Below are 55,448 nucleotides of genomic sequence, written 5' to 3'. Positions count from 1 at the left end.
TCGCCGTTGTGACCACGCTCGCTTCGGTGGTGGGCGGACTCGCCGGTTACGCCATCGGTGCGTTTGCACTGCAGGTCGTCGAGCCGTTGATCCACGACCTCGGCTACTGGTCCGCCTACCAGACCGCACGGACGTGGTTCGCGGCATGGGGGTTCTGGGTGGTGCTCGCCGCAGGCTTCTCGCCCATCCCCTACAAGGTGTTCACCATCGCCGCGGGTGCCATGTCACTGGCCCTCGCGCCCTTCGTGCTCGCCTCCGCGGTGGGGCGTGGCGCGCGCTTCGTGCTGGTGGCGGCGGTGGTTGCCTGGGGCGGTCCCCGCGTGGAGCCCTGGCTGCGCCGCTATGTCGACCGGATCGGCTGGGCGAGCGTGGCGCTGATCGTCCTGGCGGTGGTCGTCGTCCGGCTGTGATCCGGCTGGCCGCGCCGGCTCTGGTGATGATGCTTGCACTCGTGCTCGCGGGCTGCGCCGAGTTCGATTACGGCCGCTCACGGCTGCCGCCGGCCGGCTCCGCCGGCGATCCACCGGCGACCTACCGCGTCCAGCGCGGCGACACCCTTTACCGCATCGCCTGGCGTTACGGGCTCAGCTACAAGAAGGTGGCCCGCTGGAACCACATCGGGGCGCCGTACACCATCTACCCGGGGCAGCGCCTGACGTTGCGTCCGTCGTCCGGAGGCAGCCGTTCGGCGGCCACCTCGACGGGTTCCGGCAGCTCCTCCCGGAGCACACGCAGTGCGGGTACCCGCAGCAGCAGCCCCGCGCCGGAAACGAAGCCACCGGGCGACTGGCGCTGGCCGCTGAAAGGAAAGGTGCTGGAGGGCTACAGCGCGGGCGGCAGCGGCAAGCACGGGATCACGATCGGCACCGGCGGCGACGATACCGTCCGTGCCGCCGCCTCGGGGCGTGTGGTCTACAGTGGCAGCGGCCTGCGTGGTTACGGACGGCTCGTCATCGTCAAGCACAATGAATCCTACCTCACTGCCTACGCCTACAACCGGGAGCTGCTCGTCACCGAGGGCACGCGTGTCGACGCAGGGACGCCGCTCGCGCACGCCGGCCGGACGCCGAAAGGTCATACCGGGATACATTTCGAGTTGAGGAGAAACGGTAACCCGGTGAATCCGTTGAAATATCTCCCGTCCCGCTAAGGCGGCTCCGAATCCCGCCCACGCCCCGTTGCTTCGCCTCCCGAGCAGGCATATATTGGGACCCATATAACGATAAGCCCGTTTTCCCGTGGAACGACCGGTTCCCTAGATGTCCGGTGCCGGCGTGTCGGTACCGGCGGGCATGGAGGAGCAACATGGCCAGTAAGCAGGCTCTTAGGGTTGAACCCGAGGCCGTAGTCCCGGTAGGCGGTATTGAGGAGGACGAGCTGCTGCTCGAGGAACCCGCCGCTGCCCCGGCTGCTGCCGGAGGCATCGCCGACGACGGGGAGAGCGCTACCGAAGAACCCGCCCCATCGCGCAGCCGGCGCGGAGAGGGGCACGAGCACACCGTCGACGCTACCCAGCTCTACCTCAACGAGATCGGATTCTCGCCGCTGCTCACCGCTGACGAGGAGGTCTATTACGCGCGTCGCGCCCAGCGCGGCTGCGAGGCGTCGCGGCGGCGCATGATCGAGAGCAACCTGCGCCTGGTGGTGAAGATCGCCCGGCGCTACATGAACCGCGGCCTCGCCTTCCTCGACCTGATCGAGGAGGGCAACCTCGGGCTGATCCGTGCTGTGGAGAAATTCGACCCGGAACGGGGGTTCCGCTTCTCCACCTACGCCACGTGGTGGATACGCCAGACCATCGAACGGGCGATCATGAACCAGACCCGCACGATCCGCCTGCCGATCCATGTCATCAAGGAAATCAACCAGTACCTCCGCACTGCCCGCCAGCTCGTCCACAAGCTCGACCACGAGCCCACCATCGAGGAGATCGCCGAGGCGATGGACCGGCCGGTGGAGGACGTTCGCCGCATGATGGGGCTCAACGAGGGTGTGACCTCCGTGGACGTGCCCATCGGCCGGGAGGCGGACAGGGTGCTGCTCGACGCGATCCCGGACGATACCAACCCGGATCCGTTCTCCGCGCTGGAGGACAGCGACGTGCTGGCACATCTTGACGCCTGGCTGGAGCAGCTCTCGGAGAAGCAGCGGGCGGTGGTGATGCGGCGCTTCGGGCTGCGCGGCCACGAGAAGGCCACGCTGGAAGAGGTGGGTAACGAGATCGGCGTCACCCGTGAGCGGGTCCGGCAGATCCAGATCGACGCCCTGCGCAAGCTGCGGGACGTCATGGAACGCGCCGGCTTTTCCCAGGACACGGTATTCGGATAGCCGGTGCCGCCGGGGGCGGCCCCGGAGTCAGTCGATGAGGAGGGCGGCGGCGACCCGCCGCCCTTCGGCCATGAGGATGTTGTAGGTGCGGCAGGCCGCGGCGGTGTCCATCACCTCGAAACCGATGCCGCGCTCGAGAACGCAGAGCATGAGATCGCGGCCCGGGAAACGCTGGTGCCCGCCGGTGCCGAGCAGGATAACCTCCGGGTCGAGTTCAAGGACGACGTCCAGGTGCTCACGACGAAGGTCGTCGAAGCGCTGCGGCGGCCAGTCCGTGTCCAGGTGCTCGGGTGCCAGCACGAGGCTGTGCTCGTAACCGGTCTCGTTTACAACGATCCGGCCCGCATCGTAACCTCGAATGCGGAAGCTGCCGTCGCCCTTTTCTTCACTCAGCTTCATACCGGTCACGATAGCGAAGCGCGCGCCGCGGCGGCAAGGGCGCGCCGTCGGTCAATTGACAGCCTTCCGTACCGTGAGTAGCTTTTGGCCTCTATCTGAGCTCGTGACCGATACCCCCCGATCCGCGCGCCGAATCGGGGCTCGATACATTGCAACCATCACGCAGGGGCCCTGAGGTGAACGAGGAATTCCAGCGCATACGCCGGCTGCCGCCTTACGTCTTCAATATCGTCAACGAGCTCAAGGCCGCCGCACGGGCCCGCGGCGAGGATATCGTGGATTTCGGCATGGGCAATCCGGACCGCCCCACGCCGAGACATATCGTGGACAAGCTGGTCGAGGCCGCCCAGCGCCCGGACACCCATCGCTACTCCATGTCCCGCGGCATCCCGCGCCTGCGCAAGGCCATCTGCGACTGGTACGCGCGGCGTTATGACGTGACGCTCGACCGCGAGTCCGAGGCCATCGTCACCATCGGGTCCAAGGAGGGGCTGGCACACCTCGCCCTGGCCACGCTTGGGCCGGGCGACAACGTGCTGGTACCGAACCCGAGCTACCCGATCCACCCCTACGGCGTGGTCATCGCCGGCGCGGACCTCCGCCACGTGCCGCTGGTGCCCGGGGTCGACTTCTTCGAGGAGCTGGAGAAGGGGATCAAGGACACCTGGCCCAAGCCGAAGATGCTCATCCTCAACTTCCCCTCCAACCCGACGGGCAACTGCGCGGACCTGGAGTTCTTCGAGCGCGTGGTCGACATCTGCCGTGAGCACGGCATCTGGGTCGTCCACGACCTCGCGTACGCGGACATCGTCTTTGATGGCTACCAGGCCCCCTCGATCCTCCAGGTGCCCGGGGCGAAGGAGGTGGCGGTTGAGTGCTTCTCGCTGTCGAAGAGCTACAACATGCCGGGCTGGCGCGTCGGCTTCGTCTGCGGCAACGACAAGCTGATCGCCGCGCTCGCGCGCATGAAGTCCTATCTCGACTACGGCATGTTCACGCCCATCCAGGTCGCCGCGATCAGCGCCCTGGACGGCCCGCAGGACTGTGTCGAGGAGATCCGCGAGACCTACCGGCGGCGTCGCAACGCCCTCTGTGACGGGCTCAACCAGGCAGGCTGGGCGGTGGAGCGGCCGAAGGCGACCATGTTCGTGTGGGCGCCCATCCCGGAGCCCTACCGCGACATGGGCTCGCTGGAATTCTCCAAAAAGCTCCTCGCCGACGCAAAGGTGGCGGTGTCGCCGGGCATCGGCTTCGGTGACTATGGCGACGACCACGTGCGCTTCGGCCTGATCGAGAACGAACACCGCACGCGGCAGGCGATTCGCGGGATCAAACAGATGTTTCGCAGAGACGGTTACCTGAAGGAGGCGAGCTCTTGAAACCGGTGAAGGTCGGCCTTCTGGGCCTGGGCACGGTCGGCGGCGGCACGATTAACCTGCTGCAGCGCAATCGCGACGAGATCAGCCGCCGGGCGGGGCGCGACATCGAGATCGTGCACGCTGCCGCGCGGCATCTCGACCGCCCGCGCACCTGCTCCACCGAGGGCATCCGTCTGACCACCGACCCGTTCGAGGTGGTGGAGGATCCGGAGACCGACATTATCGTCGAGCTCATCGGCGGCGAGACCCTGGCCAAGGACCTCACCCTCCGCGCCATCGAACTCGGCAAGCACGTGGTCACCGCCAACAAGGCGCTGATCGCGGCAAGCGGCAACGAGATCTTCGAGCGGGCGCGGGAGCAGGGCGTGTCCATTGCCTTCGAGGCGGCGGTGGCCGGCGGCATCCCGGTGATCAAGGCGATCCGCGAGGGTCTGGTCGGCAACCATATCGAGTGGCTCGCCGGCATCATCAACGGCACCGCGAACTTCATCCTCTCGGAGATGTTCTACGCCGATCGCGAATTCGGCGATGTGCTCGCCGAAGCCCAGCGCCTGGGTTACGCGGAGGCGGACCCGACCTTCGACGTCGAGGGCGTGGACGCGGCGCACAAGCTCACGATCCTGGCGTCCATCGCCTTCGGTATCCCGCTGCAGTACGAGAAGGTGCACGTCGAGGGCATCTCGCACGTGGGCCAGGAGGACGTCGCCTACGCCGACGAGCTCGGGTTCCGCATCAAGCACCTGGGCATCGCGAGCCGCACCGAGACCGGCATCGCGCTGCGGGTGCACCCGACCCTGCTGCCCAAGCGCCAGCTGCTCGCGAGCGTCGATGGCGTGATGAACGCCATCATGATCCACGGAGACGCCCTCGGGCCGACCCTTTACTACGGTCCGGGCGCGGGCGCCGAGCCAACCGCGTCCGCGGTGGTGGCCGACCTGGTGGACGTGGTGCGCGAGTTCACCCTGGCCCCGGAGGACCGGGTGCCGTACCTCGCCTTCCACTCCCACGCGCTCTCGAACGACCCCGTCGTCCCCATGGACCGCGTGGAGACGGCGTACTACCTGCGCATGCAGGCGCTCGACCGCCCCGGTGTGCTCGCCGAGGTGGCACGGCTGCTCGGCGCCTCCGGCATCAGCATCGAGGCCATCATCCAGAAACAGCCGGCACCGGGCGCCGAGGACGTGCCGGTGATCATCCTCACCCACCGGGTCGAGGAGATGCAGATGAACCAGGCCTGCGAGGCCATCGAGGCGATGGAGGCGATCCGCGGCCAGGTGCATCGCATCCGGGTGGAAACACTGGAATAATGCGCCGGACCGCACCGCGGTCCATTCCCTGCACGCGCCCGTGCTGGTTGTCACTTGGAAGGACCTATGCCGTTCAGAACCCGCTACACCGGCCTCGTCAACAAGTACCATGACCGCCTTCCGCTGGCCGACGACGTGCGCGTCGTGAGCCTCGGCGAGGGCGCCACGCCGTTGATCCGGCTCAACAACATCCCGCGTACGCTCGGCAGCAACGTTGACCTTTACGTGAAGTACGAGGGGCTCAATCCGACCGGCTCGTTCAAGGACCGCGGCATGACCGTGGCCGTGACCCACGCCGTCTCCGAGGGCAGTGAGGCGCTCATCTGCGCGTCCACCGGCAACACGTCGGCCTCGGCGGCGGCATACGCCGCCCGGGCCGGTATCAAGGCCTTCGTGCTCATCCCGGACGGCAAGATCGCGCTGGGCAAGCTCGCCCAGGCGATCATGCACGGTGCGACGGTGCTGCAGATCCGGGGCAACTTCGACGACGGCATGCGCATCGTCAAGGAGCTCGCCGAGCAGGCCCCGGTGAGCATCGTCAATTCCGTCAACCCTTACCGTCTTCAGGGTCAGAAGACCGCCGCGTTCGAGATCGTCGAGGAGCTCGAGCGGGTGCCGGACTACCACTGCCTGCCGGTGGGCAACGCAGGCAACATTACCGCGCACTGGATGGGCTACTCGGAGCTCGCCCTCGGACCCCACGACCCGCCGACGGCGGCGTACCTGCCCTGCGGTCACCGCCCGTTCCACAGCGGTGTGGTCCGCGAGCGCCCGCGCATGGTCGGCTACCAGGCCAGCGGCTCCGCGCCGTTCCTGCGCGGCGGCGCGGTGAGCGAGCCGGAGACGGTGGCCACGGCGATCCGTATCGGCAATCCCCAGTCCTGGGACTACGCCTGGGCGGCCAGCAGCGAGTCCGGCGGCTGGTTCGACGAGCTCACCGACGAGGAGATCCTGGCCACCCAGCGCATGCTCGCCGACCATGAGGGCATCTTCTGCGAGCCGGCCTCGGCGGCATCGGTCGCCGGCACGCTGCGCGATGTCCGCTCCGGGCGGATCGAGGCCGGCAGCACCGTCGTGTGCACGCTCACGGGCCACGGCCTCAAGGACCCGGACGTGGCGAAGCAGCATGCCGACGGCGCAGTGAGCACCGTGGACGCGACCACCGGCGCGGTGAAAGACGCCATCCTCGGCCGTCTGTCCTGATAACACTGTGAGGGCACCGCGCCTCGACTTCCTGGCACCGGGGCTGCTTGGGCCGCTGCCGCCGCAGCTGCGGGACCACTTGGCGCAGACGGGACGTGTGCCCGCCACGGAGCGACTACTGGCCCGTGCGTCCCGGCTGCGGGTGTCCGCCCCGGAAGGCATCGCCCCGTGGCCGTCCGCCTTCCCCGGCGCCGGCGCACTGGGGCTCGCCGGCGCCGGCGGCAGCCCGGACGAGGCCCTGTGGTACTGCGCCGACCCGCTCCATCTGCGCCCGGACCGCGACCGGCTTCTGGCCTTCGCCGGTGACGCGGCAAGCCTCGAGCCGGCGGAGGCGCAGGCCGTCGCCGACGCGTTCAACGGCCTGTTCCGCGAAGACGGGCTGACCGTGACCGCGATCGGATCCCGTCTGTTCCTGCGCCTGGTCACGCCGGCTCGCCCTGGCCCCGAGGTCGCCTCGACCCGTGAGCTGGCGGGCCGCTACATCGACGCCTTCCTGCCCGAGGGCGAGGACGGCCGTGCCTGGCGCGGGCTGCTCAACGAGACCCAGATGCTGCTTCACGGGCTCGCCTTCAACGCGGCCCGTGAGGACGCGGGCCGTCTGACGGTGAACGGACTGTGGTTCTGGGGGGGCGGCTACGCCCCCCACCCGGAGCCCGGCGGCGTCCTCGCTGGCAGCCGCACATTCACCGGCGACCCGGTGCTTGCCGGACTGGCGCTCGCCAGCGGCGGGGCGGCGCACGAACCGCTTGCCGACGACGGTCGCCTGCCCGAGGGGGACGGTCACGACATCGTCCACTGGGCGGCGCCGGACGCCGCGATCACCAGTGGCGACCTTGAGGGGTGGCTCGCAGCGCTGCAGCGCTTCGAGAGCCACTGGGTCCCGGCATTCACTGCGGCCCTGGCGTCCGGCCGCCGCAGCGAGATCCGGATCCATACCGGCGGCGTTCCGGGCTGGCGGTGCCGGCGCGGCGACGGCCACCGCATCTGGCGCCGGGTCCGCGCACTGGCCCACCACCTGGAGCGCGCCTGATGGCCGCACGTCTGGAGCGTCGCGCGATCACCGGCGATCCCGACCGCATGCCGCCGGACTGGCACCCGGTGCTCCGCCGGGTCTACGCGGCACGGGGTATCGACGACCCGGCCGATCTTTCCACGGCACTCGCGACGCTCGCCAACCCGGCCACCCTCGGCGGCGCCGACGCCGCCGCGGCGTTGCTCGCCGAAGCGGTACAGGGCGATCAGCGGGTGCTCTTCGTGGGCGATTTCGACGCTGACGGTGCGACCAGCTGCGCGGTGGGCCTACGCGCCCTCCGGGCGATGGGCGCGACGAATGTCGACTACCTCGTCCCCAATCGGTTCGAGTACGGCTACGGCCTGAGCCCGGAGATCGTCGAGGTCGCCCGCGAGCGCTCGCCGGATATCATCGTTACGGTCGACAACGGCATATCGAGCCTCGATGGTGTCGCCGCGGCGCGTGACGCGGGCATTCGCGTGATCGTCACCGACCACCATCTGCCCGGGCCGACGCTGCCGTCGGCGGATGCCATCGTGAATCCCAACTGCCACGGCGACCCGTTCCCGAGCAAGGCGCTCGCCGGCGTCGGGGTGGTGTTCTACGTCATGGCCGCGCTGCGCCGCCGCCTGGCGGCCGCGGACTGGTTCGACGCCAACGGCATGGCACCTCCCAACCTCGCGGCGTTTCTCGATCTGGTCGCCCTGGGCACCGTCGCGGACGTCGTGCCGCTCGACCGCACCAACCGCACCCTGGTCCAGCAGGGCCTGGCACGGATCCGCGCGGGGCAGGGCTGCCCTGGGATACAGGCGCTGCTGGACGTCTCCGGGCGCACCGCCGCCCGGGTCGTTGCCTCGGACCTCGGCTTCGCCCTGGGGCCGAGGCTTAACGCCGCCGGTCGCCTTGACGACATGTCCGTGGGTATCGAGTGCCTGCTGAGCGACGACCCCGCCCACGCCCGCGGACTTGCCGAGCGCCTTGACGGACTGAACCGCGAGCGCCGCGAGATCGAGGGGCGGATGAAGGCCGAGGCCGTGGCCCACGTGGACGAGCTGGTCGCGAAGATGGGCGACGACGGTGTCCCGCCGGGCCTGTGCCTGGCACATCCGGACTGGCACCAGGGCGTCATCGGCATCGTGGCTTCGCGGGTAAAGGAGCGCTTCCACCGCCCGGTAATCGCCTTTGCCCCGGCAGGGGAGGAGGGCATGCTCAAGGGCTCCGCACGGTCCATTCCGGGATTGCACATGCGGGACGTGCTCGAGCGTATTGACACCCTCAATCCCGGGCTGATTCCGCGTTTCGGCGGACACGCCATGGCGGCGGGGCTATCGCTGCCGGACGCCCATCTGGAACGATTCCGGGAGGCCTTCGTGGAGACGGTAACGTCCTGGGTCAGCGCCTCCGACCTGGACGCCACGGTACTCACCGACGGCACGCTGGCGCCGGATGAGCTCACCCTGGAGCTCGCGGCACGGCTGCGCAACGGCGGCCCGTGGGGCCAGGCGTTTCCCGAGCCGGTCTTCGAGGGGACGTTCGCCGTGCGTGAGCGCCGGATCGTCGGGGGCAGCCATCTCAAGCTGCGGCTCTCGCCGGTGGAGGGTGGGCCGGTGGTGGACGCGATCGCCTTCGGGGGCGCGGACCACGGCTGGGATGATCTGGACGGCGCGGTGCGAGCGGCCTACCGCCTGGACGTCAACGCCTACCGCGGCCGTGAACGCCTGCAGCTCGTCGTCGTGCACATGGAGCCGGCATAGCTAGCCCCCTGAATCCGGAATCCCGGCATGGCACACGGGCCCACGCGGCCGGCAACGGCCCGCCGGACGGGATCGCCGGGTCGGACAGAGCCAGGGGCCGTTCAGCCGTCGTCGGACGACTCCTCCGTCGCCGGCAGCTCCGGTCCCGCGAGGGGCATCAGCCGCACCGGCGTTGCCGCCGGCCAGGCCTTTCGCCAGGCATCCAGCCCGGTCTCGTCACCGGCATCGTCGCCGACCGGCAGGGACAGCAGGGTGACGTCGGCGAGCGTCCCCGCCGCCACCTTCTCCGGGGCGGGCGTCGCTGTCAGACGTCCGGCCACCACCACACGCGTGGGCATACCGTCACCGAGGCACCGGGCCGGCGACGGCCGCCAGGCCGTACCGCCGTCCGCTGCCGATCCCGCTGACGCCAGCCCTCGGGCACCGGCCAGCAGCTCCGCGGTTCGCAGGCCCGGGCGCGGGGAGAGCGTGACATCCGTCACCCGGTCGGCCCCGACAACGATGCGCAGCGTGTCCCCGGCGTCGGGACGGCCCATCTGTGAGAACAGGACCTGGGGCGGGACCGCGGCGGCGGCCGCCGGGTCCACCAGCAGGCAGTGGCGCGTCCCGGTCCCGGGGGCCGCGATTCCGGTGCCGGTGGCCAGCAGCACCGCCAGTGCCGTGGCGCGGGTAATGCCACATCCCCTCACGTGGCGCCCTCCGGGGCCTCCGTGGTGGTCCCTGTTCGGCGGCGGCGTACGGCACGCTCAACGAACAGCGGCAGAAAGACGATCAGGTCGTAGAGCGCCAGGACGAGGCGGGTCAGGAATACACAGGTTGCCGTGGCGAGACGCACGACCGCGTCCAGCACCCGCAGGAGCGCGACCGCGGCCGCCGTAATCGCGACCAGGCCCTGGCGCAGGGTGTTTTCGAGCGGTATGGGGATGAGCGCCACGACCAGGCTCAGGGTGAAGGCCAGACCCGCCTCGACCAGTGCCGGCGTCCACATGAATACGGGCGGTGCGATCGAGGCGGTGCCGCCAGCGAACAGCGCATCCCCGGCGGCATCGAGGGCGAATAGATAGTCGCGCGTGAGCGCCAGCGCGCCGGCCATCACCGCGAACAAGGCGAGCACCGTGCCCGCGAGGACTCCGAATCCCGTACGTATCGCCGTCCGCGCATTGCCCAGGGCCGGCACCATACGCGTCACCCGCGTGGTTTCCGCCAGCACGAAGCCGGCGAGGGCGGTGACACTGATGAACGTCGCTGACAACCAGGCGGAGAACGGTATTCCGGCAGGCCCGGTACCGGTGGCCGCGCCGATCTCGTTGAGCGGCCGCACGAGCAGGGCGTGCAGGGTCACGGCGGCGGTCGCGGTGACCGCCAGGGCAAGCAGGGCTCCGATCCAGCGGACCAGCGCCTGCCCGGCGGCGCGGCGGACCGGATCGCTCTCCCGCTGGCTCAGGCGCTCGAAGACCGAAATGCGCCGGTCCAGCGCCGCCGCACGGCCCTCGACACGCTCCACACCGCCGCGGATCGTCTCCAGCGTACGGCTCATGCGCCGCCAGATCGGCACCATGCGCCGGATCACCCGGTGCCGGCGATGACTGGCCGAACGGTAGCTCTGCAGGGTGTTGTGACAGGCGCGTTCCAGCGTGGCGTGCATGTCGTCCAGCACACGGGCCACGGACGGGTCGTCCGGGCGCTCCAGCGAGACCACGGAGTCCACCGCCCGAACCCACTCCGGCGGCCGTGGTGGTGTCTCCTCCGTCTGGCGGTAGTCCGCTTCCAGGTCCCGCAGCTGGCCGGTGAGCACCTGCTGGAGGTGGGGAAAGCCGGAGAGGTCTCGCTGTATCGTGTGCTCGAGATGGGCAAGCTCACGTTCGGTGCGCACGCGCGCACCCTCGCGGACATAGGCCACCAGCAGGCGGCGATAGGTCCGTCCGAGCCGCCGGCGGACGGCCGACAGCTGCGCATGGGCCCGCTGCAGGCCCCGGGCGAGGCCGGTGCCGCCCACCCGGATGCACCGGCGTGCCGGTCGCCTCGCCAGGTAGAGCACGGCCACGGCCACGACCACCCAGAACAGGGCGGACAGCCACGGATTGTCGAGCGGAAACTGCACAAGCCGCTGCATTCGAGAGAAATCCCCGCGTTGGCCCGGTGGCCCTACACTCTGCGATGCCGGGCCGAGGAGGGCAAGACCCGCGGCGGGGGTTACTCCTCCGCCGCCGCCGTATGACGTGCCGGATCCGAGCCGGTCAGCTCGGCCAAATCGGCGGTGATGCGTGCCCCTTCACGCAGCACCAGATCCGGACGATTGTCGTCGGAGAGGTCATCCAGGCTCTCCACCGGGGAACGGCCCAGCGCCTCGAGCTCACGGTTGACCGCTTTGAGCCTCGCGGCCCGGGCCTTGTCGGCCCTGTCACGACGCACCGCCTCGTCCAGGGATACCGTGGTATCCGCCTGGGCCGCCTCCTGCCGGGCCACCTCGCCGGCCAGCGCCTGCAGGGCCGGATCGGTCTTCATCCGCTCCTCGTGGCGCTCGCGCAGGCGCTCGAGAGGCAGCGGGGCAGCACGATGGTGGAACGCCACGTCATCGATCTCGTCCCAGGGCAGAGGGTTGTCCGTGGCACGTTCACCGGTCTCGTCCGGGCTGGCGATGGGCAGATCGATGTCAGGCTCGACACCGCGAAGCTGGGTGCTGTGGCCGGTAATCCGGTAGAACTTGGCCACCGTCATCTTGAGCCGGCCGGTGGGCTCGTCGCCGTCCAGCCCGAAACGCTCGAGGTCGACGAGGGTCTGCACCGTTCCCTTACCGAAGGTGCGGTCGCCGGCGATGACCGCACGGCCGTAGTCCTGCAGTGCGCCGGCCACGATCTCCGAGGCGGAGGCGCTGAAGCGGTCGACCAGTACCGTGAGCGGCCCGTCGTAGGCGGTGGTGCCGTCGTCCTTGTCACGCAGGACTTCGCGGTCGCCGCTGCTGCGGCGGACCTGGACCATCGGCCCCTCGGGCACGAACAGACCGGCCACGCGGGTCGCCTCCTCCAGGGAGCCGCCGGCATCGCCGCGCAGGTCGAGCACGATGCCGTCGACCTTGCCGTCGAAACCGTCGATGAGGTCGGCGACGTCCCGTGAGGTGCTGCGATAGTCTTTCTTACCGGCCTCGGCCGCCTGGAAGTCCATGTAGAACGCGGGGATGGTGATCACGCCGATCCGCCGGGCGTTGAGACCCTCGTCCACATCGATGACCCGCGAACTCGCGGCCTGCTCCTCCAGCTCGATGCGGTTGCGGGTGAGCTTCACCACCTCGGGGGAGGCGCTGCCACCGGCCTCGCTCGGGAGCACGCGCAGGCGCACGACGGATTCGCGCGGACCGCGGATCAGCTCGACAACGTCCGAGAGCCGCCAGCCGACTACGTCCACCATCCGGCCGTCGCCCTGGGCGACGCCGATGATTCGGTCGCCGGGGGAGAGCTCACCGCTGCCCGAGGCGGGCCCGCCGGGGATGAGCTCGACGATCTCGGTGTACGCCCCTTCGCCCTTGAGCAGCGCGCCGATGCCCTCCAGCGACAGACTCATGTTGATGTCGAAGTTCTCGGAGCGACGCGGTGAGAGGTAGCTGGTGTGCGGGTCATAACGCCCGGCCCAGGCGTTCATGAACGTCTGGAAGATGTCTTCCGGGCGATACTGACCGAGCGTCCGTGCCATGCGCTCGTAGCGTCCGCGCAGGGTCTCCCGGACCTTCGACCAGGGCGTGTCGTTGAGCCGCAGGGTGAGGGCGTCGTGACGCACGCGCTTGCGCCAGAGCGCGTCCAGCTCGTCGCTGCTGGCCGCCCAGTCCGCGTCGTCCCGGTCGAGCTGGAATCGCCCTTCGCCGTTGCGGATGAAGTCCCCGTCGAGGAGCGACAGGGCATAGTCAACGCGCTCGCGGACCCGCTGGTAGTAGCGGTTGAAGATCTCCCACGCCGGGTCGAGCCGGCCGTTGCGCACCATCTCGTCGAGCTCGGTGCGGTAGCCCGAAAACGACTGGATGTCACTGGCAAGAAAGTAGTAGCGCTGCGGGTCGAGGGCGTCGAAGTACGCCCGGTAGACGGCCCGCGAGAGGTCGTCGTTCACCGCCTGGTCACGGATATGGTACTGGCTGAGCAGCTCGGCAATCAGCCGGGCCTCCCCCTGCTGCAGCGACGTGGGACGGGGCAGCGACTGGGCAGTCGCCGCCCCCGTCAGCGCCACCGCGAGGATCGCGGTGGCCAGGACCGAGAAGAGACGTTTCATGGGCTTACCCGTTGTGATGATCCTCTGAGCGTTCGAGGCTGCGCGCCACGACCTCGCCAACATCCTTGGACAGCGCCGGACGCGCTTCGATCCGTTCGAGCGCGGCCCGCATGGCCTCACTGCGCCGGGGATCGTAGCGCCGCCAGCGGCTCAGCGTCTTGGCCAGGCGCGCGGCGACCTGCGGGTTCATCCCGTCCAGCTCGATGACCCAGTCCGCGAGGAAAGTGTAGCCCGCACCGTCCGCGCGGTGGAAACGCACGGCGTTGCCCTGGCAGAACGCACCGATCAGCGAACGCAGGCGATTGGGGTTGCGCGGATCGAATGCCGGGTGCGCGGCGAGGGCGCGCACGCGCTCGAAGGCGTCCTCGCGGCGGGAGAGCGCCTGCACGCGGAACCACTTGTCCAGCACTAGCGGATCGTCGCGCCAGCGCTCCGCGAACGCCTCCAGCGCGGCCTCGGCCTCCGCATCCGGGCGGTCGGCGAGCAGGGCGAGGGCGGCCATGGTGTCGGTCATGTTGTCCGCCTCGCGGTAGTGCGCCAGGCAGCGTGCCAGCGCGTCGTCCTCCACCGTGGCGAGGTAGTCGAGGGCGACGTTGCGCAGCCGCCGACGGCCCATGTCCTCCGCCTCGGGCCGGTAGGGGCCATCGACCGCATTGCGGGTATAGACCGTGCGGAGGTCCGCGGCGAGGGCGCGGGCGAGGGCGGCGCGGAGGTGTTCGCGCGCCTCGTGGATCGCGTCGACCTCGATGACCGCCATCTGCTCGGCGATGAAGCCCTCGCCGGGCAGGGTGAGGGCCTCGGCGACGAGCGCGGGGGCCGCCGCCGTGTCGTTGAGTGTCTCGCGGAACGCATCGACGAACGTCGCAGGGACCTCGCCGACACCATTCTCCACCCAGCGCAGCAGGATGCGCGTCGCCAGGCGCTGGCCGGCCTCCCAGCGGTTGAAGGCGTCGCTGTCGTTGGCGAACAGGAAGGCCAGCTGCTCGTCGGTGTAGTCATAGTCCAGACGCACCGGTGCGGAGAAGCCGCGGAGCAGAGACGGTACCGGCCGTTCCGTCAGTCCCTCCACCACGAAACGCTGTTCCGGCTCGCGCACGTCCAGCACACGGGTGCCCGGCGCCGGGGCATCCGTCTCGCCGGCGAGACGGACCGGCAGGTCGGCGCCGTCCGCCCCGACCAGGCCGATCGCGAGCGGGATGTGCAGCGGCGCCTTATCCGGCTGGTCCGCCGTCGGTGCGGTCTCCTGGGTGACGGTCAGCGTGAGGCGGCCGTCTGCCGGGTCGTACTCGTCGCTGACACGCATCACCGGGGTGCCCGACTGGTTATACCAGCGGGCGAACTGGCCGAGGTCGACGTCATTGGCGTCCGCCATCGCCGCAAGGAAGTCCTCGCAGGTCACCGCCTGGCCGTCGTGACGCCGGAAATACAGGTCCAGTCCGCGGCGGAACCCCTCCTGGCCCAGGAGGGTGTGGTACATGCGGATGACCTCGGCGCCCTTCATATACACCGTCGCGGTGTAGAAATTATTGATCTCGGCGTACGCGCCCGGGCGCACGGGGTGCGCCATGGGGCTGGCGTCCTCGGGAAACTGGGCGGCACGCAGGGTACGTACCTCCTGGATGCGGCGCACCGCCGGCGCGCCGCGGTCGGCGCTGAATTGCTGCTCGCGGAAGACCGTCAGCCCCTCCTTGAGGCTGAGCTGGAACCAGTCGCGCAGGGTGACGCGGTTGCCGGTCCAGTTGTGGAAGTATTCGTGGCCGATCACCGCCTCGATATTGGTGTAGTCGGCGTCCGTGGCGACGTCGGGCCGGGCGAGGATGTACTGGGTGTTGAAGATGTTCAGCCCCTTGTTCTCCATCGCCCCCATGTTGAAGTCGCCGACCGCTACGACGAGGTAGTTGTCGAGGTCGCACTCGAGCCCGTAGGTCCGTTCGTCCCAGGCCATCGCCGCCTTGAGCGAACGCATGGCGTGGGCCGTGCGCCCGGCGTTGGCGTGCTCGGTGTAGATCGCCAGGCGGATATCACGCCCGGAGGGGGTCGTGTGCCGGTCCTCGTGGCAGTGCAGGTCGCCGGCGACCAGCGCGAACAGGTAGCTCGGCTTGGGGAAGGGGTCGTGCCAGCGCACCCAGTGACGGCCGTCGTCGAGCTCGCCGCTACCCACCGGGTTGCCGTTGGACAGCAGTATCGGACAGGCGCCGCGATCGGCGGTGATGGTCACGGTATACCGTGCCATCACGTCGGGACGGTCCGGGAAATAGGTGATCCGGCGGAAGCCCTCGGCCTCGCACTGGGTGCAGAACATCCCGCCGGAACGGTACAGCCCCTCCAGCCGGGTATTGTCCTGGGGCCGCAGCCGCGTGGTGACGGACAGGGTAAAGCGCTCCGGCACGCCGGCGAGCGTCAGCGAGCGCTCGTCGACGTCGAACTCGGTGGCGTCCAGGGGGCGGTCGTCGATGGCCAGCGCCTCCAGCGCGAGGTCCTCGCCGTCCAGCACCAGCGGCGAGCCGGGTGCCGTATGCCCCGCGCGGTGCACTTGCAGCCGTGAATGGACGAGGGTCTCCTCGTCGCCGAGCTCGAAGTCCAGGGCCACCTCGTCGACAAGGTAGGCCGGGGACGTGTAGTCACTGAGGTAAACGGTGGCGGGCTCGGTGCTCATCGATTCTCCCAATTCCGGTTTCGGGTCCGCGGCGACGGATCCCCGATGTCCTGGACCAGGACACTAGGGTATCGCCCCAGACCGGTATGGCCTAGGGACGCCTTGCACGATTGACCGGTGACGGCCACCGCCGTTCCGCACCGCGCCATGCCGCCCCCCGGGGCCTCTGTTAGACTGCATCGCTTTCGGGCACAGGGGGCAGGGCATGAGCTCCTCCGGCGACATGGCGGGACAGACATCGACAAGGCCAGGCGTGGCAACGGCGCTCTGCGTGTTCGTGCCGTTCGCCCTCGGCTATTTCCTGTCCTACATCTACCGAACGGTCAATTCCGTGATCGCCCCCAACCTGGTGGCGGACACGGGTATCAATGCCGCCGACCTGGGGCTGCTCACCAGCGCGTTCTTCCTGGCGTTCGCCGTTGCCCAGCTGCCGCTGGGGATGCTGCTTGACCGTTTCGGCCCGCGGCGGGTCGAGGCCGCATTGCTGCTGATCGCAGGGCTCGGCGCGTGGCTGTTCGCCCAGGGGGACTCGCTGGTCAGCCTGACCGTCGGGCGCGCGTTTATCGGTCTCGGCGTATCCGGCTGCATGATGGCCGCGTTCAAGGCCTTCGTGCAGTGGTTCCCGGCGCGCCGGCTGCCGTTCATCAACGGCTGCCTGATGGCGGTGGGCAGCACGGGCGCCCTCGCCGCAACCGCCCCGGTGGAGTGGCTGCTCGGCTTTACGAGCTGGGAGATGCTGTTCATCGGTCTCGCGGGTTTTTCCGTGCTCATCTCGCTGACACTGCTCCAGGTTGCGCCGGAACACGAGGAGGCCCCGGCGCATCTGGGCCTGGGACAGCAGCTCGGTGGGATTGCCAAGGTCTTCCGCGACCGCTATTTCTGGCGGTTGGCACCGTTCACGGTTGCCTCGCAGGCGGCGTTCCTCGCCATACAGGGGCTGTGGGCGGGGCCGTGGCTACGGGACGTGGCCGGGCTGGACCGCGGCGGCGTGGCCCTGCATCTCACCGGGCTGAGCCTGGCGGTGGTGGCCGGCTTCCTGCTCTCCGGCACCGTGGCGACCCGGTTCGCGCGGCGCGGGGTGGCACCGGGGACCGTCGCCGTGTGCGGCATGACGGGCTTCCTGCTCGTCGAGATCGCGCTGATCCTCTCCGGCGGCGCCTTCCCGCTGATGCTGTGGATGGCCTTCGGTCTCCTCGGCACCTCCGGCACTGTGCCGTACGCCGCGCTCTCGCAGCACTTCCACGGCCAGCTGGCCGGACGCGCGAATACCGCGCTGAATCTGCTGGTGTTCGTTGGCGCGTTCGCGGTGCAGTGGGGCATGGGCGGCGTACTTCACCTCTGGGAGGATCCGGCGACCAGCACTTACGGCGCTACCGGTTACACGGTCTGCCTCGGGACGCTGGCGCTGTTGCAGTCCGCCGGCCTGGTCTGGTTTGTCCTCGGCCGGCGGGGACAGGCCTGATGTTCGGTACCTGGACGGACTGGCTGGACGCCATGGCGGCAGGGCCGGTGCCGTCGCTGGAGGTGCGTCACCCGGGTCTGCCTGTGCACCGGCGCCGCTCGCCGCCGGTGATCCTCGTCCACGGTGCGTATGCGGCCGCCTGGTGCTGGCAGGCCCACTGGCTGGACCACCTGGCCTCGGCCGGCGTGCCCGGCCTCGCAGTGAGCCTGCGCGGCCACGGCGACAGCGGCGGACGCCTGGATACCGCCGGCATCGCCGCCTACGTGGCGGACGTCGAGTCGGTAATGGCCCGGACCGGGGAACCCTGCATCCTCGTCGGCCACTCCATGGGCGGGTTCGTCGTGCAGCGCCTGATCGAGCGCGCGCGGCACGAGGTTGCGGCAGCGGTGCTGCTGGCACCGGTCCCGCCCACCGGGCTGCTGGGCTCCGGCCTGCGCCTGATGGGGCGCGACCCGATGCTCGCCGGCCAGCTCTCGATGCTTCAGGGGGCCGGTCCGGCGCTGGTGGATATCGACGTGGCCCGCCGCGCCCTGTTCTCACCGCGGGTCCCGGACGCAGTGGTCGAGCGTTTCGCGCCGCTGATGCAGCGGGAATCGCCCCGGGCGTTGTGGGAGATGACGTTCGGACCGTTGCCGAGTGCCGCGGCGCTGCGCCGGGCCGGGGTGCCGACACTGCTGGTGGCCGCCGCGGAGGACGCGCTGTTCGCACCGGAAGAGCTGCGCTCCGCGGCGCAGCAGATCGGCGCGGACTACGAACTCGCCGGCCGGGTGGGACACGGCATGATGCTGGAGCCGCACTGGCAGCCGGTGGCCGACAGGGTCCTGCACTGGCTCCGCGCGGCCGGCGTCTACCAGCGGTAGCGGTCCCACATTTCCGGATTGGCCCAGTTGCGTGGGCTCAACCAGTCCGGCGTCGTCTTGTAGGTGGAGATATCGAATTCGAACAACCGCACCTCGCGTCGGCCTTCGACGCAGTCGCCGAGATGGACATAACCGAGACCGACGAGGTCACGCCGCCGCCAGGGCGCGGCGGCGCCATCATGGGTAGCCACCAGCACGTGCCTCGCGCACAGGTCGCGCAGGCGGGCCAGGATCACGGCGGCGTCTTCTCCAGCGGGCCCGGTGGCGGCGTCCGCCAGAGCCAGATCGAAGCGCACGCCCGGCTGCAGATGTCCCAGCGCATCGTCGGCGGCGAGCGTCGTAGTGATCGCGTGCCAGCGCTCTTCCGGCGCCAGTCCGCCTCCGACGGCAACGATGGACGCCGGCGTCAGCGCCTCGATGATGGCGCTCAGCCGCGGTGCGAGCTCGGGCAGGGTGTCGCTCATGGTAGTCCCGTTACACATGGGTGACGGCAAGCGTAACACGGTGGCCGGGGCGGCCGGCTGGCAAAACGTGCCGCGAGCGACCATGCTTGGCAGGTCGCCAGCGGAGGGCGGCCGGGGGTCGCGACTCGCGGGCAGGTCCGCGGGCCTGTGTGCCCGCGTCCATGACGACACCATCGTATGGCAGCGACGGGGTCGGGATGGGATAATCCCGCGCCGTTTTCCGAGCTGGGGGTGACGACGATGAGCATATCCACCGATACCGAACCGCGTAACCGCTTCCGCAGTGAATTCTCCGCGGCGGAGGTAACCTTCCGCGAGCAGGGCAGCCGGCGGATCCAGCAGGGGGCCGACCTGCAGATCGCCGCCGAGCGGGTCACCTTCGAGACGGACGCCGCCGTGGTCCCCGGCGCGGGCCTGCGCCTGCGCGTGCCGGAGCGCCCCGACGAGCCCCATCCGCTGGAAGCGGTCATGGAGGTGGAACAGGTCGACGTCCGCCCCGGCAACCGCTTCCGCGTCAGCGGCCGCCTGCGCCGCGACGACTGATCGCCCTCAACCCGCCCCGCACGCCGCCGGGGCGGCCACCGCCGGCCTGGAGTGCGCCGTTGTACCGCCTGATCCGTCCGCTGCTGTTCTCACTGGATGCCGAACGTGCCCACGAGCTGACCCTTGCCGGCCTCGACCGGCTCCATGCCCTGGGGCTGAACGGGCTGGCCGCGCGGCCGCCCGCCGGTGACCCGGTCACGGTCATGGGCCTGCGTTTCCCCAACCCGGTGGGACTGGCGGCCGGCCTCGACAAAAACGGCGACCACGTCGACGCCCTGGGTGCGCTGGGCTTCGGCTTCGTCGAGGTGGGCACGGTGACGCCGCGCCCGCAGCCGGGGAACCCGCGCCCACGACTGTTCCGCCTGCCCGGCGATACCGCCCTGATCAACCGTTTCGGCTTCAACAACAAAGGCGTGGACCATCTGGTCGGGCGCCTCCAGGCACGGCGGTTCGAGGGCGTCGTGGGGGTCAACATCGGCAAAAACCGGGACACCCCGCTGACCGCCGCGGTGGACGACTACCGGCACTGCCTGGAACGGGTCTACGCCCACGCGGACTACGTCGTGGTGAACGTGTCGTCACCGAACACCCCCGGCCTGCGCGAGCTCCAGGGCGGCGATCACCTGGGCGCGCTGCTCGAGGCGGTGTGCGAGACCCGGGAACGTCTCACCGGCCGGCACGGCCGACGCGTCCCGCTGGTGATCAAGATTTCGCCCGACATGGCCGCGGGCGAGGTCGCGGTCATGGCCGAGCGCGTGCTCGCCTGCGGCATCGACGGCGTTACCGCGACCAACACCACGCTGTCCCGGGACGGCCTTACCGATAGCCGCATGGCCGCCGAGACCGGGGGACTGAGCGGCGCCCCGCTGCGTGACCGCGCCGGCCGCACGCTCACGCAACTCGCCGGGGCGCTCGATGGCCGGGTCCCGCTGATCGGTGTCGGGGGTATCACCTGCGACGATGACGCGGCGGCACGGCGCCGGGCCGGGGCGGCGCTGATCCAGCTCTATACCGGCCTGATTTACCGGGGGCCGGGCCTGATTGGCGAGTGCGCCAGGGCGCTCCGGGACGAGTCGCTGCGACCGTCGCCGGCCGAGACGTAGCGGCAGGACACTTCCCACCCCCACGGATCACGGTGGGGGGCCTGCCGTGCGTAAAGACATCCGGTGATCCCGACCCGCTGCCTTGTCCGCTCGGTGCGCGTTGCGCACCCTCGACGATCACGCCCAAGAGTTTGCACTAATGCAAACTCAATCCCCGCCTATATGGAATTTTTTGCATTCAGGAACAGGCTTACGCTTCCCGGAACACGCTGATCACGGCGTAGTGCGGTTCGACCCGGCAATCGGTAGCGGGCGGACGCGGGATCGCGACATCAAGGGAGGTCGCCATGAATGCGGAAAACCGGAAGGTGCCCACACCTGACAACGATTTGCGTACCGGCACGTTGATGCACCAGAGCCTGGAGATGCAGGCTGCCGCTCGCGGTGCCGTCACGCTGTACCTGATCAGCGCAGCGTTGCGGGCCTTGTTTCGCGCCGCGCGCGCGCTCCGACGGCGGGCCCGCCGCCGGGACGGCGGGGCGGCGGCCTTACCGCAGCGGTGCCGCGGCACTCCGTAGGGGAGTGGCCGGTGCAGGCGGGCGGGGCATCGTAATGCCCGTACAACCATGATCCCGGGGCGAACCGCGGTGCCGGATCAGCCGTGGCCGGAGAGACGGTCCTGCAGGGCGCGCACCGCCTCGCGCATGAACGTGGCAAAGGCCCGGATGCGCGCCACCCCGCGAAGATCCGGATGCATCAGGATCCACAGGTCCATGGCAAGCTCCGGCACCGGTGCAGTCAGACGAGTGAGGCGCGGCTCGGCGTCGCCGAGATAGCAGGGCAGCACCCCCGCGCCGATCCCCTCCCGCACCGCCGCGTACATGCCGACCAGGGTGTCCGCCCGGAACCGGCAGCGCCCATCGTGGCCACTCGCGTCCATCCACCGGATCAGCTCCCGCTGACTCCAGCTCTCGTCCGGCCCGATCCAGTCCAGCTCTTCCGGATCCGGGGACGAGGACGGATCGGTCACGAGATCCCGCGAGACATACGCCGCCTGGGCCAGGGTGCCGATACACTGGCCGACGAGGTGCTCCGGCGGCCGCCTGGTCACCCGCAGGGCGACATCCGCCTCGCGCCGGGGCAGGCTGAACAGCACGTCCGACACCGAGACTTCCAGGGCGATGTCGGGTTCGAGGCGGCGGAAACGGGCGAACAGCGGCGAGAGCAGACCGAGAAGCAGGCTGTCCGTGGTGGTCACCCGAACGGTACCGGACGGCCGCAGGTCCTGACCGACGACCCGGCGCTCCACCGCAAGGACCTCGTCCTCGACCCTTTTGCCCGCCGCGGCGGCCTCCTCGCCGGCGGGCGTCGGCGTGTAGCCGCTTCGCTGGCGTTCGAACAGGCGCACGCCGAGACGCCGCTCCAGGTCACCGAGGCGGCGATAGACGGTGGCGTGACTGACCCGGAGCCGGCGTGCCGCCCCGGACAGGGAACCCGTACGCGCAATCGCCAGGACCAGCCGGAGGTCGTCCCAGGGGAGGCGCTGTTCACTCATGCATGGAACATGCTCGGTTCGTCACTGAATCCGTTCCTCTGCGACAAAGCTAACGCAGCAGGAGCCCCCGGTCGACCAATGAAAGGGCGGCGTCACGGCCGATGCGGCCGGCTAGCCCAGCGGGGTCAGCAGTGCATGGAGGAAGTGGCCCGCCAGCCGCGGCTCCAGCACGAGCATGAACACCACGCCCCAAGCGGCCCCGGCGAGATGGGCACCATGGTTGATGTTATCCGATGCCTGGCGGTCGGCCCAGACCGAGTAGCCCACATACGCGACGGCGAAGATGATCGCGGGTACCGGCAGGAAAAACACCAGCAGGGTCGACCACGGCTGCAGCAGGATATAGGCGAACAGGACCGCGGATACCGCACCGGAGGCACCCAGGCTGCGGTACAGGCGGTCGTGGCGGTGACGCATGTGCGTCGGCACGATGGCGACCACGATCCCCGCGAGGTAGAACAGCGCGTAGCCCGGCGCGCCGATGTAGGGCACCAGCACCTGCTCCATGACCCGGCCGAAAAAGTAGAACGTCACCATGTTGAACAGCAGGTGAGCGCCGTCGGCGTGAATGAAGCCGTGGGTGAGCAGCCGCCACCACTCGCCCCGCGCCACGCCCGGAGGCCAGTAGATCAGCGCGTCGAACAGCGTGGGGCGCTGCCAGGCGGCGAGGGAGACGGCGACGGTCACGCCGATGATCAGCAGGGTCACAGTCATTGAGGGCATCCCGGTTCCTTGGCGGACGATGCGTTCAGTATGGGGGCGGCGCCCGTGATTCCGAAGGCGGTGGCGGGTCGCCGATAACGGCGTCATTTGTGAAAGCGCATCCGATATGCTTTAGTAACAGCTGCTTGGGGGACAAAGCGTGAATGCGCTCGAAACGGGGCCCCGACCACTAACGGCCCCAACGGGGTGATCCTGCCCTGAAAAAAGAAACCAAGGGGCACTAATTCATGGCTGCTGTTGAGCACGGCGGAGAGGGCTCGATTCTGATCGCCGACGGCGAGCCCGCCGTGGCCATGGCGACATCCAGCAACCTCCAGACCGCCGGTCTCAGCGTCCGTGGCGTGGTCCACAGTCTGGAGGGCGTGCGTGAGCATCTGCGGGCATGCATCAATGATCCCCGTAGCAACATGCTCCTCGCCGTCGTGGGCGAGACACTGCTGGGCGAGGCGGACAGCCGTCCAGGCCGGGATCTGCTGGCGCTGGCGCAGGAGGCGGGGGTCGGCCTGGTCCTGCTGCGCCGCTCCCGCGCCGGCGTGCGTCCCGGCGATCTGGCGGCTGCCCGGGAGCGGGGGCTTCTCGACGTGCTCACCACCGGTGAGGCGCAGGAGGGCATGGCCCACCGTTTCTCGCTGCTGCTCTGGACCCAGGCCGAACACCGTGCGTTGCGCCTGCGCGAACGGGCACTGGAGTCCGAGGTCTCGGAGCTGCGGGTCATGGAGTCGCGGCTCGAGCACCTCGTCTATCACGACGATCTCACCGGTCTCTGGAACCGCCGTCGTCTCAAGGAGGCTATCGAGCTCGCGATCTTTCGCGCCACCAGCCTCGATCGCCCGTGCTCGCTGCTGCTCATCGACATGGACCGGTTCAAACTGGTCAACGACCTGGAGGGGCACGAGGCCGGCGATCGTTTTCTCATCGAGGTCTCGCGCCTGCTGCGCCGCCACGCCGGGCATACCGACACGGTGGCCCGTATCGGTTCCGACGAGTTCGCCGTCCTCCTGGAAAACCTGTCCGCGGAGCAGGCGCTGGAACGTGCGGAATTCATACGCGGCGAGCTCGAGGGCTACGGCTTCCGTCATGGCGGCCGTCAGTATCGTACCTGCGCGAGCATCGGCGTCGCCGGCATCGAAGGCGGCACCGGCAGCGCGGCGGTCAGCGAGCTCATGGCGCAGGCCGACCAGGCCTGCTTCGTCGCCAAGCAGCACGGGCGCAACCGGGTGCATGCGTACAGCGAGGGCGATCCGGAACTGGACTACCTTCGTCGCGACCACACCTGGGCACCGCTGATCCGCGAGGCGATCGAGCGGGACCGGCTGTTCCTGTGTTTCCAGCCGATCGTGCGGACCCGCGACGGACGCATCACGCACTACGAGTGCCTGTTGCGTATGCGCGACCGCGACGGCAACGTGTGCATGCCCGGGGAGTTCATCCCCGTGGCCGAACGCACCGGGCTGATCCACCGGCTCGACATGTGGGTGGTGGACCGGGCGCTGGACTTCCTTGCAGCCCAGCCCCGCGGTGAACGCGACGTGCGCGTCTCGGTGAACCTCTCGGCCCATGCGTTCCTCAACCGCGAGCTCTTCGATCTGCTGGCACGGCGGCTGGAGATGAGCCGCGTGCCCTCGGACCGCCTGCTGTTCGAGATCACCGAGACCGCGGCGATCGAGAACATGGCCCGCAGCCGCGAGCTGATCGCCCGGCTACGGGCCCTCGGCTGCCGCTTCGCCCTGGACGATTTCGGCTCCGGGTTCAGCACCTTCAACTACATCAAGCATTTTCCGGTGGATTACCTCAAGCTCGACGGCAGCTTCATCGTCAACGTCGCCAACGATCCCGTGGACCAGGCCCTGGTGCGCCACATGATCTCCATCGCGCGCAGTCTCGGTAAGGAGACCATCGCGGAATTCGTCGAATCCGAGGCCGCCTTCGAGGCCGTGCGCGAGCTCGGCGTCGACTACGTCCAGGGCCACTACCTCGGCGAGGCCCGCGAGACCCCCATTGCACGGGTGGAACTGCCCGGCTATACCCCGACCGTTCCACCGGACGGCGATGGCGAACGCCCGGCCCCGCCGAGCGCGGACCCGCGCCGGGGGAGGGCGGGATGAGCGCCGGTCCCGTCGCACACGACCTCGTGCGCACGCTGCATGATCTGCCGTCCCCGCCGGAGGTCTACCGCCAGCTCACCGTCGAGCTCGACCGCCCGGAGTGGACTCCGGGGCGCATAGCGCGGGTCATCGGCGTCGACGCGGGGGTAACCGCCCGGGTGCTGCGCATGGTCAACAGCCCCTACTACGGTGTCGGCCGGGAGATCGCCACGGTGGAGGAGGCGGTCATGCTCCTCGGGGCGGAGGAGGTCCGCGGACTGGTGCTGGCGACGTCGGTAGTCGAGAGCTTCCGCGGGGTACCGGCGGAGCTGGTCAACATGGACGACTTCTTCCGCAACTCGGCGCACGCCGCGGTCGCCGGCGCCCGCCTCGCTGCACGGTCGACGGTGCGCATGGACCCGGCCCGGGCCTTCCTCGGGGGGCTGCTCCACGACGTCGGCAGCGTCGTCGTGTGCCTCCTGCTGCCGGAGGCGGCACGCAGCGCACTCCTCCACGAACTCCATGACAGCACGGACCCGCTGCTGACCATCGAGCGCGCGGTAATGGCCAGCGACGAGGCCGTCGTCGGCAGTGAGCTGCTGAGCGAATGGCACCTGCCCGAGGCCGTTGCGGCGGCCGTTCGCTGGCACGTGCACCCCGAACGCGCCACTGCCTACGACGGGCAGGCGGCGATCGTGCACCTAGGCAGCCGGGTCTCCATCGGCCTGCGTGGCGGCGTCGCCGATATCGGTGCGATCGTGCCGGAGACGGCGCCGGCGTGGACGTTGGCAGGCCTGGCGCCCCAGGACTGCGAGGGGTTGACCGACGAGATCGAGAACGCCTACGCCGAGACGGTGGCCCTGCTGCAATAGAGGGCGCTTGAGTCCCGCGACACCTCGGGGGAGAATAGCGCGCTCACGGAGGAGTGGCCGAGCGGTCGAAGGCGGCGGTCTTGAAAACCGCAGACCCGCAAGGGTCCGGGGGTTCGAATCCCTCCTCCTCCGCCACTACCGTCCACCGCGTGCCGCTGTCCCGGTGCCAGCTCCCGCCCGGATGCGGCCGCGCCGGCAAGAGGCTGGCGCGCCGGGAACCCCGTGATCAGGTAGCCACACAGGCCCGGGCCCGGCGACGACCGGAAGTGCCGGGCCGGCGGGGCGGAGGTTGTGGCAAGCGTTGACGGGTGGAGCGGCTTCACGGGCCCGGGCTGTGTCTCGACGGCCGTCCCGAATCCGGGGAGCGATCCGTTTCTCCAACCCGTTCGCGGGCTGGTCTCCCGCTCTGCGTCGTCGCGCGGGTAACGGGGTGGCAGCCGGCGTGGGCGGAGCACGCCGGCCCCGATACGTCAGCCCGCCGTTTTCACCAGGCTGTCCACGACGGCCTTCAGCATCTTCCTCGGGAATTCGGCGACGATCTCGCCGTCGCTGTCGAAGCCCTCATGAGCCCCTGCAACCGAGACCATCTGCGGCAGGACCCGGGCGCCCAGCTGCAGCTCCAGCATGTGGCGCAGCGCCATCAGCCCCCGGTAGCCGCCGAAGCCGCCGGGTGAGGCGCTGCCGAGCGCGAAGACCGGCTGGCCGAACGCCGCGCCCGCGCCGCCATTCTCCTGCACCCGCGACAGCCAGGCGAGCGAGTTCACGAGCAGGGGCGTGGCGTTGGCATTGTATTCCGGGCTCGCGATGAATATGCCGTCGTGGGTGCGGAAGCGTTCGTGCAGCCTCCCGGCCGCTTCCGGCACGCCGTCGTCCGCCTCGATGTCGCCGTTGTAGATCGGCATGTCGTAGTCGGCGAGGCTGATGTCGGTCACCTCCGCCCCGGCGTCCCTCAGATGTCTGACGGCGGCATCGAGGAGCCTGGCGTTGAACGAGCCGGTCCGGGTCGAAGCGGCGAAGGCCAGGATCCTGGGGGTGGTCATGGGGTTTTCCTCTCGAATGTCGTGCACTCAGGGCGATGGGGGATCATACCGGGCGGTCAGGACCCCGCCGAATCGGCGAACGCGTCGCGTCGATCCGAGACGGTCCGGACCACCCGGAGGATACCGCAGTTCGGGACCGGCGGGCATATAGCGGTTGCGGCCCACACTTCGCGCGCGGCGACCGCCACGGCGGGCCGGGACACCGGCCGTGCCCCGGCGGCGCGAATCTCCTCGACATCACGAGGCCGCCTGTCGGCGCGATATCCAGCCGATGAGGGCGGAGGCCACCAGGACCGCGGTCAGGTTATACGTCATCGCGCCGCCGAAGGCATCGGCATAGCGGGACGCATCGGTGATGTCCGCGCCACCGCGTCCGCCGAGGACCTGGACGAAGAAGATGCCGGCGATGGACACCCCGAAAGCGCCGCCGACCTGCTGCATGGTGGATATGAAACCGGCTGCCATGCCCGCATGGCGCGTCTCGACAAAGCTGATGACGAGATTGAGCAGTGGCGTCATCGACAGGCCCTGGCCGAAACCGAACAGCACGAGTGCCGGCACCAGGGTCCCGACCTCGCCGTGATCGGCGACCACGTAGGCATCACCGATGAGCCATCCGATCCCCGCGGCATAGATCAGGGCACCGCCGGCGATACCGGGATTACCCAGGCGCGTGACCAGCCTCGGGGCGAGCAGCGATGACGCGACGAATCCCATGCTCGCGGGGGCGAACAGCATTCCCGCCTCGAAGGGTGTGAGCCCGAAGCCGGATTGCACCAGAAGCGCGAAACACAGAAACAACGATGTGGCGGTCGAATAGATCAGAAAGACCACCACCGCGCCGGCGGAGAATCCGGGATCCCGGAACACCTGGAGATCGATGGCCGGATGGTGGCCGCGCACCGCGGCACGCCGCTCCCAGCAGACGAAGGCGAGCAGCAGCAGTCCCGATGCGGCAAAGCATAGCCACGTCCATGCCGGCCAACCGGTATTGGGCCCCTCGAGCAGGGGCAGGAGCAGCAGAAACAGGCCCGCCGTCGCCAGGGCGACCCCGGGCCAGTCCACGGTGATCGCGTGGGGTGCCCTCGACTCCGGTATCGAACGGGCGAGGCCGGCGGCGACGGCGCCGATCGGCAGATTGATGAGGAAGACGCTGCGCCAGCCGAGGCCGAGCAGGTCGCTCTCCACGATCAGTCCGCCCATCACCTGTCCGGCGATGGCCGCCAGTCCCAGTGTCATTCCGAGCAGGGCGAAGGCGCGACGGCGCCCGGCATCGTCGTAGAGCACGCGCAGCAGCGCGTAGACCTGCGGAAACAGGATCGCGGCGGTCGCGCCCTGCAGGAAACGCGCCGCGATCAGGGTCTCCGCGTCCGGTGCGATACCGCAGAGGAACGACGTGACGGCGAACCCGAGCATCCCGAGCACGAACAGCCGGCGGCGTCCATGAATATCGCCGAGGCGCCCGCCGGCGATGAGCAGCACGCCGAAGGCAAGTTCGTACCCGGCAATGACGAAACCGATCTCGGCGAACTCGGCGTGGAGATCGCCCTGGATGGAGGGGATCGCGACGTTGACGACGAACAGGTCGAAAACGGTGACGAACCCCCCAAGCAGCAGGATGACCAGCGCGATCACGGGGGGCGCCTGACGGTCGTCGGCCATCGCGCGTGCGGGGCATTCGAGGGCCGGTGTGCAGTTGTCGGACATGGTGGCTCCTTATCGTTGAAGCCATACGATAAGAGGCCTATTATCCTGTTACTATATAGTCAATTATACTATTACTATGGGCAACAGCACCGAGCGGCGTCTCCAGCGTACGCGGACCGAACTGTCGGATTTCCTGCGCCAACGGCGGGAGGCGCTGTCACCGCTCGACGTGGGACTGCCCGCCGGCAAGCGGCGCCGGACGCCGGGCCTGCGGCGCGAGGAGGTCGCGGCGCTCGCCGGCGTCGGACTCACCTGGTACACGTGGCTGGAGCAGGGCAGGGATATCACGGTCTCGAGCGCCTTCCTGGACGACGTCTCCCGCGTGCTCAAGCTCGATGAAACGGAGCGCCGGCACCTCTTCCTTCTCGCGCACCACCGTCCACCGGCCGTCAACGGGCGGCCGTGGTGCGAGCTGCCGCCCCTCGTTCACCGTCTGCTCGACGATCTGAACCTGCGCCCGGCGTACGTCATGAACCTGCGCTGGGACGTCGTTGGCTGGAATGCGGCCGCGCAGCGACTGTTCGGCTTCGCAGACCGCGACCCCGGCGAGCGGAACATGCTCTGGATGCTGTTCGCCGACGACGACGTGTCCCGCCGTATCGTGGACTGGGACGCTCAGGCGCCCGAGATCCTGGCGAGTTTCCGGCGCGATTACGCACAGGCGCCCGACGACGAGGACATGCTCGGCCTGGTCGAGGCACTGGAACGGCGATCGCCTTCGTTCGCCGATCTCTGGCGCCGGCACGACGTGCACGGTCGCTGTCGGGGCCTGCGCCGTTTCGTCGTCGACGACATCGGTACGGTCACGTTCGAGCATTCCACCTTCATCGTCGACGAGGAAAAGCACCTGCGTCTCGTTTTCTATGCCGCGGTCGAGCAGGACGAAGCGAGCCGGCGGTTCGAGCGGGAACGCTCGGAGGACTGACCGCGGAGGTTCACTCCCGGCCGGTCGAGCGCCGGCCCCGTGCCGAGCGGGACCGGCGCTCGAATGCGTCGAGGCTGGCGCACCCGGGAATGGCCACGGGGTGCGACCCTGCGCCATTACCGCTTCCCGACCGCGATACGATCGGGCTCGTTTTCCACAACGGAAAGCGCGGTCCCTTCGATGGCGACGTAAACGGCCTCGCGCGGTGTCATGTGTCCCTGAACCGCATTCGGCCTCACTTTCCCGGCGGCGGCCATGTCATCGACCTCGATGAAGCAGCCCGTGGCGTGGGCGATCTGCTGAGCGACCTCGTCAAAGCGATCGAAGTCCAGGTCGTAGTCAAGGGCCCGGTCACAGGCGCCGTCCAGATCGGGGGCGACGCTCTCGCCGCCCTCGCGTACGGCATTCGAGCAGGCGGCAAGCAGGCCCGCGCTGACACAGAAGACGAGTATTCTCGCAAACATAACGCTCATCAACTCCTTCGTGCGTGCGTTGCCGCCGGGGCCGTGTCCGGTCACCGACGGCGGGTGCCCGTTCCGGGACGTCGGGATTATACCGGCGACCCGGCGCGCGAGGGCAGCGAGAGCGGCGAGAGTGCCGCGGAGGGGCCTTGCGGGAGGCGCCCCGACGGCAGTCTGCCCGGCGGGGCTTACGCCACCGGCGGAATGTCGGCCTCCCGCGCCCGTGCGGCGGCCACGGACGGCCGTGCCTCGATCCGGTGTATGTAGTCGGCGACGGTCGGCCAGCGCTCGAGCGTGATCCCGAAAAACGGCATCCAGCCGAGGACGGTAAAGAGGTAGGCGTCCGCGACCGTAAAGCCATCGCCGACGATGTGGGCCCGGCCGGCGAGCGTCGTATCCACGACATCCAGGCGCCTGTACAGCCGGTCCCTGAACACGTCCTGCACCGCACCGGGCAGGGTCGCGTTGAACAGCGGGGCGGCCCCGGCATGGAGCTCGCTGGTGATGAAGCTGAGTCCCTCCTGAAGCCGTACGCGTTCCAGTGTCCCGTTCGGCGGGGCGAGCCCGGCGTCCGGCACCAGGTCCGCGAGGTACTGAAGAATGGCCGGTCCTTCGGTCAGCACGTCGCCGGAATCGAGCTGCAGTGCCGCGACATAGCCCTTCGGATTGATGGCGAGGAAGTCGCCGTTCTCCGACGTGCGCTTCGTCCGGTTATTCACCCGGACGAGGTCGTAGGGCAGGCCGAGCTCCTGGAGTACGACATGCGGCGCGAAGGAGCAGGTATCGCTGGCGAAATAGAGTTTCATCGGTGGCTCTCCTGTCACGTGGGTGCCGCGACAGACAGTGAGACACCGGGTAACAGAAGTAAAATTACTCGAAAAATAATCTGATATAAGTGTTTCTACTATAAGGCGGTTTCGGTGTCGCGTTCTTCATCCGGGGCCACGAACACTGTGACCTACTGTAAGGGCCACGCCAGGAATTCGTGGACGGCGTCGACAAAGACCCGCGACGCGGGCTCGCGTCCGAGCAGCAGGTGGCCGTCGCTTTCCAGGCCGAGGAACTCCGCCGCGTGAATGGTCGCGGCGATGTCGCGCCCGGTTGCCGCCGGAATTCGCTGATCGCGCAGCGAACGAAACACGAGCGTCGGTAGGCGCACCTTCGTGGGCTGTGCGCGGACGTCGATATCACCGAAGGTCGACAGGGATATCACGGCGTTGGCGGGCGAGGTCGTGGCGCGCTGGAATTCGTTGAACCACGTCAGCCCGCCGGCCGTCGCGCCGGGCATGAACGTCGACGAGAAGATCTGCCGGCAGGCCGGATTGTCCTGGCCCCAACCGGTCGCCGTCAGCGTCATGACCGCCTCGCGTTGGCGAATGACGTCCTCCGTCGCGTCGATGCGCCAGCCCGCCGGATAGCCGCCGAAGAGGATCAGACGCGAGCCCCGGTCCCGCGCATTCGGCCCGCCGCGGCCCTGGGCGGATTCACGGCCCCCTGTCGGTGACACCGAATCGAATCAGCGGTTTCGTCGTACCCGGTATCGAGAAATGCCGGATGGCGTCGCGCCACTGTGCGAGCGCAAAGCGGGAGGGCTCGGGCAGCGCGGTTTGCCGCAGACGGGGCCATAACCCGCGAAATGCCTGCTGCCATGTCGCCGCGTCCATCACGGCAAGCTCGTCGCGAAGGTGGAATCGGTGCAGTCGGGCACGGTTCGAGCGTGAGGGAGCGACCGGTCGACCGCTCAGCAGGCCGTACCCGATGAACGCGCTGCCGGGCTTCATGCGCCCCAGTATCCGGGTGGCGAGCGGGCCGCCGAGGGCATCGAAGGTCAGGTCGACCTCCGCGGCGAGGCGATCGAGCGTGCGATGATCGTCCTGGGATACGGGAAGGATTCCGCGTTCGGCCAGACCGGCCGCGCGGCCGGGGGACCGGTGGATCCCGTACACCGCCACGGCGCCGTCGAACCGCGCCCAGGCGCCGAGCAGCGCGGCACATGTCGATCCCGCCCCGGTCAGCAGCACGCGCCTGCCCCGGACCGACCAGAGCCGCAGCAGCGTCGTCGCCGCCAGGGGATTGATGTAGGCGCGTGCGGCAAGGAGGTCGTCGACATCGTCAGGTACCGGAACGGCGAGCCGGGGATCGCAGTCCACGAGGCGTTGCCAGGTCCCGGCACCTCGCAGGGGCAGGACGCGCCGCCCGATCAGCCCGGAATACGCCGGGGCTGCCTCGACCACCACGCCGACGCCCTCATAGCCGGCCACCGCCGGCAGCGCGATCCGGTGCGCGTAGGCGCCGGTCACCGGGATCAGGTCGGAGGGATTGACCGGGGCCAGCGACATGGCCACGCGCAGGGCACCCTCCGGTCGCGGTGCCACGTCGGTCTCCGCCAGTTCAAGGGTGTCCAGCGGCGGCCCGAACGAGCGGTAGCGGAGCGAGGCGTTCTTCATCGGGGCTCCCTGCGGGCGGGGACATGCGCCGCGGCGTGGGCGGTTCCTGGGTGAACGCCACGGTAGCAGAGGGCGGGGGCGGGTTCATGCCGCCACGCCGCCCGGCCCCGGTCGTGCCGGTCGTGCCGGTCGTACACGTCCCCGCGTTCGGCCGGCACGACACCAACGATCGTGGCCGCCGGCGAGAGACGGTGTACGCTGGCGCTCGATACCGGGGACGCGTCGGCGCCACGGATACCGGGCCGGCAGGAAGACGAGGCGGCATCCCGCCCCGTTTGAATTGGTATGATCCCAGCCACTATGAACCTCACACAGCTGCGCAGCCTGATCGCCGTCGCCGAGGCAGGGAGCTTTACCGCTGCTGCCGAGTCCGTCGGCATCACGCAATCGGGCATGAGTCAGGCACTCAGGGCCCTGGAGGAGACGCTGGGCACCACGCTGCTGGTCCGCCAGCGCCATGGCGTCGAGCTGACGGCGTTCGGCGAACGGGCCCTGGCGCATGCCCGTAGCGCCTTCTCCCACCTGGAGGCGATGCGGCGCGAGGCGGCCATGGCCGCGGGCGAGGAGGCCGGCTCGATTCGTATCGCCGCGTTCCCCAGCGTCTACGCGACGATACTGCCGCCGCTTCTGCGGCGTTACCGCTCGCTCTATCCCGACGTGGCGGTCGTGGCACTGGAAACGGACGACCGCGAGGTCGAGGCCTGGCTCGCGGCCGGCACGATCGACCTCGGGGTCGTGCTCAACCCGCCCCGTGACGGCGACGCCATCGCGATCGGCGAGGACGCCTGGGTGGCGGTCATGCCGGTGGGGCATCGCCTGGCCCGTGGCGGCGGCGCGGTGTCGCTCGCGGCGCTCGCAACGGCGCCTTTCGTACTGGCCACCGGCGGGTGTCATGTCCATGCGGGCACCATCGTGGAAGCGGCCGGGCTGTCGCTGGTCGACGTACGGGTGGAAGTGCGTGACTGGGCCAGTGCCGTGGCGCTCGTGCGCGAGGGTGTCGGCGTCAGCCTGGTGCCGGAATCGACCCTGCCCGAGCGGCGCAAGGGGCTGCGTGTGGCCGGACTCGACCCGCCGCTCTGCCGCCGCTTCGGCCTCGCGGCCGCCCCGGGGCGGGCGTCGTCGCCGCCGGTAGAACGGATGCTCACGCTGGCGGGGACCGTGGTCCGCGGCAGGTGACGCCCACCGGTCCGGGACGGGGTATCGCCGCGGAACACGGGCCCGGTCGGGATCACGGGGCACGACGGCCGCTGTGGCGCTGTGCCGCATCGCGTAGACTGATCCGTCCGCAGGCATTCACCGTGACACGACGGCTGGACCGTCCGGAGGACGCATGGATTACCGCACGGGCATCGACGCCGTGGCATTCGATCTGGACGGCACCCTGGTCGATTCCCGCCTCGACTTCGCCGCCATGCGCCGGGAACTCGGGTTTCCCGAAGGGATCGGCCTTATCGAGCATATGGAGACCCTGGATGATGCCGCGGCGGTGGAGCGGGCGTGGACGGTGATCCAGCGTCACGAGATGGCCGGGGCCGAGGCGGCGACGTGGATCCCCGGCGCACGGGAACTGCTGACGGACCTGAACCTCATGGGTGTCCCCGTGGCCATCCTCACCCGCAACGCCCGCGTCACCACCGAGGCCATGCGCCGTGCCCTCGATATCCCGGTGGACCTGATACTCACCCGCGAGGACTGCCGGCCGAAGCCCGATCCGGACGGCCTGTACCGTATCGTGGCGCGCCTCGGCGTGGCCGCCGCGCGCATGATGTACGTCGGCGACTTCGTCTACGACCTGCAGACCGCGCGCGCCGCCGGGGCCCATGCGTGCCTGCTGCGCAACGGGCACAACGGCCATTTTACGACTGAGGCGGACCTGATCGTGGACCACCTCGACGAGCTCGGGGCGCATCTCGGTATCGGGCGTTCTGCGGGGTGACGGTGGCCGACGAGCTGGAGGCACTGGAGCGGGAGCTGCACCGGTCCGTACGGCGACGGTCCCGCGAACGGCTGCTGGTGTTGCTGCATCCGGATTTCCGCGAGATTGGCTACTCCGGGCGGGAGCACAGCCGCGACGCCATCCTTGCAAACCTGAGCGACGGGGAACCGCCCGGCGTTCACGCCGAGGGATTCCGTTGCCGACGTATCGCGCCGGGCACCGTGCTGGTGACGTACCGCTCGGCACGCGTATCGGCGGACGGTCACCTGAGCCGGCACGCGCTACGCTCCTCCGTCTGGCTCAGGGAGGCCGGGCACTGGCGAATGATCTTTCACCAGGGAACGCCGACGGGACAAACCAGCGGGCATACCACCTAGCGGGCTACGGCGGCCGGCCCCGCATGCCCCCCGCCCGTTTCCGACGAGCCGCTACGCCGGCGGTCTCGAGGTTCCCGCGCGACCGGCGATGCGCAGACCGTTACGACCGCCGGCCTTGGCCGCGTACAGGGCCTCGTCGGCACGCCGGAGCACGCGTTCCATATCCTCCCCCGGCCGGGCCAGATAGGCGCCGACGCTCACGGTAAGCGGCTGACCGACGGAGCGGGCGTCCGATTCGATGCTCGCGCGGATGCGTTCGGCGATCTGGCCGAGTATCCGGGCGTCGCAGGGCGAGAGCAGGACCAGGAACTCGTCGCCACCCCAGCGCGCGGCATGATCGTAATCGCGGAGGCTGGCACGGAGCAGCCGTGCCACCTCGGTGAGGGCACGGTCTCCGGCGGAATGGCCGAGGCTGTCGTTCAGGCTCTTGAAGTGATCCAGATCCAGCCAGATCACCCCGAAGGCGTGGTGATCGCGTGTACTGCGGGCGATGGTCTCGACGATGAGCTCGGTCATGCCCCGGCGGTTGCTGAGCTCGGTCAGGGGATCGATGCGCGCGAGGTTGTGCAGGGCCTCGGTGCGCTCGGCGACCTTGCGTTCGAGCTCCGAGGTCTGGGACCGGATGGCGCCGGCCATGCTGTCGAAGTGCTGGATCAGCCGGCCGATTTCCCCCGGCGCGGAGGGTAGGGCGGCGGGGGTGAGATCGCCGCGGCGCACCCGGTTCATTGCGCTCTCCAGGACCCCGATCGGCCCGAGAATCTGCTTCTGCACCGCCAGGTGGAAAACGAGCAGGCTCGCCAGCAGGGCGGCGGCGAACACCGCCGCCACCGGTGCGAACCGGTTCACCGGCATCAGGGTGTCGAGGTCGAGCAGCGTGACCTCGTACCAGCCGATGGTGGGCAGATAAGCGATACCGGCGAGGTGACGCTCGCCCCGGACCGAGACGAAGTTGGTACGGACCGTCGCCGGTCCCGTATCCCCCTGGCGCAGCGAGAGCATCATTTCCTGGATTCGCGCCTCGTCCGTCGGCGTGTCCAGGAGCAGGTCGATGGTGTTCTTCTGGCCCTCCGGCTTGACGATGGTGGCGAAGTCGATCAGCCGCTGATCGCGGTAGAGCTGGATCGCGCCGTTGTAGTCGACGAACAGCGTCGTGATGCCCGGCTGACTGAGGTCAACGGTATCCCGCAGGAAGTCCTCGAGATCCAGGCCCGTGCCGACGATGCCGAGAACCCGGCCGTCGTCGGCACGCAGCAGGACGTCGATCCACAGCTTGGTGACCCCCAGCTCGTCATCGGGATTGACGTTGAGATGGAAATCCCGCCCCGCCTCGATGAGCCGGTAGAACCAGGCATCGGCCGGATCCTTCGGGTCCAGGTTATAGCGCAGTTCCCGGCCCTCGAATTCATTGTCCGCATTGTTGTGGTAGTAGGCGCCGGAGTCACGCAGGGCGACGAAGTAGCTGTTGCTGCGGAAATTGCGCCGGAAGCTCTCCATTTCCTGGAGGGCCTGCTGCCTGAGCGCCCGGTCATCCGGGGCGTTCGCCCAGCGGCGCAGCACGAGCGAGTCCGCCAGCTGGCGGGAGAGCGCGATCTCCCGCTCCAGCGGCTGCAGCAGCCGGGCGCTGTCGTACTGAACCTGGAGTTCGGCGGTCCGTTGTCCCCACTGCTCGATAATCCCCTCGGCGATGCGCTGAAAGGCCGCCCAGGCGGCGACGGAGGCCAGCACGATCAACGTCGCGGCAAGGAGCAGGAATCGGGTCTTGAGGCTCACGGACTCCCCCCCCTAGCGAAACGTTTCATTATCGTTCGTCACGGCGTGGCGAATAGCCGCGCGCCGCCCCCTTCAAGTGCACATGTACCGGTCCCCGGGGGAGAACGCAAACCTTCCCGGACGACATGCGGCGTGCGGCGGGAACCGGCATCGCCCGACAGGCCCCCGATAACCCGAAAGGGCTATAGCCGGGCGCCCTTCGGCCGATATAATGACCATCGGGGATTACACGACGGGACTGGGGGCGGAAATATGGCCAAGGCGATGGGCAGCATCGACCAGCGCACGCAGCTGGCCGGGCACAACCGGTTCGAGATGCTGCTGTTCAAGATCGGGCGGCGGTACTTCGGGATCAACGTGTTCAAGATCCGCGAAGTGATCCGTTCGCCGCGTGTGACGGTCATGCCGGATTCGCGCCCCGGTGTGCGCGGGATCGCACACCTGCGGGGCCAGACCATCCCCATCATCGACCTTGCCCAGGCGATCCGATCGGCGGAGCACGGCGACGCGGGCTCGGTGGTGATCACGGAGTACAACCGGACGGTGCAGGGCTTCCTCGTCGACGAGGTGGACCGCATCGTCAACGTCAGCTGGGAAGACGTCCTCCCGCCGCCCCAGCACATCGCCGACCGCGGCTACGTCACGGCGGTGACCCGCGTCGACGGCGTCCTCGTGCAGATCCTCGACGTGGAGAAGGTCCTGGCCGAGGTCATGGGCGATCCGCTGCCCCGGGATGTCGATTTCGAGCACAGCGCCGCACCGCCCCAGCGCAACCGGCTGCTGGTGGTCGACGACTCCAGCGTCGCCCGTAACCAGATCCAGCGCACGCTCGAGCCCTCGGGCTGGGACGTGACCGTGGCCAAAAACGGTGAGGAGGCCCTGGAGTGGCTGCGCGACACCGACGAGGAAACGCTCGCCTCGGTCGCGCTGGTGATCTCCGATATCGAGATGCCGCGCATGGACGGCTACACCCTGACCAGCCGCATCCGTGCCGACGAACGCCTGCGCGGCCTGAAGATCCTGCTCCACAGCTCGCTGTCCGGCGTGTTCAACCGGGCGATGGTCGAGAAGGTCGGTGCGGACGACTTCCTGGCGAAGTTCGACGCCAGCGAGCTGGGCCGTTACGTGAACGCGATGCTGGAGGAGGGCGAGGGCGTCACCGGCTGATGACGCCCCGCAATCAGAACCGGTATTCGACCCCGGCGGAGAACATGGGCACGTAGCGGAAGCTCTCGAACTGCGTACTCAGCGCCGCTTCCTCGCGCATGCGATCGAGCTGATCCTTGCGGTCGAGATCCGTGACACCCTCGAACTTCACGCCCATGTCGAGCTGCAGCCCCAGGCGGCTGTCCTCGCCGAAGTGCTGGTCCCACCCCAGGCCGAGGTAGGGCGTCCAGTCGCCGCTGCCGTCGAAGCTGTAGCCGGTGTCGTCGTGACTGCCGTCCACGCCCGCGCTGCCACCCCCCTGCCAGCCCCAGTCGGAGTTGCCGTAGAAGGCGCCGCCGGTCAGGCGCATGCCGGACGCCGCGGGGAACTCCCAGTCGACCATTGCCGAGGCACCGAGTCCCTGTCGCCCGGTGGGGACATAGCCGCGCCACCCGCTGCCGACGCTCGGATCCGTATCCGTGCTGATCCCGAAACGGACATTCAGCGCCTCGCTCAGCTCGGTGGTGAGCTCGAGCTGCGGGCGCATCGGGCTATGCCACACCTCGCCGGCCACGGCGGGCCCGCCGCTGGCCGCGAGAATCGCAAATGCCCCCAGTATGCCGTTGAGATAACGCATGGCCGGATCATCATCGTTCGGAGTCCGGCACCATTATGACTGAATTTCCCCGCCGAGGCACGTCCTTCCGGCGGGGACGAACGATCCTGTCGCCCGGGCGTCGAACCCTTATAATCCTCGTATTACGTTTGCATGAAGGTATCCATGACCGTTCCGGTTCAGTCCTGCTGGGTGAGAGAGCGCTTCGCGGCGGCGCGCATGCCGATCCGCGCCGCCATCCCGGAGGACGCACCGCTGCACCCGGCCGCCGTGCTCGTGCCACTGGTCGAGCGTCCCGGCGGCCTCCATCTGATCCTCACGCGCCGCACGCCCCACCTGCGTGCCCACGCCGGACAGATCAGCTTTCCCGGCGGACGCATCGAGCCGAACGATCCCTCCAGCCTCGCCGCGGCCCTGCGTGAGGCCGAGGAGGAGATCGGCCTGTCGCAGACGTCCGTCGAGCTCCTCGGCTCCCTGCCCGAGTACCCCACCGGCACCGGTTTCCGTATCCAGCCCTGGGTGGGTCTGGTGGACCCGGAAGCGCACCTGGTTGCGGACCCGGTGGAGGTCGACGAGATCTTCGAAGTGCCGCTCCAGTACGTGCTGGACGTGACCAACCACCGCCCGCACCCTGTCAGCCACGGCGGACGGCGCTACCGTCTCTGCGCGATCCCGTACCGGGACTACTACATCTGGGGCGCCACCGCGGCGATCCTGCGCGACCTCTACCGCCTGCTCGCCGATTGCCCCGAAGCCCCCGAAACCCCCTGAGGCCTGCAATACCATGTGCGAGCTGCTGGGCATGAGCGCCAACGTCCCCACCGACATCTGCTTCAGCTTTACCGGGCTGATGCAGCGCGGCGGACGGACCGGCCCGCATCGGGACGGCTGGGGGATCGCCTTCTACGAAGACCGCGGCTGCCGTCTCTTCCATGACCCGGCGCCGAGCGCGGACTCCGAGGTCGCACGGCTGATCCAGCGTTATTCGATCAAGAGCCGTAACGTCATCTGCCACATCCGCCAGGGCACCCACGGCCGGGTGGCGCTGGAGAACACCCATCCGTTCCAGCGGGAGCTCTGGGGGCGGCCCTGGGTCTTTGCCCACAACGGGCGTCTGCGGGGCGTGCGCCGCTGGCCCATGCGCCACTACCGCCCCATCGGCAACACCGACAGCGAGTACGCCTTCTGCTGGCTGCTCGGCGAGCTCCGGGAGCGCTTCCCGCGGCCGCCGCGGCGGCGCGAAACCGCGTGGCGCTATCTCCGCCGGCTGTGCGCGCGACTCCAGGAGCAGGGGACGTTCAACATGCTGCTCTCCGACGGTCACGTGCTCCACACGTACTGCTCGACCCACCTGCACTGGCTGACGCGCTGCGCGCCATTCGGCGAGGCGCGGCTGCGGGATGCGGAGGTGTGCGTGGATTTCGCCGAGGTCACCACGCCGGACGACGTGGTCACGGTCATCGCGACCCAGCCACTCACGGACAACGAGGTCTGGAGCCCGATCCGGGCCGGCGAGATGATCGTCTTCGAGGGAGGGCGGCCTCGGCGGGTCGAGGCGGGGCCCCGCGGGGCGATCACCCCGCTGCCACTGCATCACCCGCGCAACGGTAGCGTGGCGGGCCAGGGCGTCCCCTAGCCCTCGCTGAGGAGCCGGCGTAGCTCGATAATCGCCGCGTTGGCCCGGGCGATGTAGGAGGCCATGGTGAGCGAGTGGTTGGCGAGCAGTCCGAAGCCGTCGCCGTTGAGCACGACGGGGCTCCATACCGGCCGCTGGGACTGCTCCAGCGAGCGGATGATCTGGTCCATGCTCGCTTCCGCGTTCTTGTCCCGGAGCACGTCGGCGAAATCGACGCGCGCCGCCCGCAGGAAATGCATCAGCGCCCAGGTGCTGCCCCGGGCCTCGTAGAACACGTCGTCGACCTGAAGCCACGGTGTCTCCGCCACCACCGCGCTGCCGCGGCCCGGTGTGGCCTGACGTGCGGCCCGGTCACCGGCGAGATCGGTGTTGTAACGGTATTCGCCGACACTGGCACTCAGGCGCTGGGCCAGACTGCCCAGGCGCTTGTTCACCAGCCCCAGCCACTCGTTGAGGTTGTCGGCACGGGCGTAGAACTGGGAGTCCGCATTGTCCGGATCGACGAGGCGCCCGAAATAGCGGTCCAGCGCCCCGATACCCTTGCGGTATTCCTTCTCCGAGGCGGGGAACCACCAGGAATCCGAGGGAAAATTGAACTGCGGCTCGGCAACGGCGAGGTCCGTGTCCTCGGTGGACTGCGAGCGTGAACGGCTCATGTCGTTGCGCAGGGCCTGGGCCAGATCGCGGACCTGCACGATTACACCGAATTCCCAGTTCGGCATGTTGTCCATGATCACGCCCGGGGGCATGACGTCGTTGCCGATATAGCCGCCCGGCTTGTCGAGCAGCCGGCCGGCGACGTTCATGAGCGTGGCGGTGGTAACGCTGCCGGGTACCGACTGGGGATCGCGCCCCTCGGGCATGCGCTGCGCCGTGGCCGCGACCACGTCAAAGGCCGCCGGCGACTGGCTCCAGTACCAGCCGAGTCCGGCGATCGCCAGGACCACCACGGCGATCACGCCGCCGGCCAGCCCGAACCACCGGCGGTAACCGGTGCCGGCACCACCGCCACGGCGCGCGGTGGAGCGGTTACGAAGACGTTGAAACAGCGACATGGGGCGTTCCTGTGCGTCGTTACCGGTGGCCCGGACGAAAAAACCCGCGCCCAGAGGGACGCGGGTTCTCGATCGGCCGGGAAGGCGTGTTTACTTGTACATCGCCTTCTTGAACATGCGGTCGATCTTCTGGGCGTTCTGGTCTGCCGTGGACTGCGCGGCCTGGGCAGCGCTCATGGCATCGTCAGCGGTCGCCTGGGCATCCTCGGCGGCGGCCATGGCGGCGTTCGCGGTGGACTGGGCCTCGTTGGCGGTGGACTGAGCATCCTCGGCGGTCATCATCGCCTCGTCGATGCGCGCGTTCATGTCCTCGGTCGCCTGGGAGGCACAGCCGACGAGCAGTGCCATGGAGGCGGCGGCGGCGGAGATCTTGAGCGCAGTGCTGAGCGTGGTAGTCATGGAGCAACTCCTTGCCTTGTCGTGCATAGGTGTGGTCGAACGTCGCTCAACCGCCCGACGGACGGTTATCGTTGCCCAATCATCACTGTTCGCCGCGGCTGTTGCAAGCCTGTCCGCGGTGAGCGGCCGTGCCGGACAGGCCGTCAACGAATGACGACGCGGCTGCCTTCGTGAATATAGCTCAGAAGCTGGTCGATCTGTGCATCGGTGAGCGCGACGCATCCCTCGGTCCAGTGGAAACGCTCGTGCCACTCCGGATCGGCACGGCCGAGGCCGTGCAGGCCGATATAGCCGCCGAGCACGGTGTCCTGGGGCAGGGGACGGCCGGCGTAGGCGATATCGCGCAGCTCGCGATAGCGGGCGTTGTCGATCACGCCGCGCTGATAGGCGCGCGAGAGGTGCTCCAGGGTCGGGTAATCCAGGCCGATGAAGACGTGGAAGCGGCTGGAACGGTCGATCCGCGTGACCCGGTAATCCCCGGTCGGCGTGGTGTCGTCGCCGTTCAGGTGGAGGTCGGCAACGCCGCCGCGGCCCCAGGAAATATCCTCGAAGACGTCGACGACACGTCCGCCGTCGCGCACCTCCACGAGGTCACGGTCGGTATCGATGAGCACCCAGGGTGCCGCCGCTGCCGCCGGTGTCAGCACCAGGAACAGCAGCAGCGCGAGCAGCGCATGGCGCGGACTCACAGGAGGAACCGGTACAGTGCCGCATCATCGAACGGCCAGCCGATCTCGGCACCGGTGTCGCCACGTCGCAACACCGGGATGCGCACGCCGTAGCGCGTCTCCCAGTCCGGATCGTCGAGGACGTCGCGGACCTGAACGTCGATGGCGAGCCGCTGTGCGATCGGCTGCAGCATCGCCATGGCCTCGTCGCAGAGACCACATCCAACGGTCATGTAGAACTCGACCGGGCCGATAACGGACATGAGAAGCGCTCGTCGGCTGGGCTGGCCGCGCAGTCTGCCACAGTACGCCGCCGTAGTGGACCGCCTCTGGGGAATCGGACGGCGACGACAGGGACGGTATTTGACGCGTGCAGCAGCAAAACGGTAACACTTGGCCAAAAGAGAGAATGCCGGCGAAATCGGCGACCCGCGCCAGGGAGGGGGCACCCTGCGGTTCAGACCTCGTATCGGTTTCCTGATCAGCATACTCATCGGCCTGCTCTGGTTCGGGACGATCGAGTTCGTGGTCTCGGCAGATCTGCTCTGGGGCGACTGGGAACAGGAGCTGGTCAGCTACCAGCGCTGGAGCTACGTCGTTATCGCGGCAGTCTGTACCGGACTGATGCTGCTCGGCGTCCGGCGGGAACAGCTCGAGAAGAGCGAGCTCGTGCGCGAGGCCGAGGCCCGTGAAAGGACGCTGTTCGACTTCAATCCCGATCCGGCCCTGCGCCTCGACGCCGACGGCGTGATCCAGGCGGCCAACGCGGCGGCCATCGTGATGTTCGGCGAGGAGGGGGACGGGCTCCACGGCCGCACGTTCGTGCAGACCGTCGTGCCGGACGAGCGGGCCGGCGTCGTCAGCCATATTCGCGACACGCTCATGGGCCATCCCCACCACTTCCGCGTAACGATGTCCGTCGGCGGCGGACACATCTACGCCGGCATTGCCGCAACGCCCCTGTTCCAGGGGGCCCGGGTCACCGGCGTCAACCTGATCGTCGAGGACGAGACCGAGTGGATCGAGCAGCGCCGCGCACTCGCGCGCAACGAACGGCGGTATCGCTCGCTGTTCGACAACAGCCTGGACGCCAAGGTCCTCCTCGACGGCCAGAGCCACGTGCTCGAGGCCAATCCACAGGCCTGCCAGCTCTTCGGCATGGACGAGGACGAGCTCAAGCGCTTCACCCGCGAGGAGCTGCTGGACATGGACGACCCCGACACCGCTGCCGCGACCCGGTATCGCGACGAGCATGGGCGTTTCTTCGGTGAAGTGCGGATCCGCCACAGGGACGGTCACGCCATCCCGGTCGAGGTCTCCAGCGTCATTGCCGACGCCGAGGAGGACGGCACGGATGGCTACGTCATCGTCGTTCTCAGGGACATACGCGAACGTCATGCCGCGGAGCTCGAACTCCGCCGCTCCCGCGAGGAGCTTCGGGCCCTGTCGGGCCAGCTTTTGGCGATCCGCGAGGAGGAGCAGACGCGGATTGCGCGGGAGCTCCACGATGACCTCGGACAGACGTTGACGGCCCTGATGATCGATCTGGACCGGCTCACCGGCTACGACCTCGGCCCACGGGCGGACGCGCTGCTCGAGGGCATGCGCGGGCTCGTCGAGGACATGGTCGCGAACATCCGCCGTATCGCGCGGGACCTGCGCCCGCCGATCCTCGACGACATCGGCCTGGCGGCGGCGGTTCAGTGGCTCGCCGAACAGCACCAGGAGCGGATGAGCTACCGGGTGCACGTACACATGGACCGCGAGGAATACCGCGTGCCGGGCAAGGTCGCGACCGCCGCGTTCCGCATCGTGCAGGAGGCCCTGACGAATGCGGCCCGGCACGCCGGTGCCGGCAACGTCTGGGTGACCATCGCCCAGGGCGGCGACGGGCTGGGGCTGGAGATCTGTGACGACGGCCACGGCTTCTCGTCCCACGAGGGGACGTCCGGCGGGCGCCGCCCCCTCGGCATGCTCGGGATGCGCGAACGCGCGGTACAGCTCGACGGTGAACTGCGGGTGAACAGCACGCCGGGGGAGGGCACCTGCATCGTGGTGAGACTGCCGGTCCCGGACGGGGAGGAACCGCAATGACGCGTATCGTGGTTGCCGACGATCACGCCGTCGTTCGTGACGGCCTGCGCGAGATGATCGACGCCGAGACCGACTTCACGTTCGTCGGCGAGGCGGAGAACGGCGCCCAGCTCCTGGCCCTGCTCGGCCGGGAGAGCGCCGATGTCGCGCTCGTGGACATGTCCATGCCCGGGCGCAGCGGGGTGGACCTCATACGCCAGGTCCGCGAGGAAAGGCCGGACGTCCGGTTGCTGGTGTTCAGCATGCACAGCGACGAGCAGTACGGCGTACGCGCGGTACGTGCGGGCGCGTCCGGCTATCTCCCCAAGACGAGCCGCCGTGCGGAGATCGCCGAGGCCATACGCAAGGTCGCGGCCGGGGGCGTGTTCCTCCGCCCGGAGCTCATGGAGAAGCTCGCCCTGGGCATGCTCGGGACCACCGAGCGCCCGCCCCACGAGGCGCTCTCCGCCCGGGAATACCAGGTCTTCGTCGGACTGGCGAACGGGCGCACGGTCTCGGCGATCGCCGACGAGCTGTGCGTGAGCATCAAGACGGTGAGCAGCCACAAGGCACGCCTCATGGAGAAGATGCAGTTCGACAACCTCGCCGAGCTGTTCCGCTACGCCTTCGATCACGGGCTGGCCGGCACCCCCGGACCGGGGGACGTCGACGGGCCCGGTTCGGAATAGTCCGAACCGGGCCGCGCCCATTCCGAGCAACGGTTACGCCGGCCGCCGATCCCGCCACCACGCCGATCGCGGCACGATGCCCTCCGGAATCAGCGGAGGGCCACAGTGTGTCGATTCCCCGATCTGCATCTCGATACGTGCCGAGCCACAGTCTGCTTGCCGCCACCGCCGGCGTGGCGCTCGTCGCGCTGAGCGGCACGGGGTGGGGGACCGGGGCCGTCGCTGCGGGGCTGCTCGCCGTGGCGCTGCGGCTCGACCGCCGCGCCTCACGCGCGTTGCCGGAACCCCCTGATGCCGACGCGCCGGAGGCGGCGGCGGACGGAACGGCCGCGCTCACCGATCTCCTTGATCTCGGCACCCGGCTCCTGCCCGTATGGCAGCGCCAGATCGAGGCCGCGACGTCGCATGCCGTCGACGAGGTGGCGGAGCTGAGCGGCCGGTTCGCCAGCGTCGTGACCCGAATCGACGAGACCTTCGGCGTCGCCGACCGGGTCGTCGGTGGCGACGGCGGGCTCGACGCCCTCTACAGCGACAGCGAACGGCGCCTCTCGGCGGTGCTGCAGGCACTGGAGACCGCGGTAAACGGCAAGCGCGGCGTGGTCGAGGAGATGCGGGGTCTGCTGGCCTTTACCGACGAGCTCGACCGCATGGCCGCCGACGCCGGCGCGATCGCCGCGCAGACCAACCTCCTGGCGCTAAACGCCTCCATCGAGGCGGCACGGGCCGGCGACGCCGGGCGGGGATTCGCCGTCGTCGCCGAGCAGGTCCGCCGGCTCTCCCGCCACTCCGGGGAGACCGGCAAGCGCATCGGCGAGGAGGTGGGGCGGATCAAACACGCCCTCAACGAGGCCTTCACCGCGACCGAGGCATCCGCCGACCACGATTCCCGTGCGGTGGAGAACGCCGCCGAGCGAATCGGTGCCGTGCTCGCCGACTTCGAGGGCGCGACCCGGCGTCTCGCCGGCAGCGCGCACGATCTCCAGGAGTGCAATCGCGGCATCCGCGACGACGTCGAGGCGGCGATCGTCGCCCTTCAGTTCCAGGACCGTGTCAGCCAGATGCTCACCCATGTCGCGGAGAGCGTGCGCGATGGCGCCGCCCGCCTGGAGGGCGCGGCCTCGGGGTCCGGGGGCGATCGGCCGTACACGGGCATCGACGTCAGCGAGCTGCTCGCCGCCCTCGAGAACAGCTATGCCATGGCCGAGGAGCACCACAACCACCGAGGCACACCGGCCGCGACCGCGGCCGGCGGCAGCGTGACCTTCTTCTGATCCGGCCGGTTCACCGTAGGAGCCAACAACCATGACCAAGACCATTCTGATCGTCGACGACTCGGCCTCCATCCGCCAGGTCGTCGCCACCACCCTGCGCGGCGCCAACTACGACGTGATCGAGGCCGGAGACGGGCAGGCGGCGCTCGAGAAACTGACGGGCCAGCGCGTTCACCTGGTGATCAGCGACGTCAACATGCCGCGCCTCGACGGGATCGGCTTCCTGAAGGCGCTGCGCGGCAACACGGCCTACCGGTTCACGCCGGTGATGATGCTGACCACGGAGTCGTCGGACACGCGCAAGGCCGAGGGGCGTGCCGCCGGGGCCCGGGCGTGGCTGGTCAAACCCTTCCAGCCCCAGCAGCTGCTGGACGCCGTCGCCAAGCTCGCTGCCTAGGGGGAAACCATGACCGATATGCCGTATATCGACTGCGCCGACGGGGTGATCCATCTCCACGGCGAATTCACCGTCCAGAACGCGGCCGCCATACGCGAGGCGATCCTGACGGTGGGCGAGGGGGCCGGATCGGCACTGCGTATCGACGTTTCCGCGGTCTCCGCGCTCGACGTGGCGGGGCTTCAGATCCTGTTCGCGATGGCGGCCGACGGTGTCGGCCGGGAGATCGTCGGCGCCCGCGGTGAGGTTGCCGAAACGCTGGCAATGCCCGGCCTGCTGGATGGCAGCGGGCTCACCCTGCACCGGGAGGCGTGATCCATGCAGGACAACGAGATGCTCGAAACCTTTCTCGCGGAGAGCCGTGAGCTGCTCGCCGACATGGAGGAGGCGCTGCTCCAGCTCGAGGAACGGCCGGACGATCCCGAGCTGCCCCACCGCGTATTCCGCGCCGCGCACACGATCAAGGGCTCGGCCGGGCTGTTCGCCCGCGAGGCGGCCGTACCGTTCGCCCACGAGATGGAGAGCGTGCTCGGCCGCGTGCGTGAGCACGAGCTGAGCGTGGACGCCGAGCTCATCGCGGTGCTGCTGGAATGCGGGGACCACCTCGGTACGCTCTGCGGCATCGAGGGGCCGGCCCCGGACGCCCTGCGCCACCGCGGCGACGCGCTGGTGGCACGGCTGCGGCACTACCTGGGCGAACCCGCCGGCGTGGCGTCCGCCCCCGCCGGCGCGGGCACCCCGGAGGCCGTGGCGGGCACGGCGGGTGAGTGGACGGTATCGTTCCGCTTCGAGCCGGACGTGCTCGCCTGCGGGATCGATCCGCTGGCGTTTGCCCGCCACCTCGGCGGGCTCGGCACGCTCCGGCAGGTAACCCCGTCGTGGGATGACCGCTGTGGCCTTGCCGCCCTGGAGCCGGAGCGCTGCTATCTCGGCCTGAGCGTCGTGCTCGACGCGCAGACCACCGCCGCCGCCCTGGAAGACGTGTTCGAGTTCGTCCGCGAGGACGTCGACCTGACCATCACGCCGCCGTCCGCCCCGGACACGGAGGTGTCCGAATCGCCGGTTCAGGGGGGCAGGGAGCCGGCCGCGGCGGCCGCCGCCACGGCGCAGCCGGCGGTGTCGTTCCTGCGGGTGCGCTCCGACAAGCTGGACGCACTGGTGGACCTGGTGGGAGAGCTGGTGGTCGCCTCGGCGGCGGTTGCGACCGAGGGCCGCGCCGCGGGCGGCCGGCTGGCGGAGAGCAGCGAGATCCTCTCGGGGCTCGTCGAGCAGTTGCGCGAGGTGTCGCTGTCCGTGCGCACCGTGCCCGTGGGCGAGACGTTCCGGCGTTTCCAGCGCATCGTGCGCGACACCGGCCGGCAGCTCGGCAAGGACATCGAGCTGGTCATCGAAGGGGGCGACACCGAGCTCGACAAGACCGTTGTCGAGCGCATCGTGGACCCTCTGACCCATCTCGTGCGCAATGCCGTGGACCACGGCATCGAGGACGCCGGGCGGCGCCGTGCGGCGGGCAAGCCCGCGGTGGGACGCGTCCGGCTGAACGCGTATCACGAGGCCGGCCACGTGGTGCTCGAGATCGAGGACGACGGCGCGGGCATGGACCCGGAGCGGGTGCGTGCCCGCGCCGAAGCCCGGGGCCTCGTCGAGCCCGGTACCGAGATCGACGAGCGTGCCATGCTCCAGGTGATCTTCGAGCCCGGTTTCTCCACGGCGGACAGGGTCAGCGACGTGTCCGGGCGCGGCGTCGGTATGGACGTCGTGCGACGCAATATCGAGGCCCTGCGCGGGACGATCGAGCTCGACACGACGCCCGGGGCAGGCACGCGCTTTCGCATTCGCCTTCCGCTGACCCTCGCGATCATCGATGGCTTCCTGCTCGAAGTCGCCGGCACGCCCTACGTACTGCCGCTCGATGCGGTCGTCGAGTGCGTGGAGCTGCCGGGTGGCCACCGTGGCGAGGTGCTGCCGCTGAGGGGGCACGCACTGCCGCTGATCGCGCTGAACCGCGCGCTCGGCCACACCGGGCCGGAGGCCCGGCGGCGTAATGTCGTCGTGATCCGTCACGAGGGGGCGCTGTACGGGCTGGTCGTCGACCGGCTGCTCGGCGAGCACCAGACGGTACTCAAGCCACTCGGACGGGTCTTCGACCGGCTGGAGTGCGTCAGCGGGGCGACCGTGCTCGGCAGTGGCGAGGTCGCGCTGATCCTCGACGTCGCGCGCGTGACCGCGCAGGCGATCGCGCGGGAGGAACTAGCCTGGGCCGGCTGACCGCGCCACCACGGCACCGCCCCCGGACCGGTGACCCGTAGCGGGACACCGGTCCGCCATTACGGCACGGCGGGCGAGGGCGTGCCGGTCAGTTGCGGCGGGCGGCGTAGTCGGCCGGCAGCTCAGACGGCGGGCAGGCGATCACGTCCTCGTCGTTGGCGTCGCAGTATTCCAGGAAGGTGATCGTGGCAAACTCGTCGATCACCAGCTTGGGGTAGGTCGGCCCGGCATCGCGGAGGGCGATCATCTCCTCGATGTGCTCGTTCTGGTAGCACACCGTCTTCTTCGGGTCCTCCGCGATCCAGCGGGGGAAAAAGATGACCCCGTGAAGCCGGCGCTCGCCCAGGTTGACGGCGACGCTGACCGTGGTGCCCGTCGGCTCGTCCCAGGACAGCTTGTAGACCCCGTCAGCCAGGCGAACGATATGCACGGGCTGGTCACGCACCCAGCGGCCACCGACCATGCCGCTGTGGATGCGGTAGTCGAACGTGCGCTCGTTCTTGACGTAGATCTCGTACTGCCAGCCGTTGTCATAGGTGTAGATCAGATGGCAGCCGACGAAGCCGGTCAGCTCGTCGGGCCGGGTCGATTCGAACTCCTCGCTCATGGTGTGACTCCGTGTTGCACAGTGCGATTGTGTCGTCATTATCTATCTAATAATTCGTATTAAAAGCGCGATTTTACGGTTATTATTATCGGATATTCCGATAGCTTTCGCCGTACGCCCGGGAGGTCGCCATCGCACGTCTGCCTGAGTCCACCATCGAGCAGTGGGGCGTGCTGCGCACGGTGATCACCGAGGGCGGTTTCGCCCAGGCGGCAAAGGCCCTGCACCGCAGTCAGTCCTCGGTAAGCTACGCCGTCGGGCGCCTGCAGGAGGCGCTGGGCGTGAGGCTGCTCGAGATCAGGGGCCGGCGGGCCGTGCTGACGGACGCCGGCGCGACCCTGCTCGGCGAGGCATCGCCGCTCATCGACGAGCTCTCGCGGCTCGAGGACCGGACCCGGGCCCTGGCCGCCGGCGAGGACCTCCGGATCCGGCTGCTGGTCGACAGCATTTTCCCCAGGCCGAGCCTGTTCGCCGCCCTGAAGGCGTTCGCTGGCATGCATCCGCACGTCGAGGTCCATCTGCGCGAGACCGTGCGCCTGACACCTCGCGACGTCGACGGGGATGCGTTCGATCTGGCAGTCCTGATCGCCGAGCCCGGCGAGCGCGGCGCCACCATTGTCAGCAACGTGCCGCTGATCGCCGTCGCGCATGCCGATCACCCTCTGGTCCGTCCAGAGACACCGCCGAATGCGGCGAATCTCAACCGCTGTCTCCGGGTAGAGATTCGGGGCACGGAGCAGGGCCAGCTGGACGACAACGGCAAGATCTGGTGGATGAGCACGGTCGAGGCGGCGATCGAGGCGGTACGTGCCGGCCTCTGCTACGGCTGGCTCCCCCGCCACCTGGTCCGGGAACACCTCGATAGCGGCACCCTCGTCGCATTGCCACTGGAGCGCGGCGGCACCCGCAATATCCCGCTCGGCCTGCTGTTCGGCAACGGACACAGGGGGAGGGGACAGGCGGTGGAACGGCTTGCCCGGCTGCTGGCGGCGGAGGACACCGGATCGCCACCCGGCGACGGGGAGGCGGGGTGAGCGACACCTTCCCCGCCTGACCGGCAGGCCCACTCCCGGCCTTCCTAGCACCCGGTCATCGCCCGTAGCGCATTCCGGCAGCGGGCACGGTGACCGGTATGACCGGGCGCCAGCTCACCGTCACCCACCATACCGTCCGGGAACGGTGTCCCCACGACTGAAGCCGATGCCCTTCGCCACGGCACGGCCAGGGGGGCAGCGGGGAGGGCGCCGCCCCGGATCCGCGGCTCGCCGGGACGCCGATCCACCGCCCCGGGCACACCGGACGGCGTCCGGACCGTTCGCCAGCCCCGTATCGGAATAGTCCGAGCCCGAGGTCGCCGGTTCCGAGAGGCCTTTCCGATCCCCGCCGATAACCGAATCCACGGGCGCTGAGCAGTATGAACGCACCCCGCGACCGGGGCATCACCAAGGAGATCCCTGAATGTTCAAGAAGCTCAAGATCGGCCAGCGCCTGGCCCTGTCATTCGGCCTGGTCCTGGCCCTCATGGGGGTGATGGCGACCGCGGCCGTCATCGGGCTCGCCCGCGTCGAGGCCGGTGCCATCGAGCTCAGCGAGCAGCGCTGGCCGAATACGGTACGGGCTAACGACGTCATCGACAACGCCAACGAGATCGCGGTATCGCTGCGCGACTACCTCCTCGCAGAGGACCCTGCCATCAGGCAGGACCGCCTCGACGTCATAGACCGGGCTTTCGCGGCAAATCCCCCGTTGCTCGACCAGCTCACCGCCGCGCATGCCGACTCCCCCGAGGCCCTCGCACTGGTCGAGCGCACCCGCGCGGACCTTTCCGCGCTACAGGCCGCGACCGGCGAGCTGGTCGACATCGCCGGCCGGGATGTCGAAGCGGCAGAGCGGTTCCTCATGAGCGATGTGCAGGCGCTTCGCGAGGACTACATCCACTCGATCGAGGCCCTGCTCGCCTATGAGAGCGAGGCGTTCACGCAGACCGCCACCGCCGCGGAGAGCGTCTACCGGTTCACCCTGGCGCTGCTCATCGGGCTCGGCATCGCGGGGCTCGCCATTGCCGTGCTCGCCGCGTGGCTGGTGACCCGGCGGGTCGTCGGTGCCATCCACCGCTGCGTGACCGCCGCCAGGCAGATCTCGGAGGGCGATCTGACCGTCGAGCTCGATACCAGTGCCGGCGACGAGACGGGCGAGCTGCTGCGGGCCATGCAGGAAACCGCACAGCGCCTGTCGGCCATCATCGGCGACGTGCGCTCCGCCGCCGACCAGCTCGCCGCGGCCTCGGAAGAGGTCAGTGCCACCGGTCAGTCCATGGCGCACGCGGCCACCCAGCAGGCGACGAGCGTCGAGCAGACCACCGCCTCGGTGGAGCAGATGACCGCCTCGATTCAGCAGAACACCGAGAACGCCCGGGTGACCGACAACATCGCCACCCAGTCCGCGAGCGAGGCGGCAAACGGCGGCGAGGCGGTGGAGCAGACGGTCAAGGCCATGCGCGAGATCGCCGAGAAGATCTCGATCATCGACGATATCGCCTACCAGACCAACCTGCTCGCCCTCAACGCCGCCATCGAGGCCGCCCGCGCCGGCGATCACGGCAAGGGCTTCGCGGTCGTGGCCGCCGAGGTCCGCAAGCTCGCCGAGCGCGCCCAGGTCGCGGCCCAGGAGATCGGTGAGACGGCCTCGTCCAGCCTCGACGTCTCCGACCGTGCCGGCCGACTGCTCTCGGAGATGGTGCCCTCGATCCGCAAGACCTCCGAGCTCGTCCAGGAGATCTCGGCTTCTTCCGAGGAGCAGTCCACCGCGGTGGGGCAGATCAACATCGCCATGGACCAGCTCAATCGCCTGACCCAGCAGAGCGCCTCCGGTTCCGAGGAGCTTGCGTCCACGGCCGAGGAGATGAGCAGTCAGGCCCAGCAGCTCCAGAGCCTGATGGCGTACTTCCGCGTTCACCACGGCGGCGGTACCGCCCCGATGGGCATCCCTGCCGCCGCGGTCGTCGCCGATCGAGACAACGGCTTCGCCAACGCGAACCGCCGTCCCGCCGACGCCGAGGACGGCTTCATTCCCTTCGACGAGGAGCAGGCGGCATGAACGCAGCGGACAGCGGAACCACCGTCGTGACCCAGCAGTACCTGAGCTTCCGGGTGGGCGAGGAACTCTTCGCCCTGCCGATCCGGCACATCCGCGAGATCCTGGAGTTCGGCCGGCTCACCGGCGTCCCCCACATGGGGGAGTCGATCCGGGGTGTGATCAACCTGCGCGGCAGTGTCGTGCCGGTGCTCGATCTCGCCGCGCGCTTCGGCTTCGGAGCGTGCGAGGTGGGGCGGCGCAGCTGCATCGTCATCGTCGAGATCGAGGACGAGGACGGGCTCTGCCAGCTCGGCCTGGTCGTGGACACGGTGAGCGAGGTCCTGGAGATCGACACCGCCGATATCGAGCCGTCACCGCGACTCGGTATCGGCGTGCGCAACGACTTCGTCGCCGGCATGGCACGCCGTGACGACGGTTTCACGATCATCCTCGCGCTGGAGCGCGTGGTCGACGGCCAGGAGCTCGCGGCAATCCGCGAGCTCGACGCGGCCTGAGGGCAGGGCATGCAGCACACCACACCGATAACGGACCGGGACTTCTCACGCATCCAGGCATTTGCCCAGCGCGCGGCCGGCATCAACCTCCCCGACGCCAAGCGGATGATGGTGTGCAGCCGGCTGGGACGCCGGCTGCGAGAACTGGGTCTGTCCGACTACCGCAGCTACGTCCCGCTACTCGACGACCCGGCGGGGGAGGAGGCCCGCATCGCCATCGATCTGCTGACCACGAACGAGACCTACTTCTTCCGCGAGCCCCGCCACTTCGAGTTCCTCAGCCGGATCGCGGAGGGCGCGACGCGCGGGCTGCGCATCTGGAGCGCGGCGTGTTCCACCGGGGAAGAGGTCTACAGCATCGCCATGCTCCTGGATGACCGTGCCCGGGCCCGCGACTGGTCGGTGCTGGGCACGGACATCAGCCGTCCGGTCATCGAGCGGGCCGGTGCCGCCCGCTATCCGGTGGCTCGGCTCGATGCCATGCCGCCGTCCTACCTCAAACGGTACTGCCTGAAAGGGACGGGGGAGCGCGCCGGCGAGATGCTCATCGCCCGCGAGCTGCGCGAGCGCGTGTCCTTCCGGCACGCCAACCTCAACGAGCCGCTACCGCAGACCCTGGGTTCGTTCGACGTCATCTTCCTGCGCAACGTCCTGATCTACTTCGATCAGGACACCCGGCGCGGCGTCATCGACCGGCTGACGGGGCACCTGGCGCCGGGCGGCTACCTGCTGATCGGGCATTCCGAGAGCCTCAACGGCATCCATGCGGGACTGACCCCGGTGCAGCCCTCGATATACCGCAAACAGTAATGGAGAAAACGACGATGTCGTGTCGCGTAATGGTAGTGGACGACTCCGCGGTCCTGCGCCAGGCGCTGGGCAAGCGGCTGGACAGTGAGCCGGACATCGAGCTCCTCGGCGTCGCCGCGGATCCGCTGTTCGCCCGGCGGCGCATGGCGCAGGAGTGGCCCGACGTGATCGTGCTCGACGTGGAGATGCCCCGCATGGACGGGATCACGTTCCTGCGCGAGATCATGCGGGAACATCCGACGCCGGTGGTCATCTGCTCCACGCTCACCGAGCGCGGCTCCCGCCTGGCACTGGAGGCCACCGAGGCCGGGGCCTTCGCCGTTATACCCAAGCCGACGACCGGGCTGCGCGAGTATCTGGATCACGGTGCCAGCGAGCTCGTGCAGGCCGTTCGGGCGGCCGGCCAGGCGAACCGTCACGCCCTTCGCGGTCCACGGACCGCCCCGGCAACGGCGACCACGCCCTCGGCCCCGCTCGCGCTCGGACGCACCACCGATCAGATCGTCGCCATCGGCACCTCCACCGGGGGCACGCAGGCGCTGGAGCAGGTGCTCACGGCGATGCCCGCGGACTGCCCGGGCATCGTCGTCGTCCAGCACATGCCCGCGAACTTCACCCGGGCGTTCGCCGAGCGGCTGAACGGACTGTGCGCCTGCCGGGTCCAGGAGGCCGCAAGCGGCGACCGCGTCCGGCCCGGGCTCGTCCTCATTGCACCGGGCGGACAGCACATGGTCCTGCGCGGCAGCGGCGCCCAGTACCACGTCACGACCTCCGACGGCCCCCCCGTGAACCGGCACCGCCCTTCAGTCGACGTCCTCTTCCGCTCCGTCGCGCGGGTCGCGGGCGGCAATGCGATCGGGGTCATCATGACGGGGATGGGCGGCGACGGCGCTGCGGGACTGCTCGCCATGCGTGAGGCGGGGGCCATGACCCTGGCCCAGGACGAGCAAAGCTGTGTCGTCTTCGGCATGCCCAGGGAGGCGATCCGCCTCGGTGCTGCCTCGGCCATCGTCAGCCTCGATGACATCCCCGACCGCATGCTGCGCACCGCGACGGCGGCGTAGACGGTATTCGGAATTATCCGAACGGCGCCGGGAAACAGCCTGAACGCCGTTCGGCGAGGCACCGATACCGCCGCCCCTCGTGACACCGGAGAATCGGCGGCGGATCGAATCACTAGCGAGGAGCTGGCCGCCATGGCCTCCAAATCGTGGTACCCAAACAACTACACGGGGCCGTCGCCGTACGAGAGCCCGGAATCGCGGCCGCACGACGCTACGGCCGTGTTCGCGCCGTCCGTGACCTACCGTGCCGAGCTCCATGCGCAGGGGATGCGCATGCTGGAGATCACGCCGGATCCCGGGCAGCTCCTCGGCCAGCCCCTTAGCCACTGCCTGGAGGACGGGTGGTGGTGGCAGTGTGTGCACCCCGAGGACCGCAACCGGGCATTCCGGCAGCCGGCCGGCAACACCAGTGACGAGCCGGTGATCGCCACCTACCGCCACATCGATCCGGCGGGGCGCATTCGCTGGGTCGAGGATCGTCGAGTGGTCACGGGCGACGGCCAGGTCCTCGGATCGCTGCGTTGCGTCACCCCGAACCGGACCGCCGGTCACCATGCCCCACAGCCGTTCGCCGAGGCGTTCTTCCGCCACTCCCTGG

Annotated in this window: 55 protein-coding genes and 1 tRNA gene (2 of these 56 cut by a window edge); 35 read left to right on the top strand and 21 right to left on the bottom strand. The window is 69.1% G+C overall.

Features of this window, described 5'->3' with window-relative positions; translation table 11 throughout:
• The 3 genes from ACEZHJ_RS14485 to rpoS all read left to right on the top strand — a co-directional run.
• On the top strand, positions 1-410 hold the 3' portion of the coding sequence (locus tag ACEZHJ_RS14485; protein ID WP_018716864.1) for a YqaA family protein. Its footprint begins 172 nt before the window's first position; only the last 410 of its 582 coding nucleotides appear in the window; its start codon lies off the left edge, out of view; its stop codon occupies positions 408-410.
• Positions 407-1,150 carry a peptidoglycan DD-metalloendopeptidase family protein gene (locus tag ACEZHJ_RS14480; RefSeq protein WP_018716863.1) on the top strand — a complete coding sequence of 248 codons (744 nt, stop codon included), beginning with the start codon at positions 407-409 and terminating at the stop codon, positions 1,148-1,150. The genes ACEZHJ_RS14485 and ACEZHJ_RS14480 overlap by 4 nt, the downstream gene beginning before the upstream one ends.
• Positions 1,151-1,305: 155 nt before the next feature.
• Entirely contained in the window at positions 1,306-2,328 is a 1,023-nt protein-coding gene (gene rpoS / locus ACEZHJ_RS14475; RefSeq protein ID WP_018716862.1) for an RNA polymerase sigma factor RpoS, read from the top strand.
• Positions 2,329-2,355: 27 nt separating this feature from the next.
• Here rpoS and ACEZHJ_RS14470 read toward each other — a convergent pair whose 3' ends face one another.
• Positions 2,356-2,727 carry an Mth938-like domain-containing protein gene (locus ACEZHJ_RS14470; RefSeq protein ID WP_163139195.1) on the bottom strand — a complete coding sequence of 124 codons (372 nt, stop codon included), beginning with the start codon at positions 2,725-2,727 and terminating at the stop codon, positions 2,356-2,358.
• Positions 2,728-2,903: 176 nt separating this feature from the next.
• Here ACEZHJ_RS14470 and alaC point away from each other — a divergent pair, with 176 nt between their 5' ends.
• The 5 genes from alaC (at position 2,904) to recJ (ending at position 9,382) form a co-directional block, all read left to right on the top strand.
• The gene (gene alaC, locus ACEZHJ_RS14465) at positions 2,904-4,106 is read left to right on the top strand and encodes an alanine transaminase (protein ID WP_018716860.1); all 1,203 of its coding nucleotides are present in this window, start codon (positions 2,904-2,906) and stop codon (positions 4,104-4,106) included.
• The gene (locus ACEZHJ_RS14460) at positions 4,103-5,413 is read left to right on the top strand and encodes a homoserine dehydrogenase (protein WP_018716859.1); all 1,311 of its coding nucleotides are present in this window, start codon (positions 4,103-4,105) and stop codon (positions 5,411-5,413) included. Before alaC ends, ACEZHJ_RS14460 begins: the two co-directional genes overlap by 4 nt.
• 66 nt (positions 5,414-5,479) lie before the next feature.
• The gene (thrC, locus tag ACEZHJ_RS14455; RefSeq protein ID WP_018716858.1) at positions 5,480-6,616 is read left to right on the top strand and encodes a threonine synthase; all 1,137 of its coding nucleotides are present in this window, start codon (positions 5,480-5,482) and stop codon (positions 6,614-6,616) included.
• 7 nt (positions 6,617-6,623) lie between these two features.
• Positions 6,624-7,646, top strand: coding sequence for a hypothetical protein (locus ACEZHJ_RS14450; protein WP_163139194.1), 1,023 nt, complete (start codon positions 6,624-6,626; stop codon positions 7,644-7,646).
• Entirely contained in the window at positions 7,646-9,382 is a 1,737-nt protein-coding gene (recJ, locus tag ACEZHJ_RS14445; protein ID WP_375036647.1) for a single-stranded-DNA-specific exonuclease RecJ, read from the top strand. Before ACEZHJ_RS14450 ends, recJ begins: the two co-directional genes overlap by 1 nt.
• A gap of 101 nt (positions 9,383-9,483) precedes the next feature.
• Here the strand turns inward: recJ and ACEZHJ_RS14440 are convergent, their stop codons facing one another.
• The 4 genes from ACEZHJ_RS14440 to pepN form a co-directional block, all read right to left on the bottom strand.
• On the bottom strand, positions 9,484-10,071 hold the full coding sequence (locus ACEZHJ_RS14440) for a hypothetical protein (protein ID WP_163139193.1): 588 nt from the start codon (positions 10,069-10,071) through the stop codon (positions 9,484-9,486).
• Positions 10,068-11,495, bottom strand: coding sequence for a hypothetical protein (locus tag ACEZHJ_RS14435; protein WP_163139192.1), 1,428 nt, complete (start codon positions 11,493-11,495; stop codon positions 10,068-10,070). The genes ACEZHJ_RS14440 and ACEZHJ_RS14435 overlap by 4 nt, the downstream gene beginning before the upstream one ends.
• 80 nt (positions 11,496-11,575) lie before the next feature.
• Positions 11,576-13,636 carry a carboxy terminal-processing peptidase gene (locus ACEZHJ_RS14430; RefSeq protein ID WP_018716853.1) on the bottom strand — a complete coding sequence of 687 codons (2,061 nt, stop codon included), beginning with the start codon at positions 13,634-13,636 and terminating at the stop codon, positions 11,576-11,578.
• Between the two features lie 4 nt (positions 13,637-13,640).
• A complete protein-coding gene (gene pepN / locus ACEZHJ_RS14425; protein ID WP_163139191.1) occupies positions 13,641-16,292 on the bottom strand; it encodes an aminopeptidase N in 2,652 nt (883 codons plus the stop codon).
• A gap of 253 nt (positions 16,293-16,545) precedes the next feature.
• Here pepN and ACEZHJ_RS14420 point away from each other — a divergent pair, with 253 nt between their 5' ends.
• The gene (locus tag ACEZHJ_RS14420) at positions 16,546-17,754 is read left to right on the top strand and encodes an MFS transporter (protein ID WP_026320892.1); all 1,209 of its coding nucleotides are present in this window, start codon (positions 16,546-16,548) and stop codon (positions 17,752-17,754) included.
• Positions 17,754-18,614 (top strand): alpha/beta hydrolase, encoded by an 861-nt coding sequence (locus tag ACEZHJ_RS14415; RefSeq protein ID WP_018716850.1) that lies wholly within the window; start codon positions 17,754-17,756, stop codon positions 18,612-18,614. Before ACEZHJ_RS14420 ends, ACEZHJ_RS14415 begins: the two co-directional genes overlap by 1 nt.
• Here the strand turns inward: ACEZHJ_RS14415 and ACEZHJ_RS14410 are convergent.
• On the bottom strand, positions 18,602-19,078 hold the full coding sequence (locus tag ACEZHJ_RS14410) for a DUF6231 family protein (RefSeq protein ID WP_018716849.1): 477 nt from the start codon (positions 19,076-19,078) through the stop codon (positions 18,602-18,604). The genes ACEZHJ_RS14415 and ACEZHJ_RS14410 overlap by 13 nt on opposite strands.
• A gap of 240 nt (positions 19,079-19,318) precedes the next feature.
• On the opposite strand from ACEZHJ_RS14410, the gene ACEZHJ_RS14405 reads away from it, so the two are divergent.
• From ACEZHJ_RS14405 to ACEZHJ_RS14395, 3 genes are all read left to right on the top strand, one after another.
• Positions 19,319-19,621, top strand: coding sequence for a hypothetical protein (locus ACEZHJ_RS14405; RefSeq protein WP_018716848.1), 303 nt, complete (start codon positions 19,319-19,321; stop codon positions 19,619-19,621).
• A gap of 59 nt (positions 19,622-19,680) precedes the next feature.
• Complete coding sequence (locus tag ACEZHJ_RS14400; protein ID WP_018716847.1) at positions 19,681-20,724, top strand: quinone-dependent dihydroorotate dehydrogenase; 1,044 nt, start codon at positions 19,681-19,683, stop codon at positions 20,722-20,724.
• A gap of 287 nt (positions 20,725-21,011) precedes the next feature.
• Positions 21,012-21,242, top strand: a complete 231-nt coding sequence (locus tag ACEZHJ_RS14395) for a hypothetical protein (protein WP_018716846.1) — start codon at positions 21,012-21,014, stop codon at positions 21,240-21,242.
• Between the two features lie 77 nt (positions 21,243-21,319).
• Here the strand turns inward: ACEZHJ_RS14395 and ACEZHJ_RS14390 are convergent, their stop codons facing one another.
• Positions 21,320-22,219: a LysR family transcriptional regulator gene (locus ACEZHJ_RS14390; RefSeq protein WP_018716845.1), complete on the bottom strand. Its 900-nt coding sequence runs from the start codon at positions 22,217-22,219 to the stop codon at positions 21,320-21,322.
• A gap of 111 nt (positions 22,220-22,330) precedes the next feature.
• Positions 22,331-22,933, bottom strand: a complete 603-nt coding sequence (locus tag ACEZHJ_RS14385; RefSeq protein WP_018716844.1) for a rhomboid family intramembrane serine protease — start codon at positions 22,931-22,933, stop codon at positions 22,331-22,333.
• A gap of 236 nt (positions 22,934-23,169) precedes the next feature.
• Between ACEZHJ_RS14385 and ACEZHJ_RS14380 the strand changes: the two genes are divergently transcribed.
• The 3 genes from ACEZHJ_RS14380 to ACEZHJ_RS14370 all read left to right on the top strand — a co-directional run bounded on the left by ACEZHJ_RS14380 (position 23,170) and on the right by ACEZHJ_RS14370 (position 26,033).
• A complete protein-coding gene (locus ACEZHJ_RS14380) occupies positions 23,170-25,047 on the top strand; it encodes a putative bifunctional diguanylate cyclase/phosphodiesterase (RefSeq protein WP_375036646.1) in 1,878 nt (625 codons plus the stop codon).
• Positions 25,044-25,898 carry an HDOD domain-containing protein gene (locus tag ACEZHJ_RS14375; RefSeq protein WP_163138824.1) on the top strand — a complete coding sequence of 285 codons (855 nt, stop codon included), beginning with the start codon at positions 25,044-25,046 and terminating at the stop codon, positions 25,896-25,898. The genes ACEZHJ_RS14380 and ACEZHJ_RS14375 overlap by 4 nt, the downstream gene beginning before the upstream one ends.
• A 47-nt stretch (positions 25,899-25,945) precedes the next feature.
• Positions 25,946-26,033 (top strand) — tRNA-Ser (locus ACEZHJ_RS14370).
• 335 nt (positions 26,034-26,368) lie between these two features.
• On the opposite strand, the gene ACEZHJ_RS14365 is transcribed toward ACEZHJ_RS14370, so the two are convergent.
• A complete protein-coding gene (locus tag ACEZHJ_RS14365) occupies positions 26,369-26,938 on the bottom strand; it encodes an NADPH-dependent FMN reductase (protein ID WP_163138825.1) in 570 nt (189 codons plus the stop codon).
• A gap of 237 nt (positions 26,939-27,175) precedes the next feature.
• Positions 27,176-28,645 (bottom strand): MFS transporter, encoded by a 1,470-nt coding sequence (locus ACEZHJ_RS14360; RefSeq protein ID WP_163138826.1) that lies wholly within the window; start codon positions 28,643-28,645, stop codon positions 27,176-27,178.
• A 76-nt stretch (positions 28,646-28,721) separates the two neighbouring features.
• On the opposite strand from ACEZHJ_RS14360, the gene ACEZHJ_RS14355 reads away from it, so the two are divergent.
• Positions 28,722-29,570: a helix-turn-helix transcriptional regulator gene (locus ACEZHJ_RS14355; protein ID WP_163138827.1), complete on the top strand. Its 849-nt coding sequence runs from the start codon at positions 28,722-28,724 to the stop codon at positions 29,568-29,570.
• A gap of 116 nt (positions 29,571-29,686) precedes the next feature.
• Here ACEZHJ_RS14355 and ACEZHJ_RS14350 read toward each other — a convergent pair whose 3' ends face one another.
• The 4 genes from ACEZHJ_RS14350 to ACEZHJ_RS14335 form a co-directional block, all read right to left on the bottom strand.
• Positions 29,687-30,043, bottom strand: coding sequence for a hypothetical protein (locus ACEZHJ_RS14350; protein WP_375036645.1), 357 nt, complete (start codon positions 30,041-30,043; stop codon positions 29,687-29,689).
• A 176-nt stretch (positions 30,044-30,219) separates the two neighbouring features.
• Positions 30,220-30,837 (bottom strand): glutathione transferase GstA, encoded by a 618-nt coding sequence (gene gstA, locus ACEZHJ_RS14345; RefSeq protein WP_163138829.1) that lies wholly within the window; start codon positions 30,835-30,837, stop codon positions 30,220-30,222.
• Between the two features lie 152 nt (positions 30,838-30,989).
• Positions 30,990-31,388: an alpha/beta fold hydrolase gene (locus tag ACEZHJ_RS14340; protein WP_205599705.1), complete on the bottom strand. Its 399-nt coding sequence runs from the start codon at positions 31,386-31,388 to the stop codon at positions 30,990-30,992.
• A 127-nt stretch (positions 31,389-31,515) separates the two neighbouring features.
• Entirely contained in the window at positions 31,516-32,478 is a 963-nt protein-coding gene (locus tag ACEZHJ_RS14335) for a zinc-dependent alcohol dehydrogenase family protein (protein WP_163138830.1), read from the bottom strand.
• Positions 32,479-32,778: 300 nt separating this feature from the next.
• Between ACEZHJ_RS14335 and ACEZHJ_RS14330 the strand changes: the two genes are divergently transcribed.
• The 3 genes from ACEZHJ_RS14330 to ACEZHJ_RS14320 all read left to right on the top strand — a co-directional run bounded on the left by ACEZHJ_RS14330 (position 32,779) and on the right by ACEZHJ_RS14320 (position 34,791).
• Positions 32,779-33,654 (top strand): LysR family transcriptional regulator, encoded by an 876-nt coding sequence (locus tag ACEZHJ_RS14330; RefSeq protein WP_163138831.1) that lies wholly within the window; start codon positions 32,779-32,781, stop codon positions 33,652-33,654.
• 154 nt (positions 33,655-33,808) lie between these two features.
• A complete protein-coding gene (locus tag ACEZHJ_RS14325) occupies positions 33,809-34,414 on the top strand; it encodes an HAD family hydrolase (RefSeq protein ID WP_163138832.1) in 606 nt (201 codons plus the stop codon).
• 2 nt (positions 34,415-34,416) lie between these two features.
• Positions 34,417-34,791, top strand: a complete 375-nt coding sequence (locus ACEZHJ_RS14320; protein ID WP_375036644.1) for a DUF4440 domain-containing protein — start codon at positions 34,417-34,419, stop codon at positions 34,789-34,791.
• Positions 34,792-34,842: 51 nt separating this feature from the next.
• Here ACEZHJ_RS14320 and ACEZHJ_RS14315 read toward each other — a convergent pair whose 3' ends face one another.
• Complete coding sequence (locus ACEZHJ_RS14315) at positions 34,843-36,561, bottom strand: diguanylate cyclase (RefSeq protein ID WP_163138834.1); 1,719 nt, start codon at positions 36,559-36,561, stop codon at positions 34,843-34,845.
• Positions 36,562-36,813: 252 nt separating this feature from the next.
• Here ACEZHJ_RS14315 and ACEZHJ_RS14310 point away from each other — a divergent pair, with 252 nt between their 5' ends.
• The gene (locus tag ACEZHJ_RS14310; protein WP_163138835.1) at positions 36,814-37,728 is read left to right on the top strand and encodes a chemotaxis protein; all 915 of its coding nucleotides are present in this window, start codon (positions 36,814-36,816) and stop codon (positions 37,726-37,728) included.
• Between the two features lie 13 nt (positions 37,729-37,741).
• Here the strand turns inward: ACEZHJ_RS14310 and ACEZHJ_RS14305 are convergent, their stop codons facing one another.
• Positions 37,742-38,344 (bottom strand): hypothetical protein, encoded by a 603-nt coding sequence (locus tag ACEZHJ_RS14305; protein ID WP_163138836.1) that lies wholly within the window; start codon positions 38,342-38,344, stop codon positions 37,742-37,744.
• Positions 38,345-38,488: 144 nt separating this feature from the next.
• Between ACEZHJ_RS14305 and ACEZHJ_RS14300 the strand changes: the two genes are divergently transcribed.
• Together ACEZHJ_RS14300 and ACEZHJ_RS14295 are read left to right on the top strand one after the other, a co-directional pair.
• Positions 38,489-39,094, top strand: coding sequence for a CoA pyrophosphatase (locus tag ACEZHJ_RS14300; protein ID WP_163138837.1), 606 nt, complete (start codon positions 38,489-38,491; stop codon positions 39,092-39,094).
• Positions 39,095-39,107: 13 nt separating this feature from the next.
• Positions 39,108-39,959, top strand: coding sequence for a class II glutamine amidotransferase (locus ACEZHJ_RS14295; protein ID WP_163138838.1), 852 nt, complete (start codon positions 39,108-39,110; stop codon positions 39,957-39,959).
• Here the strand turns inward: ACEZHJ_RS14295 and ACEZHJ_RS14290 are convergent.
• The 4 genes from ACEZHJ_RS14290 to ACEZHJ_RS14275 form a co-directional block, all read right to left on the bottom strand.
• Positions 39,956-41,014, bottom strand: a complete 1,059-nt coding sequence (locus tag ACEZHJ_RS14290) for a DUF2333 family protein (RefSeq protein ID WP_163138839.1) — start codon at positions 41,012-41,014, stop codon at positions 39,956-39,958. The genes ACEZHJ_RS14295 and ACEZHJ_RS14290 overlap by 4 nt on opposite strands.
• Positions 41,015-41,104: 90 nt before the next feature.
• Positions 41,105-41,413 (bottom strand): Lpp/OprI family alanine-zipper lipoprotein, encoded by a 309-nt coding sequence (locus ACEZHJ_RS14285; protein WP_163138840.1) that lies wholly within the window; start codon positions 41,411-41,413, stop codon positions 41,105-41,107.
• 143 nt (positions 41,414-41,556) lie between these two features.
• A complete protein-coding gene (locus ACEZHJ_RS14280) occupies positions 41,557-42,102 on the bottom strand; it encodes a murein L,D-transpeptidase family protein (RefSeq protein ID WP_163138841.1) in 546 nt (181 codons plus the stop codon).
• A complete protein-coding gene (locus tag ACEZHJ_RS14275; protein ID WP_205599706.1) occupies positions 42,099-42,344 on the bottom strand; it encodes a glutaredoxin family protein in 246 nt (81 codons plus the stop codon). Before ACEZHJ_RS14275 ends, ACEZHJ_RS14280 begins: the two co-directional genes overlap by 4 nt.
• A gap of 130 nt (positions 42,345-42,474) precedes the next feature.
• Between ACEZHJ_RS14275 and ACEZHJ_RS14270 the strand changes: the two genes are divergently transcribed.
• From ACEZHJ_RS14270 to ACEZHJ_RS14245, 6 genes are all read left to right on the top strand, one after another.
• Positions 42,475-44,175: a PAS domain-containing sensor histidine kinase gene (locus ACEZHJ_RS14270; protein ID WP_163138842.1), complete on the top strand. Its 1,701-nt coding sequence runs from the start codon at positions 42,475-42,477 to the stop codon at positions 44,173-44,175.
• Positions 44,172-44,843: a response regulator transcription factor gene (locus tag ACEZHJ_RS14265; protein ID WP_163138843.1), complete on the top strand. Its 672-nt coding sequence runs from the start codon at positions 44,172-44,174 to the stop codon at positions 44,841-44,843. The genes ACEZHJ_RS14270 and ACEZHJ_RS14265 overlap by 4 nt, the downstream gene beginning before the upstream one ends.
• A gap of 137 nt (positions 44,844-44,980) precedes the next feature.
• Positions 44,981-46,114 (top strand): methyl-accepting chemotaxis protein, encoded by a 1,134-nt coding sequence (locus tag ACEZHJ_RS14260; RefSeq protein WP_163138844.1) that lies wholly within the window; start codon positions 44,981-44,983, stop codon positions 46,112-46,114.
• A 31-nt stretch (positions 46,115-46,145) separates the two neighbouring features.
• Positions 46,146-46,511: a response regulator gene (locus tag ACEZHJ_RS14255; RefSeq protein ID WP_163138845.1), complete on the top strand. Its 366-nt coding sequence runs from the start codon at positions 46,146-46,148 to the stop codon at positions 46,509-46,511.
• 9 nt (positions 46,512-46,520) lie between these two features.
• The gene (locus ACEZHJ_RS14250; RefSeq protein WP_163138846.1) at positions 46,521-46,826 is read left to right on the top strand and encodes an STAS domain-containing protein; all 306 of its coding nucleotides are present in this window, start codon (positions 46,521-46,523) and stop codon (positions 46,824-46,826) included.
• Between the two features lie 3 nt (positions 46,827-46,829).
• Positions 46,830-48,779, top strand: coding sequence for a chemotaxis protein CheA (locus ACEZHJ_RS14245; RefSeq protein WP_163138847.1), 1,950 nt, complete (start codon positions 46,830-46,832; stop codon positions 48,777-48,779).
• Positions 48,780-48,867: 88 nt separating this feature from the next.
• Here the strand turns inward: ACEZHJ_RS14245 and ACEZHJ_RS14240 are convergent, their stop codons facing one another.
• Positions 48,868-49,386 carry a phenolic acid decarboxylase gene (locus ACEZHJ_RS14240; RefSeq protein ID WP_163138848.1) on the bottom strand — a complete coding sequence of 173 codons (519 nt, stop codon included), beginning with the start codon at positions 49,384-49,386 and terminating at the stop codon, positions 48,868-48,870.
• A 170-nt stretch (positions 49,387-49,556) separates the two neighbouring features.
• On the opposite strand from ACEZHJ_RS14240, the gene ACEZHJ_RS14235 reads away from it, so the two are divergent.
• The 6 genes from ACEZHJ_RS14235 to ACEZHJ_RS14210 form a co-directional block, all read left to right on the top strand.
• Positions 49,557-50,420 carry a LysR family transcriptional regulator gene (locus ACEZHJ_RS14235; RefSeq protein ID WP_163138849.1) on the top strand — a complete coding sequence of 288 codons (864 nt, stop codon included), beginning with the start codon at positions 49,557-49,559 and terminating at the stop codon, positions 50,418-50,420.
• 424 nt (positions 50,421-50,844) lie between these two features.
• Entirely contained in the window at positions 50,845-52,482 is a 1,638-nt protein-coding gene (locus tag ACEZHJ_RS14230) for a methyl-accepting chemotaxis protein (protein WP_240466075.1), read from the top strand.
• Positions 52,479-52,976 (top strand): chemotaxis protein CheW, encoded by a 498-nt coding sequence (locus ACEZHJ_RS14225; RefSeq protein WP_163138850.1) that lies wholly within the window; start codon positions 52,479-52,481, stop codon positions 52,974-52,976. The genes ACEZHJ_RS14230 and ACEZHJ_RS14225 overlap by 4 nt, the downstream gene beginning before the upstream one ends.
• Before the next feature lie 9 nt (positions 52,977-52,985).
• Positions 52,986-53,786, top strand: a complete 801-nt coding sequence (locus ACEZHJ_RS14220; RefSeq protein WP_163138851.1) for a protein-glutamate O-methyltransferase CheR — start codon at positions 52,986-52,988, stop codon at positions 53,784-53,786.
• A gap of 14 nt (positions 53,787-53,800) precedes the next feature.
• Positions 53,801-54,850: a chemotaxis response regulator protein-glutamate methylesterase gene (locus tag ACEZHJ_RS14215; RefSeq protein WP_205599707.1), complete on the top strand. Its 1,050-nt coding sequence runs from the start codon at positions 53,801-53,803 to the stop codon at positions 54,848-54,850.
• A 132-nt stretch (positions 54,851-54,982) separates the two neighbouring features.
• A protein-coding gene (locus ACEZHJ_RS14210; protein WP_375036643.1) for a bifunctional diguanylate cyclase/phosphodiesterase crosses the window boundary here: on the top strand, positions 54,983-55,448 show its beginning. The gene runs 1,607 nt beyond the window's last position; only the first 466 of its 2,073 coding nucleotides appear in the window; the start codon lies at positions 54,983-54,985; the stop codon falls past the right edge of the window.

The organism is Arhodomonas sp. KWT2, from assembly GCF_041949875.1.
In the GTDB taxonomy this organism is placed as follows: domain Bacteria; phylum Pseudomonadota; class Gammaproteobacteria; order Nitrococcales; family Nitrococcaceae; genus Arhodomonas; species Arhodomonas aquaeolei.
This window is presented reverse-complemented; position numbering and strand designations above follow the sequence as displayed.

Bases quoted from the DNA above. Each gene is read 5' to 3' on its own strand.
- rpoS (WP_018716862.1), top strand. From the start codon at position 1,306: ATGGCCAGTAAGCAGGCTCTTAGGGTTGAACCCGAGGCCGTAGTCCCG.
- ACEZHJ_RS14470 (WP_163139195.1), bottom strand. From the start codon at position 2,727: ATGAAGCTGAGTGAAGAAAAGGGCGACGGCAGCTTCCGCATTCGAGGT.
- thrC (WP_018716858.1), top strand. From the start codon at position 5,480: ATGCCGTTCAGAACCCGCTACACCGGCCTCGTCAACAAGTACCATGAC.
- recJ (WP_375036647.1), top strand. From the start codon at position 7,646: ATGGCCGCACGTCTGGAGCGTCGCGCGATCACCGGCGATCCCGACCGC.
- ACEZHJ_RS14435 (WP_163139192.1), bottom strand. From the start codon at position 11,495: ATGCAGCGGCTTGTGCAGTTTCCGCTCGACAATCCGTGGCTGTCCGCC.
- ACEZHJ_RS14430 (WP_018716853.1), bottom strand. From the start codon at position 13,636: ATGAAACGTCTCTTCTCGGTCCTGGCCACCGCGATCCTCGCGGTGGCG.
- pepN (WP_163139191.1), bottom strand. From the start codon at position 16,292: ATGAGCACCGAGCCCGCCACCGTTTACCTCAGTGACTACACGTCCCCG.
- ACEZHJ_RS14415 (WP_018716850.1), top strand. From the start codon at position 17,754: ATGTTCGGTACCTGGACGGACTGGCTGGACGCCATGGCGGCAGGGCCG.
- ACEZHJ_RS14410 (WP_018716849.1), bottom strand. From the start codon at position 19,078: ATGAGCGACACCCTGCCCGAGCTCGCACCGCGGCTGAGCGCCATCATC.
- ACEZHJ_RS14405 (WP_018716848.1), top strand. From the start codon at position 19,319: ATGAGCATATCCACCGATACCGAACCGCGTAACCGCTTCCGCAGTGAA.
- ACEZHJ_RS14395 (WP_018716846.1), top strand. From the start codon at position 21,012: ATGAATGCGGAAAACCGGAAGGTGCCCACACCTGACAACGATTTGCGT.
- ACEZHJ_RS14390 (WP_018716845.1), bottom strand. From the start codon at position 22,219: ATGAGTGAACAGCGCCTCCCCTGGGACGACCTCCGGCTGGTCCTGGCG.
- ACEZHJ_RS14385 (WP_018716844.1), bottom strand. From the start codon at position 22,933: ATGACTGTGACCCTGCTGATCATCGGCGTGACCGTCGCCGTCTCCCTC.
- ACEZHJ_RS14380 (WP_375036646.1), top strand. From the start codon at position 23,170: ATGGCTGCTGTTGAGCACGGCGGAGAGGGCTCGATTCTGATCGCCGAC.
- ACEZHJ_RS14375 (WP_163138824.1), top strand. From the start codon at position 25,044: ATGAGCGCCGGTCCCGTCGCACACGACCTCGTGCGCACGCTGCATGAT.
- ACEZHJ_RS14365 (WP_163138825.1), bottom strand. From the start codon at position 26,938: ATGACCACCCCCAGGATCCTGGCCTTCGCCGCTTCGACCCGGACCGGC.
- ACEZHJ_RS14360 (WP_163138826.1), bottom strand. From the start codon at position 28,645: ATGTCCGACAACTGCACACCGGCCCTCGAATGCCCCGCACGCGCGATG.
- ACEZHJ_RS14355 (WP_163138827.1), top strand. From the start codon at position 28,722: ATGGGCAACAGCACCGAGCGGCGTCTCCAGCGTACGCGGACCGAACTG.
- ACEZHJ_RS14350 (WP_375036645.1), bottom strand. From the start codon at position 30,043: ATGAGCGTTATGTTTGCGAGAATACTCGTCTTCTGTGTCAGCGCGGGC.
- gstA (WP_163138829.1), bottom strand. From the start codon at position 30,837: ATGAAACTCTATTTCGCCAGCGATACCTGCTCCTTCGCGCCGCATGTC.
- ACEZHJ_RS14340 (WP_205599705.1), bottom strand. From the start codon at position 31,388: ATGACGCTGACGGCGACCGGTTGGGGCCAGGACAATCCGGCCTGCCGG.
- ACEZHJ_RS14335 (WP_163138830.1), bottom strand. From the start codon at position 32,478: ATGAAGAACGCCTCGCTCCGCTACCGCTCGTTCGGGCCGCCGCTGGAC.
- ACEZHJ_RS14330 (WP_163138831.1), top strand. From the start codon at position 32,779: ATGAACCTCACACAGCTGCGCAGCCTGATCGCCGTCGCCGAGGCAGGG.
- ACEZHJ_RS14325 (WP_163138832.1), top strand. From the start codon at position 33,809: ATGGATTACCGCACGGGCATCGACGCCGTGGCATTCGATCTGGACGGC.
- ACEZHJ_RS14310 (WP_163138835.1), top strand. From the start codon at position 36,814: ATGGCCAAGGCGATGGGCAGCATCGACCAGCGCACGCAGCTGGCCGGG.
- ACEZHJ_RS14305 (WP_163138836.1), bottom strand. From the start codon at position 38,344: ATGCGTTATCTCAACGGCATACTGGGGGCATTTGCGATTCTCGCGGCC.
- ACEZHJ_RS14300 (WP_163138837.1), top strand. From the start codon at position 38,489: ATGACCGTTCCGGTTCAGTCCTGCTGGGTGAGAGAGCGCTTCGCGGCG.
- ACEZHJ_RS14295 (WP_163138838.1), top strand. From the start codon at position 39,108: ATGTGCGAGCTGCTGGGCATGAGCGCCAACGTCCCCACCGACATCTGC.
- ACEZHJ_RS14290 (WP_163138839.1), bottom strand. From the start codon at position 41,014: ATGTCGCTGTTTCAACGTCTTCGTAACCGCTCCACCGCGCGCCGTGGC.
- ACEZHJ_RS14285 (WP_163138840.1), bottom strand. From the start codon at position 41,413: ATGACTACCACGCTCAGCACTGCGCTCAAGATCTCCGCCGCCGCCGCC.
- ACEZHJ_RS14275 (WP_205599706.1), bottom strand. From the start codon at position 42,344: ATGTCCGTTATCGGCCCGGTCGAGTTCTACATGACCGTTGGATGTGGT.
- ACEZHJ_RS14265 (WP_163138843.1), top strand. From the start codon at position 44,172: ATGACGCGTATCGTGGTTGCCGACGATCACGCCGTCGTTCGTGACGGC.
- ACEZHJ_RS14255 (WP_163138845.1), top strand. From the start codon at position 46,146: ATGACCAAGACCATTCTGATCGTCGACGACTCGGCCTCCATCCGCCAG.
- ACEZHJ_RS14250 (WP_163138846.1), top strand. From the start codon at position 46,521: ATGACCGATATGCCGTATATCGACTGCGCCGACGGGGTGATCCATCTC.
- ACEZHJ_RS14245 (WP_163138847.1), top strand. From the start codon at position 46,830: ATGCAGGACAACGAGATGCTCGAAACCTTTCTCGCGGAGAGCCGTGAG.
- ACEZHJ_RS14240 (WP_163138848.1), bottom strand. From the start codon at position 49,386: ATGAGCGAGGAGTTCGAATCGACCCGGCCCGACGAGCTGACCGGCTTC.
- ACEZHJ_RS14230 (WP_240466075.1), top strand. From the start codon at position 50,845: ATGTTCAAGAAGCTCAAGATCGGCCAGCGCCTGGCCCTGTCATTCGGC.
- ACEZHJ_RS14225 (WP_163138850.1), top strand. From the start codon at position 52,479: ATGAACGCAGCGGACAGCGGAACCACCGTCGTGACCCAGCAGTACCTG.
- ACEZHJ_RS14220 (WP_163138851.1), top strand. From the start codon at position 52,986: ATGCAGCACACCACACCGATAACGGACCGGGACTTCTCACGCATCCAG.
- ACEZHJ_RS14215 (WP_205599707.1), top strand. From the start codon at position 53,801: ATGTCGTGTCGCGTAATGGTAGTGGACGACTCCGCGGTCCTGCGCCAG.